Origin of the sequence: Paraburkholderia sp. SECH4 (assembly GCF_030511745.1) — a bacterium.
In the GTDB taxonomy this organism is placed as follows: domain Bacteria; phylum Pseudomonadota; class Gammaproteobacteria; order Burkholderiales; family Burkholderiaceae; genus Paraburkholderia; species Paraburkholderia madseniana.
Genome location: NZ_JALOCP010000039.1, coordinates 1 through 57671 on the forward strand (window position 1 = coordinate 1; position 57671 = coordinate 57671).

Genomic DNA, 57671 nt, shown 5'->3' on the forward strand with positions numbered 1-57671 from the left:
CCGCACAGGGGCAACGCTAATAGACCACTAGCAATTCAAGGAAAGGCCAAAGCCCTAAGAACACTGACAACAAGCGCCGCAAAAGGCAAAAAACCCGAAAACCTTCAAACAACCCCCTCCGCCGCAGGCGCCCCTAGCGCATTACGAATAGCATTAGCCAGCTCAGCGGCTGCAAACTTAGCCACATACCCATTCGCCCCAGCATTCTTCACATGCGCCTCATTCGCCGCACCGGTCAAAGAAGAATGAATAATCACCGGAATATCCCGAGTCCGCTCATCAGCCTTGATCTGACGGGTCAACATGAACCCGTCCATCTCCGGCATCTCGAGATCGGTCAACACCAGCGCGATACTGTCCTTCACCCGCGTACCATTAGCCTGCGCTTCACGCGCGACCTGCTGCAACGTATTCCATGCCTCCTCGCCAGTCTTGGTCATCACGTAGTCCGCGCCGATCGCGCTCAACGCCTGCTCGATCAGCTTGCGCGCAAAACCGGAATCGTCAGCGGCGAGAATCTTCGCGCCGGGGCGGATGCCAAGCGCCTCACCCACAGAGGTCGGGTCGACGCTCGGATGCTGTGACGGAAACACGTCGCGCAACACCTGCTCTACGTCGATTACCTGCGCGAGCCGCGAATCGCCCGTGTTGCCGTCGATACGTGCAATGCTCGTCACCAGATTGCCACCGGCCGCGCCTTCAGCGGAAAGCACCTGGTTCCACTCAAGCCGCACGATGTCGTCCACTTCCTCGACTGCAAAAGCCTGCGTCGAACGCGCGAATTCCGTCACCAGCAAAATGTTCAAGCCGCGCGTCGGCTCGCAGCCCATCAGGCGCGGCAAGTCGATCACGGGAATAATCTGGCCGCGAATGTCCACCGCGCCCATCACGAACGGCGAAGAACCCGCAATCGGCGTCACCGGCGGCATCGTCGAGATTTCACGCACCTTGAAGACGTTGATGCCGTAGAGCTCATGCGCGTCGCTGCCGGGAACCGAACCCAGCCGATACAGCAACAACTCGAATTTATTGGAACTCGTCAGATTGCTGCGTTCGTCGTTCGCGCGGTGATCTACTGCCATCGAATCTCTCCAGGGATTGCGGTGCGAGTGGTGCGCCATGCATACCGTTCGTTCGGCCCCGGCGCGTGCCCTACCTTTCTGTTATCGGCGCAGCAGCAGGAAAGTTCAGTGAATTCAGGCGGTTTGCCGATGCTTTCTGGTTAACCCCCGCCGCTATTCAGGGCAGGAAGAGGCCGGCGGCTCTACAGCAAAAGCAGGAAATTCGTATGAAGGTTACCTAACGTTACAGAAGCGACAGCATGGTTTCACATGCTGGGTGATGCGCCTCCTAGAATGCACAACGATAAGAGCGCGGCGCCGTTAGCCAGTCGCAAGCGACTTGCAAGGTATCAATGCAATCGCGCGCAATGGCCAAGGCGCACTCGCATCGCCGTCGTTTCGCTTCCACTCCAAGGAGAACGTATGATCCGCTTGCCTCTCGCCGCCATCACCAGTGCCTGCATGGCCAGCCTTATGGTCGTCGCTACAGCGGCCAGTGCTCAAACCGCGGCCGCGCCGGATGCCGTTCGCATTCATGCCGCCGACCAGGCCTTCATCACCGACGCCACCAAGGCTGTCTCCACGCAACGCGATGCCGCACGCATCGCCACTTCGCGCTCCACCGACCGGGATGTGAAGGCATTCGCAGAACGCGTGTCGAACGACAACGCGAAAATCTCCGACGCGCTGCGCGCCGCCAGCCCGCGTGGCGTCGACGTGCCGAAGAACGATCCGGACCCGGCGGTGCTCGCGAGCATCAATAACCTGCGCGGCGCCGACTTCGACAAGACCTACATCGAGCAGGTCGCACTCGCCGGCGAACAGAAAGCGCTGTCGGCCTTCCAGGCGGAAATCGCTTCGGGCCGCGACGAACAATTGAAGGACGCAGCGAAAAAGGCGCTGCCGACCATCCAGGAGCACTACGCGATGGCTCAGGAACTCGCCAAGCGTAAGCATCTGACTGCGCAGTAAGCCGGACACTAGACACACCCGGCACAGTCCACGCATCAAGGCGCGCGTCACGTTGCGGCGTGACGCGCGCCACCAGGCGGCATAGAAAAACGCCTCAAAAGGACGCTTAAAAACACGTCTAAAAAAGACGCCTGAAAAACCGCCTCCAAAATAGCCTCCAAAACCAGCAGCCCTCCCTCTCGCTCGCGCGCATCCAAGGCCGCTTGCACACAGCAGTCCAAACGCGTTCTTTTCGGCGATAATCGGCTTCGTTCTTTCAGGCCTGACCCGCGTGGCTTCCGCCGCGACTCAGGAAGCTTGCAAGCGGTTTCCCGATTCCACACGCATTCCATCAAAGCTCACCTCATGAGCAAGCCTGCCAATCTCCCGCAACAGTTGGACCATATGCTTCGCCAAGCCGTCGCGCTTCAGCAGAACGGCGCATTCGCCGAGGCCGAAGAACTCTACCGTGAGATTCTCGAACTGAAGCCACGCCATTTCGAGGCGCTGCAATTGTTGGGCTCGCTCGCGCTGCAGGCGGGTCGTGTCGAGGAGGGCATCGAGTTCCTCAGCAAGGCGCTCGCCATCAATGCCAAACAGGCGCCCGTCCATTCGAATCTCGCCTATGCGCTCAATGCCTTGCAACGTTTCGACGAAGCACTCGTGAGCGCCAATCGCGCGATCGCATTGCAATCGAAATTCCCGGACGCACTGAACAATCGCGGCAACGCGCAAGCCGGCCTGAACTTGCCGCTCGAAGCGCTCAGCAGCTTTGACCGCGCAATTGCCTTGATGCCGGATTTCGCGCAAGCCTGGAACAATCGCGCCTGTGTGCTGCGCGATCTGGGCCGTCCCGCCGATGCTCTCGCAAGCTGCGATCACGCGCTCGCATTGCAGCCGACCTACCCCGACGCGTGGAGCAATCGCGGTAATGCGCTCAGCGATCTGAATCAGGCGGACGAGGCGCGGCAAAGCTATCAGCGCGCGCTCGAACTTGCACCTGCATTTGCCGATGCATGGAACAACCTTGGACTGACCCAGGTCGATCTCGGTGAGCACGCGCAAGCGTTGCAGAGCTACGAACGCGCACTGGCCGTCAATCCCGTCGCTGCCGAGACGCATTGGAACCAGTCGTTGTGTCTGCTGCAACTGGGGCAGCTAGAAGCGGGATGGAAGGAATACGAATGGCGCTGGGAGCGTAGCCGGATCAAAGCAGGCAGGCGCACCTTTGCGCAACCGCTTTGGATGGGCGATTTTTCGATCGACGGTAAAACGATTCTGCTTCACGCCGAGCAGGGTCTCGGCGACACGCTGCAGTTTTGCCGGTATGCCGGGATGGTGTCGAAGCTCGGCGCGAAAGTCGTGCTGGAAGTGCCGGGTGAGTTGATACGGCTAATGTCCACGCTCGACGGAGTGGATCAATTGATCGACGCGGGCGAGGCACTACCGCCGTTCGATTGTCACTGCCCATTGCTGAGTCTGCCGCTCGCGTTCAGGACCGATCTCGCGAGCATTCCGTCAAAGACGCCTTATCTGTTCGCCGACCCGCAAGCAACGCGTGAATGGCACGAACGTATCGCTGCACAAGCAGAAGGGCGCCTGAAAGTCGGACTCGTGTGGGCTGGCGGAAACCGGCCGCATGTCGCCGAACTCCGCAAGAACGACGCGCGCCGTTCGATTACGTTCGAGCGGCTCGCACCGATTCTTGATGTGCCGAACGTGCAGTTCTTCAGTCTGCAAAAGGGACCGTCTGCGCTTCAGTTGCCGCGCAACGATTCACACCCTAACGTCATTGACTACACTGAAGAGCTCGAGGACTTCGCTGACACGGCCGCGCTGGTGGCGAACCTCGACCTGGTGATATCGGTGGACACCTCAACCGCGCATCTGGCCGGTGCGCTGGACAAACCGGTATGGATTCTGAACCGCTTCGACACCTGCTGGCGCTGGATGCTGGAGCGCACCGATACACCGTGGTATGCGCAAGCGAGATTGTTCCGGCAGCCGGCATTGGGCGATTGGGACAGCGTGATTCGAAGCGCGCGTGACGCGTTGGCCGGGTTCGGCGGCACGTTTGCCGAGACGCGCGTAGACTGAACGTCCGTTTATCGACGGCTAGGTCACGGAGAATCATCAATGGAATACAGACATCTGGGTGCATCTGGTTTCAAGGTGCCGGTACTGAGTTTCGGCACGGGCACATTCGGCGGCAAGGGCGAATTTTTCCAGGCGTGGGGCGCCACCGACGTCGCCGAAGCGCGTCGCTTGCTCGACATCTGTTTCGATGCGGGCATCACGATGTTCGACAGTGCCGACATCTATTCGAGCGGCGCTTCCGAGTCGGTGCTCGGCGAAGCGCTCAAGGGCAAGCGCGACAAAGCGATCATTTCGACCAAAGCGACTTTCCGTTTCGACGACGGTCCGAACAATGTCGGCTCATCGCGCTTTCATCTGATTCAGGCGGTGGACGCAGCGCTCAAACGTCTGCAAACCGATTACATCGATCTGTTCCAGTTGCACGGTTTCGACGCGAAGACGCCTATCGCCGAAGTCATGTCGACGCTCGACGATCTCGTGCGCGCCGGCAAGATCCGCTACACAGGCGTGTCGAATTTTTCCGGCTGGCATCTGATGAAATCGCAGGACACCGCGGATCGTTACGGCTATCCGCGCTATGTCGCGAATCAGACTTACTACTCGCTGATCGGTCGCGATTACGAATGGGAGCTGATGCCGCTCGGCGTCGATCAAGGCGTGGGTGCGGTGGTGTGGAGTCCGCTCGGTTGGGGACGTCTCACCGGCAAGATCAAGCGCGGTCAGCCGTTGCCGGAAACGAGCCGTCTGCACAAAACCTCTGACATGGGGCCGCCGGTGCCGGACGAGTACCTGTTCCGCGTGCTCGATGCAATCGACGAGGTTGCGGCCGAAACCGGCAAGACCGTGCCGCAAATCGCGCTGAACTGGCTGCTGCAGCGGCCTACTGTATCGACGGTGCTGATCGGCGCGCGCAACGAAGAGCAGTTGCGGCAGAACCTGGGCGCAGTGGGTTGGAATTTGACGCCCGAACAGGTGGCGAAACTCGACGCTGCCAGCGCTGTACGTCCCGCGTATCCGTACTGGCATCAGGAAGGATTTACGGAGCGTAATCCGAAGGCGGTTTAAGCACGCTTCTGTGGCTTTGTCACGGCGTAACCACGCGCTCCGGCTCGACGGCTATTTAATGAGTTCTGCCGGAGCGGCGAACAGTTCGCTGTAATAGCGGCGACTGAGGTTGTTGTCGCGCATCGCAAGCGTCGCTCGCCGATCTGATCCATCACGCCGTCATAACGTGCATACTCAGCGGGGCGTTCGGTATCGGCTGGTTTGCCGGCGCTAGGGAAGTGGGCGGTGCCGCGAGTGAACGCGCCCGGCACCACGATCGAGGTTTCGATACCGAAGCGCGCGATTTCGTCGGCGAGGGTGACGGCCAAAGAATCCATCGCCGCCTTGGCCGCACCGTAAGGGCCGAGGAAGGGAGGAAAACCGCCCTTGGTCGTCGTGCTGCTGATCCACAACATCAAGCCCGCTTCCTGCTGGCGCAGATACGGCAGCACCGCACGGTTCACGCGCTGCGCGCCGAACAGGTTGGTGTCGAACACCTTCACCATTTCTTCGGGTGTGAACGCTTCGCTCGGGCCGACCACCAGATGTCCCGCGTTCTGCATCACCACGTCGAGCCGTCCTTGCTCTCGGACGATCGTCGCGGCGGCGGCATCGGCGGATTCTTGCGACAACACGTCGAGTTCGAGCGGATGCAACTGGATGTCCTTCGCTTGGGCGAGCGCCCGCATTTCGTCGGCGCGCGGCTTGTTACGTCCTTCGACATCGCGCATCGTCGCGTAGACGATATGGCCGGCTTCGGCCAAGGATTGTGCGGTGAGCTTGCCGATGCCCGTACCCGCGCCCGTCACCAGAATGACGTTCTTCTGCATTTTTCTTCTCCGATTCGATGAAAGTGATGCGACGTAAAGGTGCTGTCAGAGAGGCGCTTTACGTGTTTTCAAGCTGGATTAAGTGGGTTAGGCCACGCCGCCGTTGGCGCGCAGGATCTGGCCATTGACCCAGCCTGCATCCGGACCGGCGAGGAAGGACACGACCGAGGCGATGTCGTCCGGCTGGCCGAGGCGTTGCAGCGGCGGCATCTTCGCGAAGGTCTGGATCTGTTCTTCGGTCTTGCCGTCGAGGAACAGCGAGGTCGCGATCGGGCCTGGCGCCACCGCGTTGACGGTGATGTTGCGGCCGCGCAGTTCCTTGGCGAACACATGCGTGAAGGCTTCGACGGCGGCCTTGGTGCCGTTGTAGATCGCGTAGCCCGGCATGTTCAGCGCCAGTGTCGTGCTCGAGAAGTTGACGATGCGTCCGCCGTTGTTCATCCGTGCTGCCGCTTCGCGCAGCGTGTTGAAGGTGCCGCGCACGTTGATGTCGAAGGTCTGGTCGTACAGCGCGTCGCTGGTGTCGGCGAGCGGCACTGTCTTCAGCACGCCGGCGTTGTTGACCAGCACGTCCACTTTGCCGAGTTGCTGTTCGGTGGTTTCGAACATGCGACGCACGTCGTCGGCGTTCGACACATCGGCCTTCACTGCGATGGCCTTGGTGCCTGCCGCCGTGAGTTCCGCGACCAGCGCATCGGCTTCCGACGAGCTCGATGCATAGTTGACGGCAACCGCAAAGCCGTCCTTGGCGAGGCGTTGTGCAACCGCTGCGCCGATGCCACGGGATGCGCCGGTAACGATGGCGACTTGGGCGTTCTTGATCGTGTTCATGATTCGGTTCCTTCTGTGTGGTGAGTTGGTGAAACGAATCATGGTCGCTTTCGTAACAGAGATAATCGGGTTAAAATTGCGATAATCATTCCATTTACTTCAATAATTGACCGATGAGCGGCCGGATCGCCGGCCCGGCACAAAGGCATCAACCATGGATCGTTTCGAGGAAATGCGGGTGTTCATCCGGATCGCCGAGCGGCAAAGCTTTACGCGCGCGTCGGACGATCTGCAGATTCCGCGCGCCACCGTCACCAACCTGATGAAGCGCATGGAGCAGCGGCTCGGCGCGCGGCTTCTCGAACGCACCACGCGCTCGGTCCGCCTCACGCATGACGGCGAGGCGTACTACCGGCGCTGCGTGCGGCTGATTGCCGATATGGAGGAGGCGGAGGGCTCGTTTTCCAACATCGCGCCGAAGGGCCTATTGCGCGTGAATCTGCAGGGCACCTTGGCCCGGCACTTCGTCGTGCCGGCGCTGCCGGCGTTTCTCGCGCGGTTTCCCGACATTGAGTTGACGATCGGCGAGGACGACCGGCTGGTCGATCTGGTGCGGGAGGGGATCGATTGCGTGTTGCGGGCGGGCAATCTGCAGGATTCGTCGATGGTGGGGCGGCGCGTGGCGCAGTTACCGCAAGTGACAGTGGCGAGCCCGACTTATCTGGAGGCGTATGGCGAGCCGGCCGATCCGGCGGCTTTGTCTACGCATCGGGCGGTCAATTATCTGTCCAGCGCGACCGGCAAGCCGGTGCCGCTCGAATTCAGAATCGACGGCCGGGATACCGCCACGTACCTGCCGTCGACGGTATCGGTGACCGGCGCCGATCTCTACACAGGCTCGGCGGTGGCCGGGCTCGGCATCGTGCAAGTGCCGCAATACCGTGTGGCGAGTGAACTGGCGTCGGGTCGGCTGAAGATCATTCTCGCGGACTTTCCGCCGCCGCCGATGCCGGTTTCGGTGCTGTATCCGCAGAATCGCCAGTTGTCGTCGCGGGTGCGGGTGTTTGCGCAATGGTTGCGCGATATTTTCGAGGCGGCGGGGGCGCAGACGGGTGCACCGTAAACGTGTGAGTTCAGCGCGTGCGCGCGGCGATTGGCATATGGTCCGAGCAGTCCGTGCTTTTGCGTAAGCCGCGCTGCGTATCGTGGGATCATACGGGCTGTGCTGGGCGATATTGCTTTTTGCACGGTACGGAAAAACAGGAGCAGGACGATGATCGATGGACTGGTGGGCGGGCGCTTATACGGCGAGGCGCAGATCCGCACGGGGCAGAATGGTAAGCGCTTTGTGACCTGCAAGGTCCGGGCGACCACCAATGACGGCGATACGATTTTCGTCAACGTGATTGCGTTTGATGATGATGTGCAGACGGCGTTGCTTGCTCTGTCTGACGCAGATAGTGTCGCGTTGAGTGGCGCGTTGACGCCGAAGGTTTGGACTGACAAGAATGGGTTGATTAAGCCTGCTGTGGATATGGTTGCGCATAAGGTGCTTGTGGGGTATTTGCGGGAAGGGTAATGGTTTTTTGTTGCCTTCGCGGCGCTTTTTGTCTGTGTTCTTGGGGTGTTGGCCTTTCCTTGCATTGTTAGTGGTCTATTAGCGTTGCCCCTGTGCGGGGCGGCACCTACTTCTCTTTGCCGGCTGCAAAGAGAAGTAGGCAAGAGAAAGCAGCTCAAACCGCTACTGCTAAGCGGGCACCGTGGTCTGCTACGGGTAGTGGTGCATCTGGAATCTGGGTTCGTGCACCTGCAGGCGCCAGTGACAAGGGTGTCATACTTCCGGCGGCGCTGCGCGCGCCGAAGAGTACTTCTTAAAACCACCCGTTACGTTTTCGCGCTCCCGCCTCATTCGGCGTGGTGGCTCGGCGTGTATCGCCTCGATTGCTCTCGGCACTTCAGTGTTTTATTCGAAGTGCGAAATTCGAACTCGTGCTCGTTCGACCTAGCGATAAGTCGGAGGTCGAGAAACAATACTTCGAATATCCGGCGGTAATCTCGCATTCATCGCTTCGCCGAGACGAAGCCGATGGACCCCGCTGCGCCAACCGAAGCCGCTGGTTTCCCATGCAGACCCGTCCGCGACGCACGTAGTGCGGAGTGGGAGCTGATGAGTCCTTTGTCACTAACGCGGAACGTGGGAGAGCACGGATTCCAGATGCACCACTACCCGCAGCAGACCACGGGCCCCACTTAGCATTAGCGGTTTGAGCTGCTTTCTCTTGCCTACTTCTCTTTGCAGCCGGCAAAGAGAAGTAGGTGCTGCCCCGCACAGGGGCAACGCTAATAGACCACTAACAATACAAGGAAAGGCCAAAGCCCTAAGAACACTGACAACAAGCGCCGCGCAGGCAACTGAGTTCCATATGCCCCGAACAAGAGCAACACCAATCAGCCCATTACAAAACGCGGACACGCGTCACCCCAGGAAAACCTTCAGTAAGCACTCAGCCAGGCATAAACCCGCTATTTCGCGATTAACAACATCCTGAATCCCCGAAAGCATCCTAATATCAAGGCGAACTGAAAAAACGACAGGGGAAAGCCATCATGTATCGTCATCGTTCGCTGGGTGTGGTGACGGGCGCGTCGCCGCTCGCAAGCGTCGACGTGTTGAGCAGGATGACCGCGGCCTGGCGCCGGCCCGGCGCGGCCAAGCCGTTCGACTTCGTCCTCGAGCAGCATTCGTGGCAAGGACCGGCGACGCCAGGCGCCGCGAGCGCGCCATTCAAGATCCACGTGTTCGACACGATTCGCGCCTTCGAGAAACGCGGTGTCGACGCGATCGTCCTGCCGTGCTTCCTCAGCCACACCTTCATCGACGAACTCTCGGCGAACGTGGCGCCGCCGATCGCCAACATCATGGCTGCGCTCTCAGCGCACGTGCGACAGGCTTTCCCATCGGTCCGCCGTATCGGCGTGCTGACTTCCGGCACGATCCGCCGCCACGGCCTTTTCGAACGCTATTTCGACAATGCGCGGTTCGACGTGCTGCATCCACGTGACGAAGCGGGCGTCGATTGCGTAACGAGCGCCGTGTACGGCGACCAGGGCATCAAATGCGGGCATCTGTACGGCCGGCCAGTCGAGTTGTTGCGCGCCGCTTGCGCGGACCTCATTGCGCAAGGCGCGGAGATCATCGTACCCGGACTCGCCGAAATCCCCCTGGTGGCGCGCGCACTCGGCACGCTGGAAGTGCCGTTCGTCGATACCAATCTCGTCTACGCGCGCTACGTCGCAGCGGCGCAATATGCGCAGCCGGAGCGGCGTTTCAAGGTGGGCGTGCTGGGCGGCGTCGGCCCGGCGGCGACTGTCGATTTCATGGCGAAACTGGTGAGCAACACGCCCGCTGCCCGCGATCAGGACCACATCAAGGTAATGGTCGAGCAGAATCCGCAGATTCCGGATCGCACTGAAGCGCTGCTCGGCAACGGCGACGATCCGACGCTCGCGCTCTATGCCGCATGCAAGACGCTCGAAGAGGGCGGCGCCGATCTCATCGCGATTCCGTGCAATACGGCGCATGCGTTCGTCGATCGGATTCAGCCGGCATTGACCATTCCGATCGTCAATATGCTGACCTGTACCGCCGATTATCTGCGCGAGGCTTTCCCGAGCCTGCGCGAAGTCGGTGTGCTGGCCACCTCGGGCACGCTGGCGAGCCGGGTCTACGAGAAGGCGCTCGAAGCATGCGGCTTCGTGCAGATCGCGCCAGCCGCGACCGCGCAGGCCCGGCTCATGAACGCGATTTATGGGCCGAGTGGCGCCAAGGCGGGCTACACGTCGGGCGAGTGCTGTGACGACCTCGCCGCTGCGGTGGATGATCTGGTCGCGCAAGGCGTGCAGGTCATCGTGCTGGGCTGCACCGAGTTGCCGCTGCTGCTGCGCGGTTCGACGCTGAAGCGGCCGGACGGGTTGGTGGTGCAGCTTGTCGATCCGACCGAGGTGCTGGCAAAACGCTGCGTGGCTTACGCGCTGGGCGGAAGCGGAGTGGTGCAGGCCGCTTCGGAACCGGTGGAGCCGGTGATGGGCCGGTTTAACGTGGAAAGCGTCTTCGGCTAGGGTCGGGCAGACCCGGCTGGTTCCGGCTTGCGCGCGGCCCCGTGCCGCGCCGCGCTGCGCCGGAAAACCTTGTATTTCCCTCCCGCCGCCGCCATCCCTGGCCCGAGGCGCTGCGAACGCGCAGTCGTGCCGTGTCATGGAAAACTGTATAAATATACAGTATAGTATCCCCCTGCAACCCGGCCTTTGGCGTGTCATTCCGCCAGCCTGGTATCCCGAACTTGCGCGGTCGCGAGGCGTCCGTGAGAGGTGGTCCACTCATTCAGACGGTCGGAAAAATTGGCATCTAACGGAATTATCCGCATTCGCGGCGCGCGCCAGCACAACCTGAAGAACGTCGATCTCGATGTACGAACCGGCGAAATGACAGTCGTCACCGGGCCGTCCGGCTCCGGCAAATCGAGCCTCGTGTTCGACACGTTGTACGCGGAAGGGCAGCGGCGCTACGTCGAAACCTTCAGCGCCTACGCCCGGCAGTTTCTCGATCGCATGGACCGGCCGCAAGTCGACCGGGTCGACGGCGTACCGCCCGCCATCGCGATCGACCAGACCAACCCGGTGCGCAGTTCGCGCTCCACCGTCGGCACCATGACGGAACTCAACGATCACCTGAAGCTGCTGTACGCGCGCGCGGCCGAACTGTTCGATCGCAAGACCGCGCAGCAGGTGCGCCACGACACGCCCGAAACGATCTACGCCGAACTGCTCGAGCGCACCGCGGAGCATGATCCGCGGCTGGTCGTCACGTTCCCGGTCGAGTTGCCGGAGACAGCGTCCGAGCAGGAAGTGGAGCAATGGCTCTCCGCGAGCGGTTATACGCGTGTGCAGGCGCAGCGCGAAGTCGACTCACCCACCGGCAGGCGCAAGCTGCTCGACGTGGTGGCTGACCGCTTCCGTTTGAGCTCGGTCGACAAGCAACGGGTGGTCGAAGCGATCGAGGCATCGCTCAAGCGCGGCGGCGGCCGCGTCAATATTTACGTGCTGCCGGCTGCGCCAGAGGCACTGGAAGCCAAAGAAGCCGAGCCGCAAATCTGGCGCTTCTCTACCGGGCTGCACAGCCCCGAGAGCGACCTTCGTTACGCGGATCCGCAGCCGGCGCTGTTCTCGTTCAACTCGGCGTACGGCGCGTGCGAAGTCTGCCGCGGTTTCGGCCGCGTGATCGGCGTCGACCTCGGCCTGGTGATTCCCGACGCGCGCAAGACGCTGCGCGACGGCGCGATCAAGCCGATGCAAACGCCGGCCTGGAAAGAGTGCCAGGACGACCTGATGCGCTACGCGGCGAAAGCCGATATCCGCCGCGGCACGCCTTGGGGCGAGTTGACGGACGCCGAGCGCGACTGGGTCATCAACGGCTCGCCGGACTGGAACGGCAAGTGGCAAAGCCATTGGTACGGCGTCAAACGCTTCTTTGAGTATCTCGAATCGAAAGCGTACAAGATGCACATCCGCGTATTGCTGTCGAAGTACCGCAGCTATACGCCGTGCGAGACCTGTGGCGGCGCGCGTCTGAAAACGGAATCGCTGTTGTGGCGCCTCGGCAGCAAGCAGAATGCGGACGAGGTGCTGGCGGCCGAAAAGCGCTTCATGCCGCGTGGCGTCGAGTGGAAGCGTGCACAACTCGAAGCCTTGCCGGGTCTGACCGTGCACGATCTGATGCTGATGCCGATCGAGCGCATCCGGCGTTTCTTCGACGAGATCAGCCTGCCTAGCGCCTTGCTCGACGACGCACTCAAGCTGTTGCTCGCCGAAGTACGCACGCGCCTCAAATATCTGTGCGACGTCGGCCTTGGGTATCTGACGCTCGACCGGCAAAGCCGCACGCTGTCCGGCGGCGAGGTGCAGCGGATCAACCTGACCACGGCGCTCGGCACGTCGCTGACCAAAACGCTGTTCGTGCTCGACGAGCCGAGCATCGGCCTGCATCCGCGCGATCTTAACCGGATCGTCGAGGCGATGCATCGGCTGCGCGATGCGGGCAATACGCTGGTGGTGGTCGAACACGATCCCTCGGTGATGCTCGCGGCGGATCGGCTGATCGACATGGGTCCGGGGCCAGGCGAACGGGGCGGTTCGATTATTTACGACGGCGCGCCTGAGGCAATCCGTTCGTCTGGCACGCTGACCGGCGAGTACCTGGGTGGTCGCCGGCATGTGGCGGACGCGGCGCACTGGTCGCAACGTCCGGTGGATGACCGCACGCCGCGCATCGTGCTAGAAGGCGCAACCGAACATAATCTGCGCGACGTCACGGTCGAAATTCCGCTGCAGCGGCTCGTCTGCGTGACGGGTGTGTCGGGTTCCGGCAAGTCCACCTTGCTGCAGGACGTCTTGTATCCGGCCATGGCGCGGCATTTCGGTCTCGCCACCGAATCGCCCGGCTCATTCAGGAGCCTGAGCGGCGCCGACCAGGTCACCGACGTGGTATTTGTCGACCAGTCGCCGATTGGCAAGACCGCGCGCTCGAATCCGGCCAGCTATGTCGGTGCTTTCGACGAAATCCGCAAGCTCTTCGCCAAGGCGCCGCTCGCGCAGCAACGCGGTTACGGCCCCGGCATGTTCAGCTTCAACTCCGGCGACGGGCGCTGCCCGACCTGCGGCGGCTCGGGCTTCGAGCATATCGAAATGCAATTCCTGAGCGACGTCTATCTGCGCTGCCCAGATTGCGATGGGCGCCGTTATCGCGCGGAGCTGCTCGAAGTGAAAATCGAGCGCGGCGAACCGGCGCGTGCGTTGAGCATTGCCGACGTACTGGAGTTGACGGTGAGCGAAGCCACCGCCTACTTCGCCAAGGATGCCGAAGTATTGCGTGTGCTGCAGCCGATCGTCGACGTGGGTCTCGAATACGTGAAGCTTGGCCAGCCGGTGCCCACGTTATCCGGTGGTGAAGCGCAGCGGCTCAAGCTCGCCGGCTTCCTCGCGGAATCGGCACAGGCGCGCACCGCGCGCAGCGCGAAGCAGCCGGTCGCAAAACGCCTGTTCATGTTCGATGAGCCGACCACCGGCCTGCATTTCGACGATATCGCCAAACTGATGCAGGCATTCGGCAAGCTGCTGGCGAGCGGGCATTCGCTGATCGTGATTGAACACAATCTCGACGTGATCCGTGCTGCCGACTGGCTGATCGACCTCGGTCCCGAAGGCGGCGACGGCGGTGGCAGGGTGCTGTGCGCGGGCACGCCGGAAGACGTCAAACTTTGTCCGGAATCGCATACCGGCGAGGCATTGCTGCAATACGACCGCGCCATGAACGCGGCGGCCGAACCGGAATCGCAGGGTGTGCCGTTGCAAAGGGCGTTGAGCGCGGCGCGTGCGCGGCGGGCGATCGAAGGCGAGGACGTGGTGCGCATCGTCAATGCGCGCGAGCACAATCTGAAATCGCTGGATGTGGATATTCCGCACGGCAAATTCAACGTGATTACCGGCGTATCCGGTTCGGGCAAGTCCACGCTGGCCTTCGACATTCTGTTCCACGAAGGCCAGCGCCGTTACCTCGAATCGCTAAACGCATACGCACGGTCCATCGTGCAGCCGGCCGGTCGGCCCGAGGTCGACGCGGTGTACGGCATTCCGCCCACCGTCGCGATCGAGCAGCGTTTGTCGCGCGGCGGTCGCAAGAGTACCGTGGCGACCACGTCCGAAGTGTGGCACTTCCTGCGTCTGCTGTATGTGAAGCTCGGTCTGCAGCACTGCATCCACGACGGCACGCCGGTCACGTCGCAAAGCGTCGAATCGATTGCGGCGCAATTGCTGCGCGATCACAAAGGGCAGCACGTCGGTTTCCTCGCGCCGCTGGTCGTGAACCGCAAGGGCGTCTATACCGATCTCGCGAAGTGGGCAAAAGCGCGCGGCAATACGCATCTGCGTGTGGACGGCGAGTTCGTGCCGGTGGACCCGTGGCCGAAGCTCGATCGTTTCCGCGAGCACACGATCGAGTTGCCGGTGACCGACCTCGTCGTATCGCCGGATAAGGAAGCGGAACTGCGCCAGGCGCTCGATCAGACGCTGGAAATCGGCAAGGGCGTGATGCATCTGCTGGCGCCGCTCGACGGTTTGCACGACGCGATCAGCGGCGGCCGTCCCACGGCGAAACTCGGCGCGGTGAAGGTACTGTCCACCAAGCGCGCCTGTCCGGTATGCGGCACGAGTTATCCCGAACTCGACCCGCGCATGTTCTCGTACAACAGCAAGCATGGCTGGTGTACGACATGCGTCGGCACGGGCCTCGCACTGACGCGCGAACAACGCGCGGCGTACGACGACACCGTGATCGTCGACGACAACCGCGGCCGCGAGCAGAGCTTGCCTTCCGAGGAGCAGGAACCGGAAGGTCTCGTCGACGAGCCGTGTGCGGATTGCTCCGGCACGCGTCTGAACCCAACTGCACGCGCAGTCACGTTCGGCGAGCAGGCCATCGTCGACGTCGCGCAATGGACGGTGTCCGATACGCGCGCGTGGATCGACTCGCTTGAGATGAGCGGTCGGGACGCGGAAATCGCGCGCGACGTGGTTAGCGAAATCGGCAGCCGCCTGCAATTTCTGGAAGAAGTCGGGCTCGGTTATCTGAGCCTCGATCGCGCGGCACCGAGCCTGTCGGGCGGCGAAGCGCAGCGCATCCGGCTCGCCGCGCAACTGGGCAGCAACCTGCAGGGCGTGTGCTACGTGCTCGACGAACCGACCATCGGCCTGCATCCGCGCGACAACCAGATTCTGCTCAATGCCTTGCGCAAGCTGGGCGAAAAGGGCAATACGTTGGTGGTGGTCGAGCATGACGAGGACACGATTCGGCGTGCCGATCACATCATCGATATCGGGCCGGGCGCGGGCAAGCGCGGCGGCACGCTGGTCGCGCAGGGCAGCGTGGCCGATCTGTCGGCGCAGCCCGATTCGCTGACCGGGCAGTTTCTCGCCAATCCGATCGTGCATCCGCTGCAGCCGCGCCGCGAGGTGGCCGCGCCGACGAAGCGCGCCGCCGCGGTGCCGGAGAACTGGCTGACGGTGCATGGCGGCAAGCTGCACAACCTGCAGAACGTCACCGTCGGCATTCCGCTTTCACGGCTGGTGGCGGTGACGGGCGTGAGCGGTTCGGGCAAATCGACGCTCGCGCGCGACGTGCTGATGGCCAATCTGCTGGATGCGGTGGGGCGCTCGGTGCTGTCGTCGCCGGCCACGCGGCGCGCGCGTGCGGCGGCCGAGACCCAGCCGGCGGCGAACCGGCGCTCAAGCGTATTGGCGCGCACGGCGCCGCGAGCGCCGCTGAACGTCACACATGCCTGGCAAGGGTGCGATGCGATCACCGGCTGGGAAACCATCGACCGTGTGCTCGAAGTCGATCAGACGCCGATCGGCAAAACACCGCGCTCGTGTCCGGCGACCTACATCGGTGTGTGGGATGCGATCCGCAAGCTGTTCGCCGGCACGCTCGAAGCGCGCGCGCGTGGCTACACAGCATCGCGTTTCTCGTTCAACACCGGCGAAGGACGCTGTCCCGCTTGCGAAGGGCAGGGCGTGCGCACCATCGGCATGAGTTTCCTGCCCGACGTGAAGGTGCCGTGCGACGTTTGTCACGGGCAGCGCTTCAATCCAGAGACGCTGGCGGTTACGTGGCGGGGCAAGAATATCGGTGACGTACTGACCATGGAAATCGACGAAGCCGTCGAGTTCTTCGCGCCGATTTCGAACATCGCGCATCCATTGCAATTGATGAAAGATGTCGGGCTCGGCTATCTGACGCTCGGTCAGCCGTCGCCTACCTTGTCGGGCGGCGAAGCGCAGCGTATCAAGCTCGTCACCGAGCTAAGCAAGGTGCGTGACGACATCACGCGTCGTGGTCAGAAGCCGCCGCACACGCTGTATGTGCTGGACGAACCGACTGTCGGCTTGCATATGGCCGACGTCGCGAAGCTGATTCGCGTGCTGCATCGTCTCGCGGATGGTGGTCATAGTGTCGTCGTCATCGAACACGATCTCGACGTGATTGCCGAGGCGGACTGGATCATTGACCTCGGTCCGGAAGGTGGTGTGGGTGGTGGCACGATTGTCGCTGCTACGGATCCCGAAGGATTGTCCCGTGTTGCGGCGAGTCACACCGGTGCGGCCTTGCGTCCCGTGCTCGCGCGTACGCGGAACGACACCGCAGTTGTCGCGAGCGAAGGAACCAACGGTTGAGGCATCGGAGCGGCGCAGTCGGCTTTGCGCCGCTCCGGTTTGTTCGTCCGGTCTGGAGAGCCGCACGTGGCGGGTCACGCTTAAGCCAACCGGCCACTGGCGTTCCATGGACGCGTGTTGTCGAGACGCCCGGCATGCCCGAGTCGGGCATTATCGTCAACGTCGGCTATATGTAATTAATTGAAATGAATTTGTAATTATATAAATGGCGTGATTGAAATGTATATTTAGAGTGTCGTAAATACCGCTAAAAAGATTTGGAAACAGTGTTTTTCTTCTGCTATCTTCCCGCCCTTGACGCAGACCTCTGGTCGGCGCTTGAAACGTACGTTGGGTAACTTGTTCGGGATCCGTCGAGGTTGCCGCGCAACCCTCGCGCAACGCACACCCAGTAGGCTTTTGCGCCACGTATCGCCAGTGACTCGTTAGCAGTTCATCGCGTGCCATGGAAGCCCGCAATAGCGGCTGCATCCCAATTGGCGAGCCACGAAAGGCGCGCTCGCATCTGTTCGACACGCGCTTATTCTTTTAGAGCGACGCGAATAGGGCAATAGTTAGAGTGTTCTCTCTAAACTTAGTATGCTCCCATCAAAAAAAGTTTGACCCCGTATTTTTTGTCCTGCTATTGTTGCCTCCCATGAAATGCATGGTGACAAACGCGCAAAAAGTTCACGAGCCGCAGCGCGCTTCGATCAAATTGTCTTCAGCATGTTCATGCCAGACCGAAATGGGCGGGTCGAATTTTATCCATTAGTAGTTCTACTTAGATGAGCGTTCGCCTGGTGTGAAGTGCCGTCGTGGTGTCTCACAGCCGTACCCGTGCCATTGCACCAGGGTTGGGCATTGCAGCATAAAGTTTGGACTGCAAATCAAGGACATGGGTGATGTGTGTGATTGTTTGAAGTGAACGTTGTTTGCCGTATGTAAGCGCACTGCAGTGACAGAAATGGACGGTTCACGCCGGAGGAGTAAAGGTGGGTACGAAAGTCGAAGGGCAATTTCCGGCAGCAACGGCCCGTATGGAGAGGCCAGGACGCCCGCGTGAGTTTGGGCGCAAGCAGCAAAACCCAGTACGCCGCTTCGGCGGCATCGCAGTTGTTCTGCTCCTGCACATCGTGCTGATCTATGCACTCATCAATGGCCTTGCCACCAAGGTCGTGCAGGTCATCCAGCATCCTATCGAAACCAAGATCATCGAGCCGGTGAAGCCGCCTCCGCCGCCGCCGTTGCCTACCGTGCAATTGCCGCCGCCGAAGTTCGCACCGCCGCCGCCGCCGTTCGTGCCGCCGCCGGAAGTGCAGGTGCAAGCGCCGCCCCAGCCGACCATCACGCACCAGGCCGCACCGGTCGTATCGGCGCCCGCTGTCGCGCCCCCCGCACCGCCGGCGCCGCCTGCGCCGAGCAAGCCCGTGAGCGCTGAAGTAGGGGTCGTGTGCCCGAACTCGGATCAGATCCGTTCGTCGATTCGCTACCCGAAGGAAGCGCAGGAGAACAACGTGACGGGTGATGTGCTGATTGAATTTGTAGTCGACCCGCAGGGCCATATTACGAATGAACGTGTTGCCAAGTCGGCGGACGATTCCTCACTGGATCGTGCGGCCTTCAACGCGGTCAAGCAGTTCACGTGCGTTTCCCAAGGCCAGGCTGTCCGTGTGCAAGTTCCGTTCTCGTTTAACCTGAACTGAAACCCACGGGCTGTTCGGTACCGGTAGCGATTTATCAGTCTTGGTTTAGAAGTTGTACTAATGAACTTGGAGCAGGCATGAAGAAGCGTACTCTCGCCGCATTGGCGGCAACCATGTTGTTCGCCGTAACCACGGTGGATACCTTTGTGGCACCGCAAATGGCCCACGCGCAAGCGAGCGACGCGAGCGCGTCGGCCGCTGCCACTGCCACCACTGCCGCACCGCAAACGGCCGCCCCGGCCGCAGATGAAGCAACGCCGCCACCGGCGCCGGCTACGTCCGAAACCGTCAACAACCCGTACGGCCTCGGCGCGCTCTGGAAGAACGGTGACTTCGTTGCACGCTTCGTGCTGATTCTGCTGGTGCTCATGTCGATGGGTAGCTGGTACATCATGATCACCAAATTCCTCGAGCAGTTCCGCGCGAACCGTCGTGCGAAGAGCGCCGACGAACAACTCTGGACCGCGCCGTCGCTGGTTGAAGGCACGAAGCTGCTCGACGAAGCGTCGCCGTTCCGCTTCATCGCCGAAACGGCCATCGAGGCAGGCGAGCATCATGACGAAGCACTGCTCGAGGCCGTCGACCGCAACACGTGGATCGATACATCGGTCGAGCGTGCGATCACCAACGTGTCGAACCGTCTGCAAGACGGCCTGGCTTTCCTGGGCACGGTTGGCTCGACCGCGCCGTTCGTCGGTCTGTTCGGTACGGTGTGGGGGATTTATCACGCGCTGACGGCAATCGGTATCGCCGGCCAGGCTTCGATCGACAAGGTCGCGGGCCCGGTGGGCGAGGCGCTGATCATGACCGCGATCGGCCTCGCCGTCGCCGTGCCGGCTGTGCTTGGCTACAACTTCCTGGTTCGCCGCAACAAGTCGGTGATGGAGCGTGTTCGTGCGTTCGGCGCACAACTGCACACCGTCCTGCTCGCCGGCAGCCGGCGCTCGGCACGCGCTTCGGCTCGTGAAGCATCGCTGGTCCAATAAGCGGAGTCTGTCATGGCTATGAGCGTTGGGCAGGATGATAACGACGAGGTCATCTCCAGTATCAACACCACGCCGCTTGTCGATGTGATGCTGGTTCTGCTGATCATCTTTCTGATCACGATTCCGGTGGTGACGCATACGGTGCCGGTGCAACTGCCGAAGGAGACGATCCAGCCGCTGCAGACCACACCAAAAAGTATCGTCATTGCGGTCAACCACGACGGCGATTTCTTCTGGAACGAGAAGCAGGTGGATGGGCCTACGCTGCTGACACGCCTGAAAACCGTGTCGGTCATGACGCCGCAACCGGAAGTGCACGTTCGCGGCGACCAGAGCGCGCGTTATGAATTCATCGGCCGGGTCATTACTGCGTGCGAGCGCGCCGGTATTGCCAAGGTTTCGTTTATTACTGAGCCGCCCGCGCGCGGGGGGTAGCTTTGCATGGGACCAGAGTAAGAGCTTTGCATGGGACCAGAGTAAGCGCTTTGCATGGGACCAGAGTAAGCGCTAAAGCGCCAACTCTGGTCGACAGCTAAAGCGCCAACTCTGGTCGACAGCTGAAGCACTTAGTCCGGTCGACAGGAGGTGATCATGGGAATGAACGTATCTTCGGGCGGTGGCAGTTCCGAACCGGATGTGATGGTCGATATCAACACCACGCCGCTGATCGACGTGATGCTGGTGTTGCTGATCATGTTGATCATCACGATTCCGATTCAGACGCATGCCATCAAGATGAACTTGCCGGTCGGCAATCCGCCGCCGCCGATCACGCAGCCTGAAGTGGTGCAGATCGATATCGACTTCGACGGCACCACGACCTGGAACGGCCAGCCGGTGCCTAACCGCGCGGCACTGGAATCCAGGCTTGCACAGGTGGCGGCCGAACCGGTTCAGGCGGAAATTCATCTGCGGCCTAACAAGCTGGTGCCGTACAAGGATGTCGCGGAGGTGATGGCGTCCGCGCAACGACTGGGCGCGACGAAAATCGGCCTGATCGGCAACGAGCAGTACATGCAATAGGGAAGTGGAATGCTAACGATCCATCATCGCTTCAAGCGCGCCGTCATCGCGGCCGCTATCGGAGGGCTGTCCGCGCTCGTCGTGCTGCCGGTCACGTCTCATGCTGCGGACACGCTGCGGCCGGACGTGGCGAAGCCGCTGAACGCCGCGCAGGATCTGTATCGCGCGCACAAGTACAAGGACGCGTTGACGAAGATCGATCAGGCCGACGCCGTGCCGGGCAAAACGCCCTATGAAAGCTACATGATTCAGGAGATGCGCGGCGCCGCGGCAGCAGCAGCCGGTGAATCCGGTGTGGCTGCCCAGGCCTACGAAACTTTGCTGGGTTCAGGACGCCTGACCGGTGCTGACGAGCAGCGCACCACCGCGGCGCTTGCAGGCATCTACTTCCAGCAGAAAAACTACGCACAGTCTGCGAAGGTCGCGCAACGTTATCTGAAGTCGGGCGGCAGCGATCCCGACATGCGCACTTTGCTCGTGCAGTCTTATTACCTGTCAAACGATTGCGCCAATGTGGTGAGCCTGCTCAAGCCGGGTGTCGATGCGCAAGTGCGCGCCGGTCACGCGCCCGACGAGTCGCAACTGCAATTGCTCGGCACGTGCGCGCAACGCGTGAAAGATGATGCGACGTACCGCAGCACGCTCGAAAAGCTGGTTGCCTATCATCCGAAGCAGTCTTACTGGGACGATCTGTTCAACGCGATTCGCAGCAAGCCCGGCTATTCGTCGGCGCTGGATATCGACACCTTCCGTCTGCGCCGTGCGACTGGCTCGCTCAGTACCGCCGACGATTACATGGAAATGACGCAACTCGCAATCGTGGCCGGCACCACGGCCGAAGGCAAGCAGGTCATCGATCAAGGCTTTGCGTCAGGCGTTCTGGGCCACGATGCGCAGGCCGATCGCGAGAAGCGGCTGCAGGCACTCGCCGCGAAACGGGCGCAAGCACCAGCGGATCCCGCGAACCCCGTCGCGCCGGTCAACGTCGGCTTCAACCAGGTCTTCGCGGGACAAGCCAAGCAGGGCCTGAGCGCCATGGACGCTGCGATCGCAAAGGGCGGAATCGATCACCCGGACCAGGCGCAACTGCATCTGGGCGAGGCGTACTACATGGCGGGCGATAAGGCGCGTGCAGTGCAAACCTTCCGCGCAGTGAAGGGTGCCGACGGTTCGGCCGACCTCGCCCGTTTGTGGGTGCTGGTGGCGTCGAAGTAACGGCATCCTGTTCCCGATATGTCCGATTTTGCGAACTGCTGCCGAGGTACCGCTGCGTCGAACCGGGCGGCACATTCTCACCGTTTGGAACGCAGACCTGCGCTAGTTGAAGGGGGTGGTTGCGTGCGCAACCATCGCCCAGTTCGCAGCAAGGTCGGAAGTATCGCGGCGATCGCAGCGATCGAGCCATGCATCGCGGCAACCGGCCAGACATACGGTACATGTCCCAGGGAGGATGTTGCACTCAACGAAACATAGTTTGGTTTTATCAAACTAATTTTGACTACGGGATTCTGTCTTGCTATGGTTTTGCCACTCGATAACAAGGCACACGTTGCAGTCTCTATAGGAAACAAAATCCGCGCGCTTCGCCAACGCCTCAAGCGCACGCTGGATGAAGTGGCAACCACTGCGGGAATTTCCAAACCTTTTCTGTCGCAGGTCGAGCGAGGACATGCAACGCCGTCGATCACATCGCTAGTGGGCATTGCGCGGGCTTTAGGCGTCACTGTGCAGTACTTCGTCGACACACCAACTGAAGACAAGTCGGTGCGCAGAGGCAGTGAATTGAAGTACTTCGGGTTCGACGGAACCGCGAATCTTTTTGGACGGCTGACGAACCTGTCGGTCGGCAGCAAGCTGGAAGTGATTCTCGTCAGGATGCCGGTGGGGCAGAACCCGTCGGAAGTCACGACGCACGCAGGGGAAGAGTTCTTGTACGTGATGAGCGGCCAGATATCGCTCACGTTAGAAGGTACAACGTTCGTATTGCAGGCGGGTGACACCGCGCATTACGAGTCCACCGTGCCTCACGCCTGGTGCAATACCGCTCGCGAAGAAGCGGTGGTTGTGTGGGTGGGCACACCAAGATTGTTTTAGGTGCCTTTGCTTCATGCTTTCGTCGAAAGCGGTCACGTCGCATTTGTAAGCATTACTTATGGTGAGTCGGGAATGAGTCCGGTTGGGAGTGTATTGCCCTATAGTCCGAGCCCGAGGTAGTAGAAGTGAAAACAATTAGAAAGCGCTGCGCATTTCGTTTGTAATAAATAAGTAGTCCGATATTGAAGTATCTGAAGTGTCCCGTCTTCCTGTCTGTATTTGCAAACTGGTGCGCTGTTGACCGGTTTGCAGGGCAATGGGAGGACGGGTCAGCTTTAACGGAGCGCGGCGCAAGATCGCCGTATATCGAGTGGGGAGGTTCACAAGACCTCTCTTCACACACACAGCAGTGGCCTTAATTGACGAGCGAGAAGGGGAAAAATGAAACAAAGGGCATTGGCGCTGGCCATCAAAAGAATAATCTGGGCTGAACTGGCGTTGGCCGCAATCGCCGTACCGGCGTTTGCACAAAGCCAGCCGGCCACGGCAGGAACCGAGGCAGGCGCGACGACTACGGAAAGCACGCCGGCTGCGGCTCCGGCATCGGGCACTGCCGCAACACCGTCCGCGGATAGCAACACCGCGACGCCTGCGGGCAAAGGGGTTCAGCAACTTAAGAAATTTGAAGTGACCGGCTCGCTGATCCGCACGTCGGACAAGGTCGGCAACACGGAAGTCCAGACCATCACGCCAAAGGAAATCGAGCAAAGCGGCTATACGACCGTGGCCGACTTCCTGCGCGGCACGTCCGTGAACTCAGGGAGCAGCTGGGGCCAAACGAACATGAACAGCTCCGCGCAAGGCGGGGGTGGCATTGCATTGCGCGGTCTGAGCGAGAAGTACACGCTAGTGCTGGTGGACGGGCAACGGGTGGCGAATTACGGCAAGGCGGTGAACTTCACCGACACGTTCTTCGACGTGAATTCGATCCCGCTCAACATGATCGACCACATCGACATCGTGAAGACCGGTGCGGTCTCGGTGTATGGTTCGGATGCCATTGCAGGCGTTGTCAACATCATCACGAAGAAGGACTTCCAGGGCTTGCAGATCGATGGCCAGCTCGGCAAGGCGCAGCATCCGGGCGACGCGCAGGGCAACTTCGGCGTGCTCGGCGGTATCGGCGATCTGAATGGCGATCGCTTCAACGTGACCGCTGCAGCGAGCTACTACCGCGATAGCGGCTCCTCGCTCGCCGATCGCTCCATGACGGCGAATCAGGACTTCAGTCAGTTCCCTGGCGGCCTCGCCGGCCCGCTCGGCCCGAATCAGCAATCGTACTGGACCGCGCCGGACGGCACCAAGACGGCACTCAGCCCATGCCCTCCGGGCAGCGTGTCGGCGGACGGCGGCGCGGAGTGTAAGTCGAATCCAGCCAGCCAGACCTCGCTGGTCCCGTCGACGACGCGCCTGAACGCGAAAGTGCGCGGCACGTTCAAGATCAACGACGACATCCAGGCCTATGGCGACTTGTGGGTGAGCCGCAACGAAACGGTGCAGAACGAAGGTCCGGCTGTGTTGAGCAGTCAGACCAACGCATTCAATCCCGCCACCGGCTCGGCATTGCCACTGAACCGCACCGTCTCGGCAACCAACCCGTACAACCCGTTCGGCGCACCGGCGCAGATCAACTACACCTTCCCGAACACGGTTTCGGCCGATACGGTGTCGACCTTCTGGCGCGCGATGACCGGTGTGAAGGGCTCGTTCACCACCGCCAAGTTCGGCGACTGGGATTGGTCCGCGGATTACGGCCATTCGCAGAGCACGGTCGACACGACCTACCGCAACGCGCTGAATGTTGCAGGTGTCGAGAACATTCTGCAGAACGGCGTGTTCAACTTCTCGAACCCGTCGTCCACGCCGAACGGCTTGAACGGTGTGTTCCAGAACGACTACGAGCAGGCGATCTCCAAGCTCGATAGCGTGACGGCGAAGACCTCGACGGGCAACCTGTTCAATCTGCCGGGCGGCCCGGTCGGTGTTGGTTTCGGTACGGAATTCCGTCACGAAAGCAACCTGATCAACTCGCGCACTGATAGCGCGCTTGGGATTACCGCTCCGGCCAACGTGCAGACGGTCGACGGCGAACGCAACGTGGCCGCCGTCTACTATCAGGTCGATATTCCGATCATCCGGAACCTGACGTTCACGCAGGCGGGCCGTTACGACCACTACAGCGACTTCGGTGGTGCGTTCTCGCCGAGCTTCGCATTGCGCTTCCAGCCGGTGCAGTCTCTCACGACTTACGCATCGTATAGCCGCGGCTTCCGTGCGCCGACGCTGGTCGAGAACTCGCAGGCAACGTATCTGGCCCACCAGAACCTGGTCGACCCGAACGACCCGAGCGGCGTGCCGACCAAGCACTTCACGACGGAACAGGTCAACGGCAATCCGGCGCTGCAGCCTGAGCATACGAAGAACTACAACATCGGCTTCCAGCTCTCGCCGGATTCGTCGACGGATATTGGTGCGGCGTTCTACAAGATTCACATCGATGGCGTGATCGGCACGAACGATCCGAACGCGGTGATCGATGCGAACAACCCGTCGACCGTGATCCGCAATCCGGACGGTACCGTGGCCTACATCAAGGAACAGTTCATCAACCTCGGTTCGCTCGACACCGACGGCTTCGACATGAACTTCCGCAAGTCGGTCGGTACGAAGTACGGCACGTTCACGCTGGCAGGCGATTGGGTCTACGTGTGGCACTTCAAGCTGAACACCCCGGGCGCGCCGACACAGGACTTCGCCGGCAACAACCTCGCGCTGCTGCAACCGTTCGGTGCCAGTAACCCGCGCTGGAAGGGCAACACGAGCCTGAGCTGGGATTACCGCAAGCTGACCACGACGCTGACCTGGCAATACACGGGCCCGTACACCAACGCGGTAGCGGCGGAATTCGGCGACGGCGGCACGCTGTCGGTGGCGTCGTACAGCCAGTTCAACCTGGTGGCCACGTATCGCGGCTTCAAGAACTGGACGATCTACGGCGGCATTAACAACATCTTCGATCGCAAGCCGCCGTTCGACGTCGAGTGGCAGGCCACCCCGGATATCACGGGCTACGACCAGTCGCTTTATACCAACATCGGCCGCTTCTTCCAGGTCGGTGCAACGTACCGCTTCTGAAGCCTTTGATGTTTGCGATTCACCCGCAGTCTGTCTAGTCGGTCGGCTGCTCCGGCGTCCGGTCATCGGTGCCGGAGCGGCTCAATTTTGTTAGAGATGTACATTGGAGTTCCCCGTGCTCAATGCTCGTTTAGGATCACGGCGAACGACGACGACCAGTAAGCCGCAGCGCAGCGCTAGCGGGAAAAACTACGCAGGCGGCGGCGTCAAGCCGCCGCCCGCGCCGATTCGACTTACCGCGCGCGGCTTGAGGCCGGCGCGTTCTGACGCATTCCGAAGATGAGACTTGTGAAGTTTCGCCTGCCACGCACCGTGTGGTCGGTTTCGCGCCAGCCGGCGCTGACGGCCGGCGCCGCATGGCTTACCGCGCTGAGCTTGTGCCTGAGTTTGAATGCGGCTTCGGTGCAGGCGAAGCCTTCGATCGCGCAATACGACGAGCCTAAATACCCGGCTGATTTCAGCCACTTCGACTACGCGAATCCCGACGCGCCGGCCACGGGCTCGCTCAGCTTCGAAAACTATAACGAACTGCAGACCTACGATTCGCTGAACCCGTTTCTGGTGCGTGGCGCGCCCGCGCCCGACATCCTCAACCTGATGTTCGACACGCTGATGCAGCGTAGCTGGGACGAGCTGGCCTCCGAATATCCGTTAATCGCGAACGACGTAGAGGTGGCGCCGGATCTGACGTCAGCGACGTTCCATATCAATCCTGCCGCACGCTTTTCGAACGGCGACCCGATCACCGCTGCGGACGTCAAATATTCATACGACACGCTGACAAGTCCGCAGGCGTCGCCGCTTTTCAACGCGCAGTTCTCGATCATCAAAAGCGCGACGGTGATCGACAGGGGCACGATCCGTTTCGATTTCAAGCATGCCGAACGCGATGCGCCGCTGATTGCCGGCGACCTGCCGATCTTTTCTCCGAAGTGGGGCGTGCAGCCCAACGGCAAGCGTCTGCCATTCGACCAGATCTCTTCCATGCCACCGATCAGCAGCGGTGCCTATCTGATCGAGGGACGCAAAAACGACAAGCAGATCACGTATCGCCGCAACCTTGACTACTGGGCCGCGAATCTGCCGTCGCGACGCGGCATGTTCCGTTTCGAGCGCATCACGTTCAACCTGTACCGCGACCACTACACGCAACTCGAAGCCTTCAAGGCGGGCGATGCGGACGTTGTCGTCGAATACAGCGCGACGCAGTGGGCGCGCAAATATGTCGGCAAGAACTTCGACAACGGACTGCTGAAGAAAGGCGAATTCGCCGACGGTCCCGCGCAGATGCAGGGCATGCTGATGAATATACGCAAGCCGATGTTCCAGGACCCCCGCGTGCGCCATGCCCTGACGCTGGCATTCGACTACGACTGGATGAACCGGATGATGTTCTATGGTCAATACCGGCGCACCAGTAGCTACTTCGAGGCAAGTCCGTTCGGCGCAACCGGTATGCCGGGTGAGAAGGAACTGGCGCTGCTCGAACCGCTGCGTGGCAGCGTGCCGCCAGAAGTGTTCGGTCCCATGCTCAAACAACCCGACACGATTCCACCGAATTCCCTGCGCGGTAATTTGCGCGTCGCGCGCGATCTGCTCGCACAAGCTGGCTGGCACTATCGCGACGGTGCACTGCGCGATGCCAAAGGTACGCCGATGACAATCGAGATCATGGACGACCAGCCCGGCATGGATCGTCTGATCCTGCCGTATATGCAGGCGCTCGGCATGCTCGGCATTCAAGCCCATATGCGCGAAATCGACAGCGCGTTGTACCAGAAGCGTCTGGATAATTTCGAGTACGACATGACCACCTTCATCTATCCGCCGGTCACGATTCCGGGCGCCGAACTGACGCGCCGCTTCGGCAGTGCGGCGGCATCCGAAGTCGGCTCCGAGAACTATCCCGGCATCCGTTCGAAGGCGGTCGATTCGTTGATTCACTCCGCGCTCACCGCCACCAATCTCGACGATCTGGAAGCCGCGACCCGTGCGCTGGATCGCGTATTGATCTATTCGTTTTACCTGGTTCCGGAGTACTACGCTCCGGGCGCGCGCATCGGCTACAAGACCACCCTCGGCTTTCCGAAGACCGTGCCGAATTCCTACCAGTACGAAGACTGGGTCATCGACTACTGGTACGTAAAAGCGCCGGGCGCACAAGCGACACAGAAACTCCAGGCCGCGCAATCCGCGAGTTCAGCCACGGCAACGGCCCATTGAGGAACACCATGCTCGCCTATATTCTCAGACGATTGCTGTTGATGGTGCCGACGCTGCTCGGCGTGGTCACGCTGACCTTTGTCGTCACGCAGTTCGTGCCGGGTGGGCCGGTCGAACAGGTGATGACGCAACTCCGCCACGGCGCTGGCCGTGGCGGAGAGGCGGGGTCGGGTGGCGGCGGCTATCACGGCAGCCAGGGTGTCGATCCGCAGCAACTCGAACAGATCAAGAAGCAATTCGGCTTCGATAAGCCACCGCTCGAGCGCTATGTCCTGATGCTCAAGCGCTATGCGACCTTCGATCTCGGCCAATCCTACTATCAGCATGACAGCGTGTGGGAGGTCATCAAATCGAAGCTGCCGGTGTCGATCACGCTCGGCTTATGGACGGTGATGCTCACCTATCTGATATCGGTGCCGTTGGGCATTGCGAAAGCGGTGCGCAACGGCTCGCGCTTCGATACCGTGACCAGCGTGCTGGTACTCGCCGGCTATGCGATTCCCGGTTTCGTGCTGGGCGTGCTGTTGCTGATGCTGTTCGGCGGCGGCACCTTCTGGCAGGTGTTTCCGATGCGCGGCCTGACCTCGGATAACTTCAACGACCTCAGTGCGTTCGGCAAGCTACTCGATTATTTGTGGCACATCGTGTTGCCGGTCACCGCTTCGGTGGTGGGCAACTTCGCGATCGTCACGATCCTGACCAAGAATACCTTCCTCGAGGAGATAGGACGTCAATACGTATTGACTGCACGCGCCAAAGGGGCACCGGAGCGCGACGTGCTGTGGAAACACGTGCTGCGCAATGCCGCGATTCCGTTGCTGACCGGATTGCCGGCGGCTTTCGTCGGCGCCTTCCTGAACGGCAATCTGTTGATCGAAACCCTGTTCTCGCTCGACGGCATGGGCCAACTTTCGTATGACTCGGTGATTCGCCGTGACTATCCGGTCGTGCTCGGCTCGCTGTTTCTGTTCACGCTGATCGCCCTCGTAACCAAACTCATTGCTGACGTCTGCTATGTCCTCGTCGACCCCCGCATCCAATTCAACCGCCTGGACCGCTGATCAGTCCGGCGCGGCGCACGTGGCGTCGCCGTCGCCCTGGCGGCGCACATGGCTGCGTTTCAAGCGGCAGAGGCTCGGTTACTGGAGCCTCGTGATCTTCGTGTCGCTGTTCGTCATCAGCCTGTTCGGCGAGGTGCTGTCCAACGATCGTCCGTTGATCGTCCGCTATGACGGGCACTACTACTTTCCTATCGCCAAAGACTATTCGGAGAAGATTTTCGGCGGCGATTTTCCGGCGCGCGCGAATTACCTCGATCCGTATATCCGTTCGCGGCTCGAATCGAGTGGCAACTTCGCGATCTATCCGCCGAATCATTTCCATTACGACACGATCGACTACTTCGCCGCCCATCCATACCCGGCGCCGCCCACCCGAAGCAACTGGCTCGGCACGGATCAGTACGGACGCGACGTGCTTGCACGGCTGCTGTATGGTTTCCGGCTCTCGGTGCTGATGGCGCTCGCGCTCACGGTATCCGGCGTTCTGATCGGCGTATTGACCGGCGCGGTGCAGGGCTTCTACGGCGGCCGCACCGATCTGATCGGCCAGCGTCTGATCGAGATATGGAGCTCGATGCCTGACCTGTACCTGCTGATCATCTTCGCGTCGATCTTCGAGCCCACGCTATGGCTGCTCTTTATTCTTCTCTCGATGTTCGGCTGGCTCGTGCTCTCCGACTATGTGCGCGCCGAGTTTCTGCGTAACCGCTCGCTGGACTACGTGAGGGCGGCACGCACCATGGGCCTCTCGAACTGGCAGATCATGTGGCGCCATGTGCTGCCGAATAGCTTGACCCCCGTGATCACGTTTCTGCCGTTTCGCATGAGCGCGGCGATTCTGTCGCTGACCAGTCTCGACTTCCTGGGGCTGGGCGTGCCACCGCCCACGCCGAGCCTCGGCGAACTGCTTCAGGAAGGCAAGAATAATCTCGACGCCTGGTGGATTTCGATTTCGGCTTTCGCTGCCCTGGTGATTACGCTGCTGCTGTTGACCTTCATGGGCGACGCGCTGCGCAATGCGCTCGATACGCGCAAACGCGGTTCGGCCTTCGGTGGAGGTCCGCGATGAGCGAAGCCCAATCAAACCGGCCGTTGCTGGAAATCGATCGCTTCTCCGTTCGTTTCGGCGACAAGATCGCGGTGCATGAACTCAGCCTCTCGATCGCGCGCGGTGAGCGCGTCGCCCTGGTCGGCGAATCGGGCTCCGGCAAGAGCGTCACCGCACTGTCGATTCTGCGTCTCGTCGAGCATGCTGATCTGAGCGGCCGCATGCTCCTCGACGGTGAGGATCTGCTGCAGAAAACCGAGCAGCAGATGCGTGGTCTGCGCGGCGCCGACGTGGCGATGGTGTTTCAGGAACCGATGACGGCGCTCAATCCACTCTTCACGATCGGCAAGCAGATCGCTGAAAGTTTGCGCCTGCATGAGGGTTTGCGGCCAAATGCAGCGCGCCAGCGCGGCATCGAGTTGCTTAGGCGCACCGGCATTCCCGAGCCGGAGCGGCGCATCGACAGTTTTCCGCATCAACTGTCCGGCGGCCAGCGGCAGCGCGCGATGATCGCCATGGCGCTGGCGTGCCGGCCACGTCTGCTGCTTGCCGACGAACCGACCACCGCGCTCGACGTCACCGTGCGTCAGCAGATCGTCGATCTGTTGATCGCGTTGCAGGAGCAGGAAGCGGCCGAGCGTGGCATGGCCGTGCTGTTGATCACGCATGACCTGAATCTGGTGAAGCGTTTCGCGCAGCGCGTCGCGGTGATGGAAAAGGGCGTGCTAGTCGAAACCAATACGACTGAAGCGCTGTTCTCCAACCCACAGCATCCCTACACGAAGCGCCTGTTGGACAGCGAGCCGCAACGCGCGGTGGAGCCCGTTGAGCCGGATGCGCGGCGTTTGCTCGAAGTGCAAGGGCTCGCCGTCGACTACAGCACCTCTGCGAAGGGCTGGCGCTCCATGTTCGGGCGCTCCACGTTCCGCGCAGTGCACGACGTCGACCTGAGCGTGCGGCGCGGCGAAACGCTCGGCATCGTCGGCGAATCGGGGTCGGGCAAATCGACGCTGGCGGCGACCGTGCTCGGCCTGCAGCAACCGGCCGCCGGCCATATTCATATCGACGGTTTGCCGCTTGCCACGCTGAAAACCGCGCGTTCCCGCCGGGCGTTGTATTCGCGCATGCAAGTCGTGTTTCAGGATCCGTTCGGCTCGTTGTCGCCACGAATGACGGTGGAGCAGATCATCGGCGAAGGCCTGACCATGCATCAGCCCGACATGGGCGCAAAGGCGCGGCGCACGCGTGTGGGTAGCCTGCTTGAAGAAGTGGGCATGCCCGCGGACGCCATGTTGCGCTATCCGCACGAGTTTTCCGGCGGCCAGCGCCAGCGTATAGCGATTGCGCGTGCGCTCGCGGTCGAGCCTGAATTGCTGGTGCTCGATGAACCGACCAGTGCGCTCGATGTATCCATCCAGAAACAGGTGCTGAATCTGCTGACAAATCTGCAGAAAAAGTACAAGCTAAGCTATTTGTTCATTACGCACGATCTGGCGGTGATGCGAGCCATGGCGCATCGCGTGATCGTGATGAAGTCAGGACGCATCGTCGAAGCCGGCGACACACTCGATGTGTTGCACGCGCCGTCGCATCCTTATACCCAGTCGCTGCTCGCGTCGTCGCTGATCGTGTCGCCGGCGGGTGCGGCAAAGACTCCTACGGGAACCGTTAATGATTGACGAACGTTGGGCGCAAGCCGCCGGGTCGCTTACGAGCCGCGCGGCGTTCTGGTCGCTGCGCATTGTCGATGAACAGATCGACGATCACGAGATCCGCAACGACATCGCGCAACCCATGCGCACGGTGCGCGATCGCGGCGCGATGCTGATCGCATGGGTGGGCGCGGGCGCAGGCTATGCGGCCACCGCGAATCTGAGTGCCGCCGGCTTGCAGGAAGCGCTGGATCTCGCCACGGCCCGTGCTGAAGCGAGTGCGGCCTTGTCGTTGATCGATCATCGCGAGGTGGTGCGTCCTGCCGTGAGCGGCCACTATGTGTCGCCGAACGCGCAGCTTGCGTTGCCGAGTCGCGCCGAATGGTTGGACCGTCTGAGCGTGGAGTGCGCGGGCGCAAATCTCGATGCCCGTATTGTCGAACGCGTCGCGGCCGTACAAATCACGCATACCGATCAGCTCTATATCACCAGCGACGGCGTGCGCATCGATCAGCAGTTCCAGTTTGTGATGCCGCAATTGAGCGTGGCCGCCCACGCGGACGGCGATACGCAGATGCGTACCCTCGGCGGCAACTACGGCACCCTGGGGCAGGGCGGCATGGAAGTGCTGGCGCGCTTCGGCTTCGACGGCTCGGGTGCGCGTGTCGCCAATGAAGCGCTGCAATTGCTGGCCGCGCCGAATTGCCCGTCAGGCAAGCGCGATTTGCTGCTGATGCCCGATCAGATGATGCTGCAGATTCACGAATCGATCGGCCATCCGCTCGAACTCGATCGCATTCTCGGCGACGAGCGCAACTTTGCCGGCTGGAGCTTCGTCAAGCAAGAAATGTTCGGCTCGTATCGCTACGGTTCGGAACTGCTGAACGTGACCTTCGACCCGGAACTGCACGAGGAAGCCGCCGCGTACGCATTCGACGACGACGGCACTGAAGCGAAAAAGCAATATCTGATCCGCGACGGCGTGCTCGAACGTCCGCTCGGCGGCGCGCTTTCGCAGCAACGCGCGCATATGGCGGGCGTGGCGAATTCGCGCGCGTCGAACTGGAACCGCCCGCCGATCGACCGGATGGCGAATCTGAACATCGAGCCCGGCGAGAGTTCTCTGGCGCAAATGATCGGCAACATCGAACACGGCATTCTGATGCGCACCAACACCTCCTGGTCGATCGACGACCATCGCAACAAATTCCAGTTCGGTTGCGAGTTCGGTCAACTGATCGAAAACGGCAAGCTCACCCAGGTCGTCAAACAGCCGAATTATCGCGGCATTTCGGCGAATTTCTGGCGCAGCCTGAGCGCGGTGGGGAATGCGGATACGCGCGAGGTGTACGGCACATCCATGTGCGGCAAGGGTGAACCGGCACAGATCATTCGCGTCGGCCATGCCTCGCCGGCTTGCGTGTTTAGCAACGTCGACGTGTTCGGAGGCGCTTGATGAGCCAATTCATCTCCTCGCGCACCGCTCCTTCGATCGACTGGCAGCAGCATTTCACGTCGCTGGCCGATGCTATCGAACGCCTGCAGCAAGGCGCGGAAACCACGCTGAGTTCTTTTGCCGGCGAGCAGTCCGACTTTATCCGCTTCAACTCGGGCAAGGTGCGGCAGATCGGCAGCGTGTCGCAAGGCAAGCTGACCTTGCGTTTGATCGACGGCGCGCGCCAGGCTTATTCGACGCTGACCGTCTGCGGCGATCTGCAACAGGATCTGGACGACGTGAGCGCGGCGCTCGCCACTTTGCGTGAAAGCCTGCGCGGTGCGGCGGACGACCCGCATCTATTGTTCGACACGTCGCAATGGCAGCGCACCACGCAACGTTCGGGCAAGCTGCCGGAGCCGGACAGCTTGTTGCGCACCGTTGCCGAATGCGCGCAAGGGCTGGATTTCGTGGGCTTTTACGCGGGTGGCACGATCGTGCGCGGCTTTGCGTCCACGAACGGCAGCCGCGGCTGGTACGAAGTCGATAACTTCAATTTTAGCTGGTCGCTATACGACCCGAGCGGCCGCGCGATCAAAACCACATACGCGGGCGACGACTGGAGCGACGCAGTTTTCGCGCACAAGGTCGAGCAGGCCGCAACGCGTCTCCCGGTGCTCGCGCGCACGCCGCGCACCTTGGCGCCGGGGCGTTATCGTTCGTATCTCGCGCCCGCAGCGCTCGCGGAACTGCTTGGCGTGGCGGCATGGAGCGGTTTCTCCGCACGTGCCCAGGCCACGTCGCGCAGTGAGTTGTACAAGCTGCATGTGGGAGAAATCGTAGTCGACCCGCGCGTCACGATCAGCGAAGATCTGAATCTCGGCATTACACCCGGCTTCAACGACGACGGCTATTTGCGCGAGAGCGTCCCGCTGATTCAGGCCGGCCGCAGTGCCGAACGCCTGACCAATGCGCGCAGCGCGCGCGAGTACGGGTTGACGCCCAACGGCGCACTGGCGAACGAGTCGCCGGCGGCGCTCTCGATGGAAGCGGGCGATCTGCTGGAAGAGGACGTGCTGGGCAAGCTCGATACCGGTCTCTACATCGGCAATCTCTGGTACGTGAATTTCTCGGACCGGATGAATTGCCGCCTGACCGGCATGACGCGCTTTGCAACCTTCTGGGTCGAGAACGGGCAGATCGTCGCGCCGCTCGAAGCCATGCGTTTCGACGATAGCCTGTACCGCGTGCTCGGTAGTGAACTTGAACAACTCGGCGCGCAAGCGGAATTGCTATTGAGCGACTCGACATGGGGCGAGCGTGCCACGGGCGGCATGCAATTACCCGGCATTCTGACGAGGTCATTCGAATTGACGTTATGAGCCTATGAATCAAGACATAAGAACAAAATCAAATTCTGAGAGCTTGCCCGAGGGCCTGACGCTGCGCGCGTCGCTCGGCATTGATGTACACGACGCATGGCACCGGCGCGGCATCGGTAGTGCGCTGATGACCGAACTGATCGATCTGGCCGATAACTGGCCGGCAATCGCGCCGTACCGCAAGTTCGGCTTTGTCGAAGAAGGCCGCTCGCGCGGTTTTGCATTGCGCGACGGCATACTGGCCGACGTGCTGCATATGGCCCGCCTCGTTGACGCGCCGCGTCTCCAGACAATCTGAACGGATTTCTTGCGTGCCATTTTTCTTCATCGACCGCCCGGTTTTCGCATGGATTGTTGCGCTCGCCATTGTCGTGGCGGGCGCGCTTGCCATTCCGCAACTGCCGGTAGCGCAGTATCCGCGTCTTGCGCCGCCGCGCATCGTGATCAGCGCCATCTATCCGGGGGCTGCCACTGAAGTGGTCGATGCGAACGTCGGCAGCATCATCGAGGAGAGTCTCGACGGCGCCGACAATATGCTGTACTACGAAACGACCAGCGACAACCTCGGCAATCTCGAGATCGACGCGACCTTCGCGCCGGGCACCAATCCGGACCTTGCGCTGGTCGACATCCAGAACCGTCTCAAGCAGGTCGAGCCGCGCTTGCCGCAACAGGTCGTGCAGCAGGGCATCAGCGTTTTCAAGGCGGCCAATACGTTTCTGATGCTGGTCGCGCTGACATCCACGGATGGCTCGCGCGATTCCGTGCAATTGAGCGACTACCTGAGCCGTTACGTGTTGCGCGAACTGAAGCGCGCGCCGGGCGTGGGCGCGGCAGAGTTGTGGGACGCCGACGAGGCATTGCGCATCTGGCTCGATCCGATGAAGCTGCGCGAGTACGGCCTCGGCGCCGCGGAAGTGAACGCCGCGATCGCTGCGCAGAACGCCACGGTAACGGCCGGCACGCTGGGCGACGCACCGTTCGTTCCGGGGCAGCAATTGACGGCCTCGGTGAGCGTGAAGGGACAACTGATCTCGCCCGCCGAATTCGGCCAGATCGTGCTGAAGGCGCTGCCAGACGGCTCGGCTGTGCGCTTGCGGGACGTCGCGCGGGTCGAACTGGGACGCGACAATTACTCGTTCTACTCCCGCCTGAACGGCAAGACTGCGGCGACCGTCGGTATTCAACTCGGGCCGCGCGGCAATGCGCTCGAGACGTCCAACGCGATCCGCGCGCGGCTTGCCGAACTATCGAAAGGCTTGCCGCCGGGCGTTGCCGTCGAAATTCCGTTCGACAACGCGCATTTCGTGAAGATTGCGATTCGCGAGGTGCTCGTCACGCTGGCGGAAGCCGTGGTGCTGGTGTTCTTCGTGATGTGGCTGTTCCTGCGCGATCTGCGCTACACACTGGTGCCGACGGTGGTGATTCCGGTCACGCTGATGGGCGCGTTTCTCGCGATGTACGCCTGCGGCCTGTCGATCAATGTGTTCACGATGTTCGGTCTTGTGCTGGCAATCGGGATTCTCGTCGACGATGCGATCGTGGTGGTGGAGAGCGTGCATCGCGTGATGGAAGAGGAGGGCCTGCCGCCGCGCGAGGCCACCCGTAAGGCGATGACGCAGATCGGCGGCGCGATCGTCGGCGTGACCGCGGTGCTGACCGCCGTGTTCGTGCCGATGGCGTTCTTTCCGGGCGGTGTCGGCGGTATTTACCGTCAATTCGCGGTGTCGATGATTGCGTCGATGCTGGTGTCGTCGTTTATGGCGTTGTCGTTGACGCCCGCGCTATGCGCGAATCTGCTGAAAGCGCACAAGCACCCGGTGAGTCAACGCGATGCCCGCCGTGGCCTGCTCGGCTTCGCGGCGCGAGCGGCGAGCCGCTTCACGACCGGTTTCGATCGGGCCGCGAGCGGCTATCGCGGGCTGACCGCGCGTACGCTGCGCCGTATCGGCCCGATGCTGGCGATCTATGCCGTGCTGGTCGGCGCGTGCGCCGCGCTCTATTGGCAGATGCCCGGTGGCTTTTTGCCGAGCGAAGATGAAGGCCAGTTGCAGGTGATGGTGCAATTGCCGGCCGGCGCGACGCAGGCCCGTACGCTCGCGGTGGTCCAGCGAATGGAAACGATCCTGCGCGCCGAACCCGCCGTCGCGCACGTCACCAGTGTGATCGGCTGGAGTTTTACCGGTAGCGGTCAGAACGTGGCGATGGGCTTCGTCGAATTGAAAGACTGGGGCAAGCGCAATACCGATGCGATGGCCTTGCGCGAGCGGCTCAACGAGAAGTTCGACAAGATTCTCGACGGCAATGTGGAGGCGCACTTGCCGCCTTCCGTGCCGGGACTCGGGCATTCGGACGGCTTCGTGTTCCGGCTTGAAGACCGCGGCGGAGTCGGGCTGGATGCGCTGAAGGCCGCGCGCGAGCAACTGTTCGCGCAGGCCAAGGCGAGCCCGGTGCTGGCTTCCGTGCATTCGGAGAATCTGCCGGATGCGCCGCGCGTCGAACTCGTCATCGATCGTGCGAAAGCGTATGCGCTCGGCGTGCCGTTCGACCGCATCACCGATGTGCTGGGCAGCACCTTCGGCTCGACCTACATCGACGACTTTCCTACCGGTGGCCGGATGCGCCGCGTGATGATTTCCGCCGACGCCGCCACGCGGATGACCGAGGACGATCTGATGGCGCTGGCCGTGCCGAACTCGTCCGGCGGCATGGTGCCCTTATCCGCGATTGCGTCACGTCATTGGAGCATCGGTCCGGTGATGCTGACGCGCTATAACGGCTATCCGTCGCTCGACGTGAGCGGCCACGCTGCGCCCGGCTACAGTTCGGGCGCGGCAATGGCGGAGATGGAGCGGCTCGCTGCTTCGCTGCCGGTCGGGGTCTCGTATGACTGGGTCGACGCGGCGCGTGAAGAAACCGCGGCGGCACAGCTCACGCCGTTGCTGATCGGCCTGTCGCTGCTGGCCGTGTTCATGGCGCTCGCTGCCTTGTACGAAAGCTGGGCGATCCCGCTTGCCGTGCTGATGGTCGTGCCGCTCGGCGTGATTGGCGCAATCGCTGCGATGCTGCTGCGGGGCATGCCAAACGACGTGTACTTCAAGGTTGGCATGATTACGGTGATCGGCCTCGCGGCGAAGAACGCGATTCTGATCGTGCAGTTCGCACGCGATCTGTATCGCCGCGGCCTGCCGTTGACGCGCGCCGTGACCGAAGCGGCCGCCGCGCGCTTCCGGCCGATCGTGATGACTTCGGCAGCATTCCTGTTGGGCGTCGTGCCGCTGGTGGTGTCGAGCGGTGCGGGCGCGGAAAGCCGTCGCTCGATCGGCACCGGTGTGTTCGGCGGGGTGCTGGCGGCCACGCTGTTTGGCCTCGTGTTCGCCCCGGTCGCGTTTCATGCGGTCGCCTCGCTAACGTACAGTAGGCGGCGGCTCGTGAAACTGCGTCGCAAGCGTGACGAGCGGCGCGCACGACGGCAGCCGAGCGAAAGCGGCCAGTTGACGAACGGCCGATAGGGCTACGATGCTCACGCCGCGCGTGGGCACCACCGTCGTCAGTGTCGAGCACGGCGTTCAGCCGGCCGGCTGATTCACTGCTTGCGCGGGCGCTGCACTGCCCAGCGTTCGCGAATCGGCTGATTCAGCCGATTCAGTTGAGCATGCCGTGTACTTCGAGCGAGGCTTCCAGTTGCTGCGTCAACGCGTGATGCAGCCTCGCGAGGCTCGCGGTGGGGAGCGCGAAGCCGGCCCAGCCCAGACCGGAATGCCGCAGGAACAGTACGGCGCCGTCGTCCAGCGGATGCTTTTCGGTGTGCCAGCATGGATCGATTTCAATCACGTACTGATGGGTGCGCAGCGGTTCCTTCGGCACTTCCGGGCGCATCGTGGCGCGCATCGCGCTGAGGTGCTCGATCACGGCATCCAGATCGGCCGCTTCGAGCAGTACCGCACGGTCCTCGATGGCGATGCGAACCGCGTTCTGTCCGTATTCGTTGACTCTCTCGATGCTCATGGGGCGCGACATATCTCTGCTCCTTGCTGCTCTTACGGTACGCAAATTATGGCGCCGCCTCTCTTAACCAAGTCTTAAAGAGCACGATCAAGGGATGAAACTTTGTTTAAGGAAACCGCCTGGCACGATTTGCGCTGCAGCATGGAATCGTCTGATGTTCTCCCGGTATGCAGGCCGATGACAAGCGCATTTGGTCATACGTATAAGAAGCCGGATGTTTCAATATAGAAACATTTTTAATCGAATGAGAATGCAGGGTCGAAATGCTTAATCTTGAATGTTTCAATAAATGTGCGGTTTGCCACATTGGCACTGTCGATAAATTCCAGATTTGCGAATAAAGCCAGATTGAATGTTCATTATTTGCGAGGTTTCGAGTTCACGTTTGAAACATTTTTCGTATGTGATTTCGGTGAATCGCCGTCGCGAATTCGACGCTTCACGATGAGTTGCCGCAACGGCGCTGTAGGCTCGAGTGCGGCTCTGTGCAAGGTGTTGCGGTCTTCGGGCGGTCGTCAGGCCGCTATGGCCTGTCGCTATGCCGGCTCATATGCCGAAAGTCATATGAAACACACAATAATGGTTTTCGTCATACATTGAATTTCTCGATGCGGATTTGTTTTTCAAATTTACTATGGCGCGGCATTCGGCTAACATCACGCATAATCCGTTAAGCGGCGTTGCCGGTGGTTTTCATCCGCCGTAATTCAATTCGTCCATATCGTCCGGCAGACGGGGCAGCGGGGTCCACAATGTACGACAGCTTGGGGAAAGATCATGCCGCACTTGCATCTGGATACTGCGAGGATTACCTGGTTACATACGCCAACGCTAAACGTGCGTAGCGCAGCGCGGCGAATCGGCGTGTTGCTGTTCGACGGCTTCTGGCTGCTCGGGCCTGGCACAGTGGTCGAGATGTTCCAGACCGCCAACGAACTCTCGGGCTCGCGGGCTGGCGAAGAGCCGCCTTACGAAGTGCAGTTTCTGTCGATGGACGGAGGCAGCGTTGCGAGTTCTTCGTCGGCGCGGATCTGGACTGACCGCATCGACACACGTTATGGCAGCGGTTTCGACGTGCTCTTCATCGCAGGCGGCTACGGCGCACATGAGGCCGCACTCGACGAACGCTTGCTGGGCTGGTTGCGATCGGTGCAAACGCGAACCCGTGCGATCGAGACGATCGGCGAGGGCCGTCTCGTTCTGGAAGCAGCGGGTCCCGCGGAGCATGACGGTCTGCAGGTGAATCGCTATCTGGGCAGCGCCACGGCCGATGCCGTGCGCAGCGCCGCCAACGATCGTAACGACTGCGCGCGCAGCGCGCTGATGTTCATCAAGCGCGATCTTGGCGCGGAACTCGCGCGCAGCGTCGCCGATCGGGTGATGCCGGGCATGGCCGCCACCTGGGTGCCGCTGCAGGCTGAAGGCGGCACACTCAGCGTCGCCGAGAAAATCCGTGCCGCCGCGCGCTGGATGGAGGCGAATTGCGATCGTCCGGTGTCGGTTGCCGACGCAGCGCAAGTGGCGGCGATGAGCGAGCGCAATTTTCTGCGGCGCTTCAAGCATGAAATGCAGGTCACGCCTTCTGACTATCTGCTCCAGGTGAGGCTGCGTATTGCCTGCAACTTCCTGACCGAAACAGAATTACCGGTCGATAAGATAGCGCGCCGCAGCGGCACCGGCAACGGCGACCGCCTCGCGAAGATATTCCGCAAGCGTATGGCGCTGTCGCCCACCGAATATCGCGCGCGCAGCCGGGTGGCGACCGAGGCGTAAGCTTGAGCAGGCGCCGTGCAGACGGTGCAACTCAGGGTGCAATTCAGAGCGGATGGGTGCGTGTGCAGCGGGGTGTGCAACGGCGTATGCACCGGTGCGCGCGTCGGCGGTCGCGTTTTCTCCTGGCGGGCTTCTTACGAGCACAGTGGCCATGGGCAACAAGGTAATGGCGACAGCATTGCCGGAGGTGAAACTCATCGAGCCCGAGGTGTTTTGCGACGAATTTGGCTTCTGCTTCGAGAGCTTCAGCGCGGATGAGTTTACCGACGACGTCTCGCAAGGTTTCAATTTCGTGCAAGACCGTCATTTACGGGCAGTGCGTGGCGTGTTGCGCGGCTTGCACTATCAGGTGCATCGGCCGCAAGGTCGGCTCGTGCGCGTGGTGGTGGGGGAGGTGTTCGACGTCGCCGTGGACGTGCGGCTCAATTCGCCGACCTTCGGCAAGTGGAGCGGCGAACACCTGAGCGCGGTCAATCATCGGCAGATGTGGGTGCCGCCGGGCTTCGCACACGGTTTCGTCGTGCTGTCCGATGTCGCCGAATGCCTGTGGAAGACCACTGAATACTGGTTCCCGGAACTCGAGCGCTGCATCTTGTGGAGCGATCCCGACATCGGCATCGAGTGGCCGATCGAAATCGAGCCGGTCCTCGGCGCGAAGGACGCAGCGGGCCGGCGTCTTTACGAAGCGGAAAATATCGCCTGAGCGCTGCGCAAGCACACGCAGCGGTTCAACGCCGTTCAGCGTGTCGCCACCACGGCGCCCACGCTCGCCGCAACCACCAGCAGCGTGCCTGCGATCTGCAAGACGCCCATCGGCTGATGCAGCACCACGAAGCCAGCCAGCGCGCCGATCGCGGGCTCGACACTCATCAGTATCCCGAACGATGAGGCCGGCATGTGCCGCAACGCCACCATTTCCAGCGCATAGGGTAACAGCGGGACCAGCAACGCGAGGCCCGCGGTTGCGGCGATCTGTCCTGCGGCGATGTGTGTGCCGCTTTGCGCAAAGCCAAACGGCGTGGCAACCAGTGCCGCTGCGATCAGCGACACCGACAATCCTTCAAGGCCGGCGAACACCGTGCCGATCTTTTTCATCAACACGATATAGCTGCCCCAGCCGAGCGCGGCCCCGAACGCGAGCAGCACGCCCAGCGGCTCGCCGATCCAGCCCGCGCGATCACGCGAGAGCAGCAGCACGCCGGCAATCGCCAGGGCCGGCCACAGTACTGCTCGCGCGCGGCGCACCGCGAAAGTCGCTACGGCGAGCGGTCCAAGAAAATCGATCGCGACGGCGAGCCCCAATGGAATCCGCTGAAGCGCCGCGAAAAAGCACAACGTCATGCCGGCCATCGCGGCCCCCAGCGCACCGGCCGCGAGCCAATGCGAGCGCGAGTAGGTGAAGAAACGCGGGCGCACCAGCAACGCAATCACGACGGCCGCCCAGCAAAGACGCAACCAGGTGGTGCTGAGCGAGCCGTACTCAGCCATTGTCGGCGCGGAGAGCGCGGCGCCGAACTGCACGCTCGACATCGACAGCACGCACAGGAGCGCTGCGCCGGCTGCGGCACTGACGGGCTTCACTGAAGCTGGTGTTGGCACTGGATTCAGCGCGGGTTTGATGGTGGTGTCCTGCATCTTGGCCTCGTGACCGCTTTTCGGATGGGGTGGAAGCTATCTTATCGGTGCAGGCAGTATTAAGATAAGTTGATATTTCTTATGACCACTTCAATAAACGTGATGACCCGAGATCTCGACAGCAGTCTCCTGCGCGCGTTCGTCACCGTGGCGGAAACCGGCGCGGTGGGCGTGGCGGCGGCCCGCCTTGCGCGTACTCAGGCGGCGGTAAGCATGCAATTGCGCCGGCTCGAGGAAGAGTTGGGGCAGCGTTTGCTCGACCGCTCGCCGCGTGGCGTGCAACTCACGGAAGCGGGACATCTGCTGCTGCCGTTCGCGCACACGATCCTCGGCGCGGGCGCCGATGCGCGGCGGGCGCTGAGCGCGGGGCAGGTGTCCGGCACGGTGCGGCTCGGCATGCTGGAAGACATCGCGGTCGGTCGCTTGCCGCGTGCGCTGCGGCGTTTTTCGATCGCTTATCCGCAGGTGGCGCTGGAGATCGTCGTCGATACCAGTTCCGCGTTGTCGAACCGGCTTGCGGACGGCGGCCTCGACGTAGTGGTGGGGGACCCCGCGCTGGTCGACTCGGTGCCGCTGCTGACGTGGACGCAGCCGCTCTTCTGGGTCGGCGCACGCGGGTTTAGCCGCGACGATGGCGCCGTGCTGCCGGTGGTTGCGTTCGGCGGCGCGTGTCTGTGGCAGCAACAGGTGTTGACGGCGCTGCGGCGCGCGGGGATTGCGTGGCGCATTGTGTGCACCAGCACCAGTTTGCCGGCGGTGCAGTCGGCCGTGGAAGCGGGGCTCGGCGTGTCGGTGCTGCTCGACGGCAATATCCGCTCGGAGTCGATGCGCGTGCTCGGTCAGGCCGATGGATTGCCCGATGCGCCGACCGCCGATTTCGGACTCTTCATGCGCCCAGTCTCCGGTGCGCAGGCGGCCGCCGTGCAGACATTGCAGACGTTCCTCTGCGAGGAATTGCATCTTGGTTTGCGGGAGAGAGAGCCGCTTGTGGTGCCGGCGGCCTAATGCGTGGGCAAGCTGTGCCAGCAACATGCTGGCACGCACATCCCATGTGAGTTTTTACGACATTTTTTCTTGAGACGCCTACGCGCGAAATCTACACTTCGTGCATCTTGATAGCGCGAGGTGCTCAACGTGAAGCGACGTGCAACGACGCAGCAATCCGTCCGTATCGATTACGTGTGTCATGGCGTGGGCCGTGTCGAACTGCGCCGCTTCGATCCATCGCGTGATTCGTATGTCGCGTTGACCGCGCTGCTGCATCGCGCTTTCACACGACTCGGTGCGATGGGGCTGAATTGCACCTGTGTGGATCAAACGGTTGAGACGACACGTTCACGCGCGACGCGCGGCGATTGCTACGTGGCGGTCTGCGAAGGACGCATTGTCGGCACGATGACGCTATATGCACCGGACCGCGAGTCGTCGTGCGAACTCTACCGGCGTGACGATATTGCCAGCTTGCGTCAGTTCGGCGTGGAGCCGGTGTGGCAGGCGCGTGGCATCGGTACGCTGTTGATCGCTTTCGCCGACCACTGGGCCGCGACGCGCGGCTATGCGGAGCTCGCGCTCGATACGCCGCAGCCGGCTGCACACCTGATTGCGTTTTACAGAGGGCAGGGGTTTCGCATTGTCGATTTCGTGCGCTTTGACGGCAAGCACTACGACAGCGCGATCTTGAGCAAACCACCGGTGGCGACGCGCACGCTCGCGAACTGGTCGCATAGGTTGACTGTGCCGACGAGGATCGCGCGCGCGGCGTGAGGTGGGTGGGCCGGCGATAAAACCCCCGGCGCGGGCAGCAACTATTGCAATACCGTGTGGCAAGTATTGCAACGCGCTGCTGATCCTCGCACCGGGGCGGGTGTTTCTTCCTACCTGTTCGATGCGGAGGTCAGCGTCGCATCACGCCCATCAGCAAGGTGACGAGGAAGATCACCACGAAGATAAAGAACAGGACCTTGGCGATTTCCGTTGCGCCTGCGGCAATGCCGCCGAAGCCGAATACCGCGGCGATGATCGCGATGATGAAGAAGATTACGGCGTATCGAAGCATGGGGCCTCCCACCGATGGATTGCTGGATCGAAGTTGAAAACGGCTACTCGTTGTGGGCACTGCGTGCTTTGACGTGTCGTTGCCGGCGAGCGATATGGAGCAATACGTGTGCCCAGCAGCGGGACGAGCAGGGGCGCTCCTGATCCGTGAGCTGAAACTCAATCAACTGATGATCTTCGAACGCGTGCCGGAAACGTGCCTGGTCGTGTTGCCGCCGCCTCATATAATTCGGAACCCTTATGAAGCGATTGATCGATGCCGATTCGCTCGGCTCGTGATTGGCTTGATCTGGCGCGTTCAACAACCAAACCCACCCGCTACCGGCGTTACTGTCGCGTTGCCGCAACAGCACGGCATCCGCGTATTTGCGGAGTCGCAGATCGCCGAACTGGCAGCGGGAATCGAACGCGAATCCAGCAAGTGAGACGCACGGTCAATTTGAACGAGTCGTTCATGATATTGCCCGCACCACGTCGAATCCGCCGATAACGTTTGCGCAGCCTTAATCAGCGGGCAATTCCACTTGAGCGAATGAGGCGGAGTAAATGTTAATTCTGATTTAACATTTACGGATTTTGAAAATGATTAGCCTGAATTTAGCGCTTTCATAAACATTCGGAAAACGTTTGCGCTGGCTTAATCACCCGGCTTCGTCGGCAAAAAATCCCGTTTCACGGCTGCGAGGTGCCCCCGCGGACGCGCTACATAGGCAAAATCCATTGTGAGATAGGCGGAAATACGCGCTAGAATGCGCATCGATTCACCATCAATGGCCGCTCGTTCAAACGACGCTCAAGTGAATCCAGTCGGCAGTTATTGCATCCGATCGATTCGTTCCCAGCGTATATGGGAACTGCCGCTAATTATCGGCGACGGGCAAGTCAGATCGGTAAATATCGGGGTGCGATATTAACGCGTGCTCCGCATTGCCTGCCGCCAATAAAACATTCAAATAAAGATCGAGGGCATATGCCAACGAGGATTCTGTCGATTTTCGGCACGCGGCCGGAAGCCATCAAAATGGCGCCGCTGGTCAAACAACTGGAAGCTGACGCCGGCATCGAGTCGGTGGTCTGCGTCACAGGCCAGCATCAGCAGATGCTCGATCAGGTACTCGATCTGTTCCAGATCAAGCCGCATCACAATCTCGCCCTGATGACCGGCAACCAGACGCTCAACGGTCTGGCGTCGCGCCTTATCGCTTCGCTCGACGACGTGCTCGCAACCGTTCAGCCGGATCGCGTGCTGGTGCACGGCGATACGACCACCGCGTCCACGGCGGCGCTGGCCTCGTTTCATCGGCGGATTCCGATCGGTCACGTCGAAGCGGGGCTGCGTACCGGCAACCTGATGCAGCCGTGGCCGGAAGAAATGAACCGCCGCGTGGTCGATGTAATGAGCGATCTGATGTTCGCGCCCACTCTGAGCTCGAAAGCGAACCTCGCGCACGAAGCGCTGCACGGCAAGATCATCGTGACCGGCAATACGGTGATCGACGCACTGAACCTCACCACCGCGCGCATCGACAACGACGCGGCATTGCGCGCCGAGCTCGACGCGCGCTTGCCGTTCCTCGACGGCGCGCTGCCGGTGTTGCTCGTCACGGGCCATCGCCGCGAGAGCTTCGGTGCGGGCTTCGCGAATATCTGCGCGGCACTCGCGGATCTGGCGAGGACCAACAGGGTCCAGATCGTCTATCCGGTGCATTTGAATCCGAATGTGCGCGGCCCGGTGCAGGAAACCCTCGGCACGGCGCGCAACGTGCGTCTGATCGATCCGCTGGACTACCTGGGTTTTGTGCGTCTGATGCAGCGCGCCTCGATCATTCTCACCGACTCCGGCGGCGTGCAGGAAGAAGCCCCCGCGCTCGGCAAACCGGTGCTGGTGATGCGCGACGTGACCGAGCGTCCGGAAGCAGTGGCGGCCGGCACGGTGCGCCTCGTCGGCACGGAGCGCGAAGCGATCGTACGCGCGGTGACGGGCTTACTCGACGACGCCGGCGAGCGCGACGATTTCGCGCATCGCGTCAACCCATACGGCGACGGCCATGCATCGCAACGGATCGTCGCGGCATTGACCGGGCGCCCGTTCGACGAGTTCGTGAGCGGCGGCATCGGTGGGACGGGGCAGGTTCCGAATGTGCAGCGCGCGGAAGCCGTGCAATAGCGTCGCGCGGGCCGCAGTTCCAGACGATCCATGCAGTGCGAATCAGCTTTCCTGTTTGCGCGCTAATTAAGAGAAAAGACAACGTGACCTCCCATACGCCAATGCGCCGCCTCGCGCGTGCTCGCCTGAACGCCCTTGCCGTGCTGCTGTTGCTCGCCTCGACGGCCCATGCTCAACAGCCGGCCGACGTCGCCGGCAGCCTCGCGCAACTCGGCAGCGGCCGTCTCGCGACGCGCACGGTGTCTCTGGCCGAACTGGGAATGCGCGATCCGGTGGTGTTGCGTGCGCCGGACGGCCGTCAGGAACTGTATCTGCCCGTGCCAGCCGGTGTGCCGTTGAGCGACGCGGCCTTGCAGATCGACGGCAGCTATCTGCGCGGCAACGGCGGCCGCACGACCATGCTGGTGTCGCTCGACGGCGCACCGGTGCTCTCGCGCAGCCCGACACAGGACCAGGGCGATGCGTCGGCGAGTCTCGGCGTGGATGGCGCGGCACGGCCGGGAGGTTTCGTGCGCGTGGCCCTCGACTGGTCGTCGGTGCTCAGCGATAACATCTGTACCGATCAGACCGCGATCGGCAACGTCTGGCGTATCGCGCCGACTTCGCGCCTGACCTATCGCTACGATCCGGATGCGATCGTCGATCTGCGCAGCGCGTGGAGCGCCTTGCCGCAAAAGCCGGTAGTGATGCTCGGCGCGAGCACGCTCGCGGCACCGGCGTTCGATGCAGGCTGGCGCGTCGAAGCGCTGCTGCAACGCGAAGGCCGCACGCCGGCAACGCGGACGTGGCCGGCGGTGGGCGACACGGTCGATCTGAGCGACATCGAGGTGCCGGCGCCGCTGCGCGCGGTTCCGGCTTTTGCGGCGCTGGCCGCAGGCGGTTCGCACAAGCTGGCGAACCCGGCGGAAGCGGGCGCCTTGATTGCGCTGACGCCGCGCTCGGCGTTCGCGCCGGACGTGATCGTCGCCGACGACACGGTGCGCAACACGCTGAAGACTTCCCTCGATGCCTTGCGCGAACAGGTCGTCGGCACCGCGCCGGGCGCAAGCGAGGCATTCGATGCATGGCGCGCCCGCGCGATCGATCCGATCGCGAGGCCGCTCGCCTCGGGCGAAGTGCGCCTTGCTCACCTCGGTGGCCAGACCGCGATCGTGGTCGGCGATAACGACGGCGTGGCGGTCCTCGCGCGCTCGTGGCGTCCGATCGACGTGACGAGCCGTCTCGTGGTCCATCAGATCGACACCGCACCGAACACGCGCGGCGACGAAATCGCACTGTCGCTGCTGGGCGGCCAGCCGCGCACGCTCGACGTGCAGGGCCGCGCCACCTGGGACGCGAGTTTCGATCTGGGCGCGGCATCGGGCAACGGCAAGTTACCGGGCACCGTGGTGCTCGACGTGGCCGCATCGCCGACGCCGAACAACACCGCGCAAACCGCCTCGATCTATTTCAACGACGTGCTGATCGGCTCGCAACTGCTGACCGCCAACGGCAAACCGCAGCGCATCGCCGCGCGCGTGCCGCGTTACGCGCTCGCCCCGAACAACCTGCTGCGCGTGGTGTTTCAGCGTCAACCGGAAGGCGGCTGTCAGGCGCGCGGCCAGGGTCATCCGATTGCCGTGCTGCCGAGCAGCCATCTGACGCTAACCGATGCGAAAGTCGGCGACGACTTCACTGGCATGGTGGCGCGGTTCGCGTCGGAAGCGAATGTGATCGTGCCGGCCTCGTATCTGAACGACGCCACGCAAGTCCTGCCGCGCATCGCGCGCCTGGCGAACGCGAGCGGCATCGCGCCGACCCGTGCGACTTTCAGCGTCGCGCGTGACGGTGAAGCGGCGAGCCCGAAGGGCGCCTTCCTCGCGGCCGACGTCACGCTCGCCGATGAGAAGAGCCTCGCCCATCTGTCGAAAGACCGTCTGTCGCTCACCGATGCATCCGGCAAGATGCTGGCGGATATTTCGGGTTTGAACCGCGTCGGCGTGATCGAAGCGGTCAAGTCGGGCAGCGTATCGGGCATCGTGTATCGCACGGTGGGTGATACGGCGGCGATTCTGCCGGCGTCGCTGCAACTGTCGCGTGGCGACGTCGCGATCGTCGACGGCAGCGGCACGTTACGCCAGTTCGATACGCGTCATCCGGGCGAAGTGGTCGATGCAGAAGACGTGCAAGGCCCGTGGTTCATGCAGAGCTGGGTACGCTGGGGCATCCCGGCCGGCCTCGTCGGCTTGCTGATCGTGTTGCTGCTGGTGGCCAGCGTGGCGCGCCGCAGGAATCAGGACAAGTCGTGAGCTTCGCGCTAATCAAATGGTATGCGGGCTACGCGGTAGCCCACTATTACCATGGGCTCGAATACGTCGCGGCGCTGGTGGCGTTCATCATCCTGCTGTCCAGCCTTGACGATCTGTTCATCGACCTCTGGTACTGGACCCGCACGCTCTATCGCCGCTTCACGGTGCAGCGCGCCTACAAGCCGCTCACCAGCGCGCAGTTGTATCAGCGCGACGAGCAGCCGATCGCGATCATGGTGCCCGCGTGGCACGAATACGACGTGGTCGCGGCGATGATCGAAGACATGGTGCGGGTGATGGACTACCGCAACTATGTGGTGTTCGTCGGCACCTATCAGAACGACCCGCAGACCATCGCCGAAGTCGAACGGATGCGCCGCCGCTATAAGCAGTTGCGACGCGTGGAAGTGCCGCACGATGGTCCGACCTGCAAGGCCGACTGTCTGAACTGGGTGATCCAGGCGATCTTCAGGTATGAGGCCGAAACGGGCGTCGAATTCGCCGGCGTGGTGCTGCACGACAGCGAGGATGTGCTGCATCCGGTCGAGTTGCGCTTTTTCAATTACCTGCTGCCGCGCAAGGACATGATCCAGTTGCCGGTGGCCTCGCTCGAGCGCAACTGGTTCGAACTCGTGGCCGGCACCTATATGGACGAGTTCGCCGAATGGCACGCGAAGGATCTGGTGGTGCGCGAGAGCCTGGTCGGCTCGGTGCCTTCGGCGGGCGTCGGCACGTGTTTTTCGCGGCGCGCGCTACTCGCGCTGAACGCTGAAACCGACAATCAGCCGTTTAACACCGAGAGCCTCACCGAGGACTACGACGTCGGCGCGCGCCTCGGCAAGATGGGCATGCAGTCGATCTTCGCGCGCTTTCCGGTGCAATTCGCCACACGCCGCAAGGCGTGGTTCGGCCTTGGCCGCGAACGCGACATCACCGTGACGATGCCGCTCTGCGTGCGCGAATTCTTCCCCGATACGTTTCGCACCGCTTACCGGCAGCGCGCGCGCTGGACGCTCGGCATCGGCTTGCAAGGGTGGAAGCAGACCGGCTGGAGCGGCTCGCTCGCCAACCGCTATCTGCTGTTCCGTGACCGCAAAGGCATCGTTACCGCGTTCGTCGGCATCATCGCGTATGCGCTGGTGATCCAGTTTCTGCTCTTCGCCGGCGCCGATCTGCTCGGCTGGATGCCGGAGCTGATCGCTTCGCCGTTCGCCGATTCGCCGTGGCTGCAAGCGCTGCTGTGGGCCAACGGTTGCGCGTTGCTGTTGCGCGTGGTGCAGCGGATCTATTTCGTGACCCGTCTGTACGGCTGGGAGCATGGGGTGCTGTCCGTGCCGCGCATGGTGGTGGGCAACTTCATCAACTTCATGGCTGTCTCGCGTGCGTGGAAGATGTTCCTCACGCATCTCGTGACCGGCAAGCGGCTGGCATGGGACAAGACCATGCATGACTTTCCATCGGCCGACGGCTTTAACAATCGCCGTCAGCGTCTTGGGGAATTGCTGCTGTCGTGGCAGGCCATCGATCCGGACAAACTCGAACAGGCGCTCGGCGAAAGCCATGCGCGTGAAGCGCCGCTCGGTCGCGTGCTGATGGCCAAGGGCTGGCTCGACGAGGAAACCCTCGCGGAAGCCATTGCCTTTCAGTCTGATTTGCCGCGTGGCCGCGTGGCGCTCGAACGCATCAAGGACGATGCGAAGCGCTTGCCGCTCGAAGCGATCGTGCGCCACCGCGTGTTGCCGCAGGCCGACGCCGCGGGCGGCCGCACGATTCTGCTGAGCGCGAGTCCGCTCGCCGAACCGGTGTTCGCGGAACTGAGCGCGCTGGTGGGGGGGCAGGTCGTGCAGGAGATCGTTCGTGAGGGCGAGATCGCCGCGGGGCTGCGCGTGTTGCGCGGCGTCGAGATCGCGGCGCCGGCGGGCGAGGGCGAGCAGGCGGGTACGGCGGGTGGGGTGGAAGGTGCGTCAGCGGGCGCATCGTCGGCCGGCGGTGCCGAGCCTGTGCCGGCACGCAGCGTACCGCTGATCGGCGATCTGCTGATCGAGCATGGCCACGTCCGCCGCGAGGCTTTCGAAGCGGCGATGCAGGACTACCGCCCGGATCGCCATGGCCGCATCGGCGACTACATGGTGGCGCGCGGGGTGATCTCGCGTGCCGCACTCGAGAACGTAATCCAGCAACAGCGCCGTCTTCAGGGCGCTTTGGCGGCATCCGAATGAGCGATTCTTTTTTCACCCGGCGTGCGTGGATGGGGCGCGCTTCTTTGGTGGCTTCGGCTTCTGGCTCAACGGCGGCGTCCGCTTTCGCGTGCGCTGTAACTAGGGTTACAGCGACGGCTTCGACTGCGACTCCAACTGCGGCTCCAACTGCGACTCCGATTGCGGCGTCCGCATTCACGTTGCGTGGCGTCACCGCTGCAATGGTGGTCGGCGCGTTGTGCTTGAGCAGCGCAGCGGTGTATGCACAGAGAGCAGCGGCCGCGCCGCAGCCGGCCCCATCCGAACACAATGCGCTGCCGTTGAGCGGCGCCGCCTATCGGGTGGCGCAGGAAGCGTATGCGGCCTATGGGCGCGGCGACTACACCGGCGCGATCGCGCGGGCGCGCGAGGCGATTCGCCAGCGCCCCGACGTCGTATCGCTGCGCGTGCTGCTCGCCAACGCGCTCGCTGCGCTTCGCCGTTATAACGAAGCAAGCCGCTCGCTCGGCGACGCGATCGCACAGATCGGCCGCGATCCTGCGCTGGTCTCGCGTCGCAAGCAGATCGACGCGCTGAACGTGTCGACCCGCGCGGTCGCCCGCGCCGGCCGCCAGCAACCGGGCGACCCGGACGCGCTGACGGGCGCTGCGTTGAAGGCGGCGCAGCAGGCCTACAAGGCGTATGCGGCGAAGGATTTTTCGGGCACGGTCAGGTACGCGAACGAGGCGATCGCGTTGCGTCCCGATCTGCTGCGCCTGCGCTTGCTGCTGATCGACGCGGCGAGCGCGGCCGGTCAGGACACCGATGCATGGAACGCCGATTTCGATGCAAGAAAGCGCTTCGGCGACAACGACGAACTGCGCGTGAGGCGCAGCTTCATCGGCAGCCGTCTGGCGCCGAAGTCGTCGGGTGCGTCGTTCGCGGCGCGCAAGAAGGGCGACTACGTGGAGGCCGCCGCGCTCGCGCGCGAGGCGGTCGCCTATGCGCCGGATCTGGTCGGCTACCGCATCCAGTTGATCGACGCGCTGTTCGCCGCGAACGATCTGCCAGGCGTGCAAGCGGCGGCGAGTGCTGCCATTGCCGCCGACGATACGGAAATCATGCCGCTTACGCTGCGTGGCTACACGCTGGCCGCGCAGGGCAAGACGGCGGAAGCCGAGGCGGACTTCGCCAAAGCGCTGCATGCCAACGACGCGACCCAGCGCAACCAGCGCGTGGCGCGCGTGATCATCGCCGACGTGTGGATCGCCGAAGGACAGCCGCAGCGCGCGCTCGATCTGCTCGCGCCGCTGAAGATGGATCGCGATGACACCGATCCGCCGATCGCGCTGCGCCGTTATCAGGCGCGGCAATTGTTGGCGCATGCGTTGGCGGGGCCGAATGCGTCGACCGCAACGACCGCAACGAACGCAACGAACGCAACGAACGCAGCCAACGCAACTAGCTCAGCGACCGCCCCGATCTCCTCATTCGATCCGGCCCGACGCCCAATCATCGACTGCGTCGTCGATCAATTCGGCGCAAGCTGCGACGTCTACGCGGCCGATCCCGGTTTCACCGCGGCGCGCGCCACGGCGACTGCCGCGGCCGCGAACGACAAAACCGGTGCGGTCGGCTATGCACGCGAAGCGGTCAAGGCAGCCCCGGACGATCCGCAGCATCGTGTGGAACTGATCAACGCGCTGAGCACGGCCGGCGACGATTCCGCCGCGACGCGCGAAGCGCAAAAGATGGTCGATGCCGGCATGCTCGACGCCATGCCCGACATGACGGCCGCGTATATCGCGCAACGTGCCGGCAACAACAAGGTCGCGTACCAGCGCTTCAGCATGGCCGACAAGGCCGGCACCCTGCCGGCCAGCGCCGCTGCCGACGCGGGCTATGCGGCGGTCCAGGCGCACCGCAATCGCGAAGCCGCGCAGTACTTCGAGCGCGCCATCGACGCGAGCGCGAAGCCAACGGACGACACGCCGCCGGCCACACCGGCGCAACTGAACGAGATGCGCAGCGCCCACGCCGAGGCCACGCGCAACTGGGGCTTCGACGCATCGCTCAACTATCGCGGCGCGGGCATGCAGCCGGGATATGCGTCGTCGCCGACGCCCGGCACGTCGAACAACTGGCAGGCCGGCGTGGAAGCCTACTGGCGTCCGTTCGGCAGTCTTGGCGACCGGATGTTCGAGCTCTACGCGCGTGGCTATGAAAGTTTCGGCGTGAAGAACGGCGGCGCGAGCGGCATCGATACCTTGCAGGCTACCGTCGGCGCGCGCGCCAAGCCGTTCTCGCAGATCGACGCGATCGTCGCCTTCGAACGGATCATTCCGATCGGCTCGCAGGTCAATCCCGACTGGCTCGCGCGGCTCGCGTATTCGGGTGGCTACGGCATCGAGCGCCGGGTGGACGTGCCGTCGTGGTGGACCGCGCAGGTCTACGCCGAAACGGGCACCTATCTGAACGCCGGATCGGTCTACGCGACCACTAATCTCGAACTGGGCCGCACCTTCCGCATGGACCGTTACAGCCCGAAGTGGACCGTGTTCCCGTATGCGGTGATTGGCGCGGACTACGACTCGAGCGTCAACCACAGCATTCCACTTGGTGCCGGTGTGGGGATTTCGACGCGTTACTGGTTCCGCGACAGCAAATATGACGCACCGCGCTCGTATGTCGATCTGTCGGTGCAGTACCGCCTGAAGATCACGGGTGACGAACGTGCGCGCGGCGTGTTCTTCGGCGCGATCTACTCGTATTGACTCCGGACGAATCAAATGAAAAGAGACCGCTTGGGTAAATCGAAGGTGGCAGCGGTGATGGCAGCGGCCGTGGCCTCAGCCGCGCTGCTGTCGGCTGGCGTGGCGTACGCGGCTGCTGACGATGTCGCTGGTCTGTATGGACCGCAGCCGCCCGCCAACGCGTCGTATCTGCGCGTGCTGAACGCATCGTCGCAGGCGGTGCGGGTCGCGCTCGCCGGCAGCGAAGCGCCGCAGACGCTCGCGCCGGGCGCGGTCACGCGCTTTAGCGTGCTGACGGAAGGCACGCCGCCACGCGTCACGGTCGACGGTAAGGCTCTGGCCGATGCCGCCGGTTCGGCCAATGCGACGGCGAATGCAGCGACACGTGCAGGCGACGCCGTCACCGTCGCGCTGCGTCATGATGCAAAGGGGTGGCATGCGACGCGGATCGTCGGCCGCTATGAGCGGGTCGATGGATTGAAGGCGACTTTGCGCGCGTTCAATTTCGCGCCCGGTTGCAGCGCGAAGATCGGAGTGGACGGCAATGGTCCGACGGTGTTCGCTCAAGTGGCCGCGGGCGCGCAGGACACGCGCGCGATCAATCCGGTCAGCGCGAAGCTGGTGGGGCAGTGCGGCGCGGTGGCGAGCGCGGTGCTGCCGTTGCCTGCGCTCGCTGCCGGTGACAGCTACAGCCTGTTCGTCACCGGCGATGCCGCAAAGCCGGTGTTGAGCGGCGCACGCGATGCGCTCGCGTGGCCGCCGGCCGCGAATTGAGCGGCACGCATTGGCAACACGAAATAGCAGTAAGAAGTAGCGGGAACACCAAGAGAAGATCGCAACGCGGGCCACGCTTCAGCGCGCGCCGCCGACGTTGTGCCACATGAGAGATGCTTCAAATCAGTCCGGGGAACACGACATGACCGACTCCTGCCGTTCGCTTTTCCAACCGTCCATCCAGGCCGGGCCACTCAACAGCACTCGTCGCCGCCTGCTGCTCGCCCTGGCCGCGGCGCCGCTCAGCGGCGCGCTGTCGCTGCTGCCGCGCCGCGCGTTTGCCGCGGCGTCGACCAGCGTGATCGAGGGCCGCAATCTGTGGCTCTATCCCGGCTGGGAAAGCCTCACCGATGACGCAACGCCCGCGTGTCTGAAAGCCGTCGATCTGATTCATCAGGCGACGGACAAGTTGACGGCGCGCGGCATCCATAGCGTGATCGTGATCGCGCCGCTAAAAGCCCGTGCATGTCCGGAGAATCTGCCGGACGGCACCGCGATGTCCGCAGGGGTCGCGAGCCGCTATGCCGCGATTCGCGCGCACGGCGCTTCGCTCGGCTTGCAGATAGTCGATGGCGACGGCGCGATCGCCGCGGTCGATGCTTCGCAGGAAAAGTACATTCGCGCCGATTACCACTGGAGCGGCCATTCCGCCGAAGCGGTCGCCGCGCGTGTCGCCAAACGCCTCATGGCGGCCGGTCCGCTGAAGGGCACCGCGGGCGCGGGCAGCCGGCTTGGCAAGTGGAACGAGGAAGTCCGCTACGGCGACCTCGCGGCCTTGCTGCCGCCGGACCGCAAGAAAACGGTCGGCAAGGATCACTTCATCGTGCGCACGGTAGTGGCGTCGCCGGATCTCGTCGATGGTGGCCCGCCGGTCGTGCAGGTGGTCGGCAACAGCATGGTTCAGCCGTACCTCGGTTTTCCGCAGAAGCTCTCGAACGCAATCGATCGCCCGGTTGGTTTGACGTGGACCTTCGGCGACACCGGTCCGTGGAAGACGCTGCTCAACTATGTGGAAGCGCCGGCCTTCAAGGCGAATCCGCCACAAGCGATCGTCTGGCAATTCAACGAAGGGCAGATGATGAATCTGCCGAGCGCGGGCGGGCAGTGGGACGCAGCCTCGGTCATGGCCGACGATGCGTTCCTCGCACGCCTGACCAAGGCTATCGCCTGATGAGCGAGTCAGTTGGACGCACGCCGGCGCGTACGGTGGGTCGCACAGCGGCAGGCGCAGCGGGCAACGACACCGGTGCGGCGCACGGTCACGCTGCTGCGGCGGCGCCGGGGCCGCTCGCTCGCGCGCATCGACACGTCGCGTGGCTGGTCGCGCTGTTGCTCGGCCTCGGTTGTGCAGGCGCGCTGGCCTCGCTTGTCATGCAGTCGCGCAACGGCGCGTCGTTCGATGCGCATGGTTGGCGTGACGGCAGCCTCGGCCGCAGTCTCGACCGTGCAATCGACGTGCCGTATGCGCGGTCGCTGCATCGCTGGCAAGCCGCGGCGCGTTACCGGTTGTTCGGCGACCTCGGGCATCAGGTGCGCGAGGGCTGTCCCGGCTGGCTGTTCTATGCGGACGGCCTGCGCGCGCCGGTGCAGCCGGGACATGATTCTGTCGAACGCGCCGATGGCGGTGACGCGCTGACCGATGCGCGCATCGCCTCCTTGCATCGTTACGCGGATGCGCTACGCAGCGCCGGGATTCAACTGGTGGTGGTGACGGTGCCCGACAAAGCGCGCGTGGAGAGCGAAGCGCTGTGCGGGCTGCGGCAGGACGCGCGGATGACGCAGCGTCTGAATGTATGGAATCGCGCGTTGACCGCGAGCAACGTCACGCACGTCGAATTGATGCCGGCGTTGCAAGCTGCACGTCCCGCGTTTTTCCGTACCGATGTGCATTGGAATGCGCGTGGTGCGCAAGCGGCTGCACAGGTGGTCGGCGCCGCGGTGTTGCCGTTGCTCGGTAAACCCGGCGACACCACATTCACGCACACGACGGCGCAACCCGCGCCGCGCATCGGCGATTTGCTCACGCTCGCCAATCTGAATGACGTGCCGGATGCGTGGCGGCCAGCGCCTGATGTCGTCGCTGCTGAAACTCTACAGGCACAACGCACAGGCGGCCTGCTCGACGACGGTCCCGCCGCCGATGTGCTGCTCGCGGGCAGTTCGTTTTCGCGCCGCAGCGCGTTTGCCGAGCGCCTCGGCGAGCAGCTCGGCCGCGAAGTGTGGAACGTCAGCCTCGACGACGGCCAGTTCGACCGCGCGATGCAGGCGGTTTGGCGCGAGCGTGCCACGTGGCCGAAGAGTGTGCGCGTGGTGATTTGGGAAATGTCGGAAGACGCGCTGTCGATGCCGGTCGGCACCGCTCCCGCACCAGCCAGGCAGGACTGATCCCGATGCTATTCAATTCATTCATCTTCCTCACGCTGTTCCTGCCGCCGGCGCTGGCCGGCTACTACCTGCTCGGCCAACGCATGCCACGCGCCGCGGCGGCGTGGCTCTGCGGTGCGTCGATCGTGTTCTACGGCTGGTGGAATCCGGCGTTCGTCGCTTTGCTGGTGGGGTCGATCGCGTTCAACTACGCGATGAGCTGTGCGATTGTCGCGGCGCCTGCGCAGTCCGTTCGCCGCCGCTGGTTACTCGGTCTCGCGATCACCGCCGACCTCGCGCTGCTGGTGCGCTACAAATATCTTGCGACGCTGCTCACCGCGCTCGTGCACGCAAGCGGCGTCGCGCCGGCCGACTGGCTCGCGCACGGCATGCAGGGCGTGATCCTGCCGCTTGGCGTGTCGTTTTTCACCTTCACGCAGATCGGCTATCTGCTCGATTGCAACGCGGGCATCGTCAAGGAGCGCGACCCGCTCGGCTACGTGCAGTTCGTCACGTTCTTTCCGCATCTGATCGCGGGGCCGATCCTGCATCACAAAGAAATGATGACGCAGTTCGCGCAGCCGGCCACGTATAAGCTGCGCGCGGAAAATCTGTCGATCGGTGCGTTCGTGTTCACGATCGGCCTCGCGAAGAAGCTGCTGTTCGCCGACACCATCGCACCGTTCGCCGACGCGGGCTTCGCCGCGCCGCACGAGTTGCAGTGGCTGGCGGCGTGGGGCACCTGTCTCGCGTACGCGTTGCAGCTTTACTTCGACTTCTCTGGTTATTCGGACATGGCCGTGGGCCTCGCGAAGATGTTCGGCGTGCGTTTTCCGTTGAACTTCAATTCGCCGTTCAAGGCGGCCAGCATCATCGACTTCTGGCAGCGCTGGCATATGACGCTCACGCGCTATC

General features: G+C 62.4%; 39 protein-coding genes and 1 pseudogene (1 of these 40 running past the window's edge). 34 read left to right on the forward strand and 6 right to left on the reverse strand.

The features are described 5' to 3' along the window. Positions 1 to 104 precede the first annotated feature (104 nt). A complete protein-coding gene (locus M0D67_RS34245; protein ID WP_154567617.1) occupies positions 105 to 1082 on the reverse strand; it encodes a chemotaxis protein in 978 nt (325 codons plus the stop codon). Positions 1083 to 1484: 402 nt separating this feature from the next. Between M0D67_RS34245 and M0D67_RS34250 the strand changes: the two genes are divergently transcribed. From M0D67_RS34250 to M0D67_RS34260, 3 genes are all read left to right on the forward strand, one after another. Beyond that, the gene (locus tag M0D67_RS34250; protein WP_266241387.1) at positions 1485 to 2033 is read left to right on the forward strand and encodes a DUF4142 domain-containing protein; all 549 of its coding nucleotides are present in this window, start codon (positions 1485 to 1487) and stop codon (positions 2031 to 2033) included. Positions 2034 to 2378: 345 nt separating this feature from the next. Then, the gene (locus tag M0D67_RS34255; protein WP_154567615.1) at positions 2379 to 4109 is read left to right on the forward strand and encodes a tetratricopeptide repeat protein; all 1731 of its coding nucleotides are present in this window, start codon (positions 2379 to 2381) and stop codon (positions 4107 to 4109) included. Between the two features lie 39 nt (positions 4110 to 4148). Next, the gene (locus M0D67_RS34260; protein ID WP_154567614.1) at positions 4149 to 5174 is read left to right on the forward strand and encodes an aldo/keto reductase; all 1026 of its coding nucleotides are present in this window, start codon (positions 4149 to 4151) and stop codon (positions 5172 to 5174) included. Here M0D67_RS34260 and M0D67_RS34265 read toward each other — a convergent pair. After that, positions 5171 to 5983, reverse strand: coding sequence for an SDR family NAD(P)-dependent oxidoreductase (locus tag M0D67_RS34265; RefSeq protein ID WP_266241390.1), 813 nt, complete (start codon positions 5981 to 5983; stop codon positions 5171 to 5173). The genes M0D67_RS34260 and M0D67_RS34265 overlap by 4 nt on opposite strands. An 87-nt stretch (positions 5984 to 6070) precedes the next feature. Beyond that, positions 6071 to 6814: an SDR family oxidoreductase gene (locus M0D67_RS34270; protein WP_154567612.1), complete on the reverse strand. Its 744-nt coding sequence runs from the start codon at positions 6812 to 6814 to the stop codon at positions 6071 to 6073. Positions 6815 to 6968: 154 nt separating this feature from the next. Here M0D67_RS34270 and M0D67_RS34275 point away from each other — a divergent pair, with 154 nt between their 5' ends. The 19 genes and pseudogenes from M0D67_RS34275 to M0D67_RS34365 all read left to right on the forward strand — a co-directional run bounded on the left by M0D67_RS34275 (position 6969) and on the right by M0D67_RS34365 (position 38274). Further along, a complete protein-coding gene (locus M0D67_RS34275) occupies positions 6969 to 7877 on the forward strand; it encodes a LysR family transcriptional regulator (RefSeq protein WP_154567611.1) in 909 nt (302 codons plus the stop codon). 150 nt (positions 7878 to 8027) lie between these two features. Beyond that, positions 8028 to 8333 (forward strand): single-stranded DNA-binding protein, encoded by a 306-nt coding sequence (locus tag M0D67_RS34280; RefSeq protein ID WP_154567610.1) that lies wholly within the window; start codon positions 8028 to 8030, stop codon positions 8331 to 8333. 1028 nt (positions 8334 to 9361) lie between these two features. Further along, entirely contained in the window at positions 9362 to 10873 is a 1512-nt protein-coding gene (locus M0D67_RS34285) for an aspartate/glutamate racemase family protein (protein ID WP_154564273.1), read from the forward strand. Between the two features lie 279 nt (positions 10874 to 11152). After that, positions 11153 to 17038: an excinuclease ABC subunit UvrA gene (gene uvrA / locus M0D67_RS34290; protein ID WP_154564271.1), complete on the forward strand. Its 5886-nt coding sequence runs from the start codon at positions 11153 to 11155 to the stop codon at positions 17036 to 17038. A 1019-nt stretch (positions 17039 to 18057) separates the two neighbouring features. Continuing rightward, a complete protein-coding gene (locus tag M0D67_RS34295) occupies positions 18058 to 18723 on the forward strand; it encodes an energy transducer TonB (protein WP_154564285.1) in 666 nt (221 codons plus the stop codon). 77 nt (positions 18724 to 18800) lie between these two features. Beyond that, complete coding sequence (locus M0D67_RS34300; protein WP_154564269.1) at positions 18801 to 19709, forward strand: MotA/TolQ/ExbB proton channel family protein; 909 nt, start codon at positions 18801 to 18803, stop codon at positions 19707 to 19709. Positions 19710 to 19721: 12 nt separating this feature from the next. Continuing rightward, complete coding sequence (locus tag M0D67_RS34305) at positions 19722 to 20144, forward strand: biopolymer transporter ExbD (protein ID WP_097391962.1); 423 nt, start codon at positions 19722 to 19724, stop codon at positions 20142 to 20144. A gap of 156 nt (positions 20145 to 20300) precedes the next feature. After that, entirely contained in the window at positions 20301 to 20732 is a 432-nt protein-coding gene (locus M0D67_RS34310; RefSeq protein WP_115782443.1) for a biopolymer transporter ExbD, read from the forward strand. Positions 20733 to 20741: 9 nt separating this feature from the next. Next, positions 20742 to 21947, forward strand: coding sequence for a lipopolysaccharide assembly protein LapB (locus M0D67_RS34315; protein ID WP_154564267.1), 1206 nt, complete (start codon positions 20742 to 20744; stop codon positions 21945 to 21947). Between the two features lie 303 nt (positions 21948 to 22250). After that, entirely contained in the window at positions 22251 to 22826 is a 576-nt protein-coding gene (locus tag M0D67_RS34320) for a helix-turn-helix domain-containing protein (protein WP_154564265.1), read from the forward strand. 381 nt (positions 22827 to 23207) lie between these two features. Further along, complete coding sequence (locus tag M0D67_RS34325; protein WP_154564263.1) at positions 23208 to 25961, forward strand: TonB-dependent siderophore receptor; 2754 nt, start codon at positions 23208 to 23210, stop codon at positions 25959 to 25961. Between the two features lie 279 nt (positions 25962 to 26240). After that, a complete protein-coding gene (locus tag M0D67_RS34330; RefSeq protein ID WP_154564261.1) occupies positions 26241 to 28184 on the forward strand; it encodes an extracellular solute-binding protein in 1944 nt (647 codons plus the stop codon). An 8-nt stretch (positions 28185 to 28192) separates the two neighbouring features. After that, the gene (locus M0D67_RS34335) at positions 28193 to 29245 is read left to right on the forward strand and encodes a microcin C ABC transporter permease YejB (protein ID WP_097391967.1); all 1053 of its coding nucleotides are present in this window, start codon (positions 28193 to 28195) and stop codon (positions 29243 to 29245) included. Then, positions 29199 to 30314 carry an ABC transporter permease gene (locus tag M0D67_RS34340; protein ID WP_171928137.1) on the forward strand — a complete coding sequence of 372 codons (1116 nt, stop codon included), beginning with the start codon at positions 29199 to 29201 and terminating at the stop codon, positions 30312 to 30314. The genes M0D67_RS34335 and M0D67_RS34340 overlap by 47 nt, the downstream gene beginning before the upstream one ends. Then, a complete protein-coding gene (locus M0D67_RS34345; protein ID WP_154564257.1) occupies positions 30311 to 31972 on the forward strand; it encodes an ABC transporter ATP-binding protein in 1662 nt (553 codons plus the stop codon). Before M0D67_RS34340 ends, M0D67_RS34345 begins: the two co-directional genes overlap by 4 nt. Further along, positions 31965 to 33401 carry a TldD/PmbA family protein gene (locus M0D67_RS34350; protein WP_266241400.1) on the forward strand — a complete coding sequence of 479 codons (1437 nt, stop codon included), beginning with the start codon at positions 31965 to 31967 and terminating at the stop codon, positions 33399 to 33401. The genes M0D67_RS34345 and M0D67_RS34350 overlap by 8 nt, the downstream gene beginning before the upstream one ends. After that, positions 33401 to 34762, forward strand: a complete 1362-nt coding sequence (locus tag M0D67_RS34355) for a TldD/PmbA family protein (RefSeq protein WP_154564253.1) — start codon at positions 33401 to 33403, stop codon at positions 34760 to 34762. The genes M0D67_RS34350 and M0D67_RS34355 overlap by 1 nt, the downstream gene beginning before the upstream one ends. Positions 34763 to 34829: 67 nt before the next feature. Next, a pseudogene (locus M0D67_RS34360) lies at positions 34830 to 35060 on the forward strand (GNAT family N-acetyltransferase); the annotation flags it as partial. 13 nt (positions 35061 to 35073) lie between these two features. Then, positions 35074 to 38274: a multidrug efflux RND transporter permease subunit gene (locus M0D67_RS34365; protein WP_266241403.1), complete on the forward strand. Its 3201-nt coding sequence runs from the start codon at positions 35074 to 35076 to the stop codon at positions 38272 to 38274. A 133-nt stretch (positions 38275 to 38407) separates the two neighbouring features. On the opposite strand, the gene M0D67_RS34370 is transcribed toward M0D67_RS34365, so the two are convergent. Beyond that, positions 38408 to 38782 (reverse strand): hypothetical protein, encoded by a 375-nt coding sequence (locus tag M0D67_RS34370; RefSeq protein WP_154564247.1) that lies wholly within the window; start codon positions 38780 to 38782, stop codon positions 38408 to 38410. Positions 38783 to 39547: 765 nt separating this feature from the next. On the opposite strand from M0D67_RS34370, the gene M0D67_RS34375 reads away from it, so the two are divergent. Continuing rightward, complete coding sequence (locus M0D67_RS34375) at positions 39548 to 40543, forward strand: GlxA family transcriptional regulator (protein WP_154564245.1); 996 nt, start codon at positions 39548 to 39550, stop codon at positions 40541 to 40543. Positions 40544 to 40694: 151 nt separating this feature from the next. Further along, the gene (gene rfbC, locus M0D67_RS34380; protein ID WP_154564243.1) at positions 40695 to 41246 is read left to right on the forward strand and encodes a dTDP-4-dehydrorhamnose 3,5-epimerase; all 552 of its coding nucleotides are present in this window, start codon (positions 40695 to 40697) and stop codon (positions 41244 to 41246) included. 35 nt (positions 41247 to 41281) lie between these two features. On the opposite strand, the gene M0D67_RS34385 is transcribed toward rfbC, so the two are convergent. Further along, positions 41282 to 42178, reverse strand: coding sequence for a DMT family transporter (locus tag M0D67_RS34385; protein ID WP_266241405.1), 897 nt, complete (start codon positions 42176 to 42178; stop codon positions 41282 to 41284). Positions 42179 to 42259: 81 nt separating this feature from the next. Between M0D67_RS34385 and M0D67_RS34390 the strand changes: the two genes are divergently transcribed. Then, positions 42260 to 43183, forward strand: coding sequence for a LysR substrate-binding domain-containing protein (locus M0D67_RS34390; protein WP_233464994.1), 924 nt, complete (start codon positions 42260 to 42262; stop codon positions 43181 to 43183). A gap of 129 nt (positions 43184 to 43312) precedes the next feature. Further along, positions 43313 to 43942, forward strand: a complete 630-nt coding sequence (locus M0D67_RS34395; protein WP_168435861.1) for a GNAT family N-acetyltransferase — start codon at positions 43313 to 43315, stop codon at positions 43940 to 43942. 130 nt (positions 43943 to 44072) lie between these two features. Here the strand turns inward: M0D67_RS34395 and M0D67_RS34400 are convergent, their stop codons facing one another. Then, positions 44073 to 44234, reverse strand: a complete 162-nt coding sequence (locus M0D67_RS34400) for a DUF1328 domain-containing protein (RefSeq protein ID WP_035551387.1) — start codon at positions 44232 to 44234, stop codon at positions 44073 to 44075. A 969-nt stretch (positions 44235 to 45203) separates the two neighbouring features. Here M0D67_RS34400 and wecB point away from each other — a divergent pair. The 8 genes from wecB to M0D67_RS34440 all read left to right on the forward strand — a co-directional run. Further along, on the forward strand, positions 45204 to 46400 hold the full coding sequence (gene wecB, locus M0D67_RS34405) for a non-hydrolyzing UDP-N-acetylglucosamine 2-epimerase (RefSeq protein WP_154564239.1): 1197 nt from the start codon (positions 45204 to 45206) through the stop codon (positions 46398 to 46400). 83 nt (positions 46401 to 46483) lie between these two features. After that, positions 46484 to 48688, forward strand: a complete 2205-nt coding sequence (locus tag M0D67_RS34410) for a cellulose biosynthesis cyclic di-GMP-binding regulatory protein BcsB (protein WP_233464993.1) — start codon at positions 46484 to 46486, stop codon at positions 48686 to 48688. Beyond that, complete coding sequence (locus M0D67_RS34415; protein ID WP_168435860.1) at positions 48685 to 50907, forward strand: glycosyl transferase family protein; 2223 nt, start codon at positions 48685 to 48687, stop codon at positions 50905 to 50907. Before M0D67_RS34410 ends, M0D67_RS34415 begins: the two co-directional genes overlap by 4 nt. A 221-nt stretch (positions 50908 to 51128) precedes the next feature. Then, positions 51129 to 53639 carry a bacteriophage N4 adsorption protein A gene (locus tag M0D67_RS34420; RefSeq protein ID WP_266241411.1) on the forward strand — a complete coding sequence of 837 codons (2511 nt, stop codon included), beginning with the start codon at positions 51129 to 51131 and terminating at the stop codon, positions 53637 to 53639. A gap of 15 nt (positions 53640 to 53654) precedes the next feature. Then, the gene (locus M0D67_RS34425) at positions 53655 to 54392 is read left to right on the forward strand and encodes an alginate O-acetyltransferase AlgF (protein ID WP_154564235.1); all 738 of its coding nucleotides are present in this window, start codon (positions 53655 to 53657) and stop codon (positions 54390 to 54392) included. Positions 54393 to 54534: 142 nt separating this feature from the next. Next, entirely contained in the window at positions 54535 to 55563 is a 1029-nt protein-coding gene (locus M0D67_RS34430) for a twin-arginine translocation pathway signal (RefSeq protein WP_166618252.1), read from the forward strand. Then, positions 55563 to 56777, forward strand: coding sequence for a cell division protein FtsQ (locus M0D67_RS34435; RefSeq protein WP_154564231.1), 1215 nt, complete (start codon positions 55563 to 55565; stop codon positions 56775 to 56777). The genes M0D67_RS34430 and M0D67_RS34435 overlap by 1 nt, the downstream gene beginning before the upstream one ends. A gap of 5 nt (positions 56778 to 56782) precedes the next feature. Further along, a protein-coding gene (locus M0D67_RS34440; RefSeq protein ID WP_266241414.1) for an MBOAT family protein crosses the window boundary here: on the forward strand, positions 56783 to 57671 show its 5' portion. It continues 767 nt past the right edge of the window; 889 of the gene's 1656 nt are visible here — the first part of the coding sequence; it begins with the start codon at positions 56783 to 56785; its stop codon lies off the right edge, out of view.

Bases quoted from the DNA above. Each gene is read 5' to 3' on its own strand.
- M0D67_RS34275 (WP_154567611.1), top strand. From the start codon at position 6,969: ATGGATCGTTTCGAGGAAATGCGGGTGTTCATCCGGATCGCCGAGCGG.
- M0D67_RS34245 (WP_154567617.1), bottom strand. From the start codon at position 1,082: ATGGCAGTAGATCACCGCGCGAACGACGAACGCAGCAATCTGACGAGT.
- M0D67_RS34425 (WP_154564235.1), top strand. From the start codon at position 53,655: ATGAAAAGAGACCGCTTGGGTAAATCGAAGGTGGCAGCGGTGATGGCA.
- M0D67_RS34345 (WP_154564257.1), top strand. From the start codon at position 30,311: ATGAGCGAAGCCCAATCAAACCGGCCGTTGCTGGAAATCGATCGCTTC.
- rfbC (WP_154564243.1), top strand. From the start codon at position 40,695: ATGGGCAACAAGGTAATGGCGACAGCATTGCCGGAGGTGAAACTCATC.
- M0D67_RS34265 (WP_266241390.1), bottom strand. From the start codon at position 5,983: ATGCAGAAGAACGTCATTCTGGTGACGGGCGCGGGTACGGGCATCGGC.
- M0D67_RS34320 (WP_154564265.1), top strand. From the start codon at position 22,251: ATGGTTTTGCCACTCGATAACAAGGCACACGTTGCAGTCTCTATAGGA.
- M0D67_RS34325 (WP_154564263.1), top strand. From the start codon at position 23,208: ATGAAACAAAGGGCATTGGCGCTGGCCATCAAAAGAATAATCTGGGCT.
- M0D67_RS34335 (WP_097391967.1), top strand. From the start codon at position 28,193: ATGCTCGCCTATATTCTCAGACGATTGCTGTTGATGGTGCCGACGCTG.
- M0D67_RS34310 (WP_115782443.1), top strand. From the start codon at position 20,301: ATGGGAATGAACGTATCTTCGGGCGGTGGCAGTTCCGAACCGGATGTG.
- M0D67_RS34340 (WP_171928137.1), top strand. From the start codon at position 29,199: ATGTCCTCGTCGACCCCCGCATCCAATTCAACCGCCTGGACCGCTGAT.
- M0D67_RS34430 (WP_166618252.1), top strand. From the start codon at position 54,535: ATGACCGACTCCTGCCGTTCGCTTTTCCAACCGTCCATCCAGGCCGGG.
- M0D67_RS34390 (WP_233464994.1), top strand. From the start codon at position 42,260: ATGACCACTTCAATAAACGTGATGACCCGAGATCTCGACAGCAGTCTC.
- M0D67_RS34315 (WP_154564267.1), top strand. From the start codon at position 20,742: ATGCTAACGATCCATCATCGCTTCAAGCGCGCCGTCATCGCGGCCGCT.
- M0D67_RS34355 (WP_154564253.1), top strand. From the start codon at position 33,401: ATGAGCCAATTCATCTCCTCGCGCACCGCTCCTTCGATCGACTGGCAG.
- M0D67_RS34400 (WP_035551387.1), bottom strand. From the start codon at position 44,234: ATGCTTCGATACGCCGTAATCTTCTTCATCATCGCGATCATCGCCGCG.
- M0D67_RS34330 (WP_154564261.1), top strand. From the start codon at position 26,241: ATGAGACTTGTGAAGTTTCGCCTGCCACGCACCGTGTGGTCGGTTTCG.
- M0D67_RS34300 (WP_154564269.1), top strand. From the start codon at position 18,801: ATGAAGAAGCGTACTCTCGCCGCATTGGCGGCAACCATGTTGTTCGCC.
- M0D67_RS34255 (WP_154567615.1), top strand. From the start codon at position 2,379: ATGAGCAAGCCTGCCAATCTCCCGCAACAGTTGGACCATATGCTTCGC.
- M0D67_RS34280 (WP_154567610.1), top strand. From the start codon at position 8,028: ATGATCGATGGACTGGTGGGCGGGCGCTTATACGGCGAGGCGCAGATC.
- M0D67_RS34375 (WP_154564245.1), top strand. From the start codon at position 39,548: ATGCCGCACTTGCATCTGGATACTGCGAGGATTACCTGGTTACATACG.
- M0D67_RS34435 (WP_154564231.1), top strand. From the start codon at position 55,563: ATGAGCGAGTCAGTTGGACGCACGCCGGCGCGTACGGTGGGTCGCACA.
- M0D67_RS34270 (WP_154567612.1), bottom strand. From the start codon at position 6,814: ATGAACACGATCAAGAACGCCCAAGTCGCCATCGTTACCGGCGCATCC.
- M0D67_RS34350 (WP_266241400.1), top strand. From the start codon at position 31,965: ATGATTGACGAACGTTGGGCGCAAGCCGCCGGGTCGCTTACGAGCCGC.
- M0D67_RS34370 (WP_154564247.1), bottom strand. From the start codon at position 38,782: ATGTCGCGCCCCATGAGCATCGAGAGAGTCAACGAATACGGACAGAAC.
- M0D67_RS34305 (WP_097391962.1), top strand. From the start codon at position 19,722: ATGGCTATGAGCGTTGGGCAGGATGATAACGACGAGGTCATCTCCAGT.
- M0D67_RS34285 (WP_154564273.1), top strand. From the start codon at position 9,362: ATGTATCGTCATCGTTCGCTGGGTGTGGTGACGGGCGCGTCGCCGCTC.
- M0D67_RS34385 (WP_266241405.1), bottom strand. From the start codon at position 42,178: ATGCAGGACACCACCATCAAACCCGCGCTGAATCCAGTGCCAACACCA.
- M0D67_RS34260 (WP_154567614.1), top strand. From the start codon at position 4,149: ATGGAATACAGACATCTGGGTGCATCTGGTTTCAAGGTGCCGGTACTG.
- M0D67_RS34250 (WP_266241387.1), top strand. From the start codon at position 1,485: ATGATCCGCTTGCCTCTCGCCGCCATCACCAGTGCCTGCATGGCCAGC.
- M0D67_RS34295 (WP_154564285.1), top strand. From the start codon at position 18,058: ATGGAGAGGCCAGGACGCCCGCGTGAGTTTGGGCGCAAGCAGCAAAAC.
- wecB (WP_154564239.1), top strand. From the start codon at position 45,204: ATGCCAACGAGGATTCTGTCGATTTTCGGCACGCGGCCGGAAGCCATC.